Annotated in this window: 58 protein-coding genes and 1 riboswitch (2 of these 59 running past the window's edge); of the genes, 24 read left to right on the top strand and 34 right to left on the bottom strand. The window is 65.2% G+C overall.

Annotated features, from left to right (window positions below; genetic code table 11):
- On the bottom strand, positions 1-75 hold the 5' end (the start) of the coding sequence (locus J2S97_RS01670) for a protoporphyrinogen/coproporphyrinogen oxidase (RefSeq protein ID WP_307045946.1). The gene continues 1,464 nt to the left of window position 1, outside the view; the window shows 75 of its 1,539 coding nt (coding positions 1-75); its start codon is at positions 73-75; the stop codon falls past the left edge of the window.
- A gap of 4 nt (positions 76-79) precedes the next feature.
- On the bottom strand, positions 80-1,201 hold the full coding sequence (gene hemE / locus J2S97_RS01665; protein ID WP_307045944.1) for a uroporphyrinogen decarboxylase: 1,122 nt from the start codon (positions 1,199-1,201) through the stop codon (positions 80-82).
- 158 nt (positions 1,202-1,359) lie between these two features.
- Here hemE and J2S97_RS01660 point away from each other — a divergent pair, with 158 nt between their 5' ends.
- Positions 1,360-2,700 (top strand): glutamyl-tRNA reductase, encoded by a 1,341-nt coding sequence (locus tag J2S97_RS01660; RefSeq protein WP_307045942.1) that lies wholly within the window; start codon positions 1,360-1,362, stop codon positions 2,698-2,700.
- Between the two features lie 18 nt (positions 2,701-2,718).
- Here the strand turns inward: J2S97_RS01660 and moeB are convergent, their stop codons facing one another.
- On the bottom strand, positions 2,719-3,918 hold the full coding sequence (moeB, locus tag J2S97_RS01655) for a molybdopterin-synthase adenylyltransferase MoeB (protein ID WP_307045941.1): 1,200 nt from the start codon (positions 3,916-3,918) through the stop codon (positions 2,719-2,721).
- 66 nt (positions 3,919-3,984) lie between these two features.
- Here moeB and J2S97_RS01650 point away from each other — a divergent pair, with 66 nt between their 5' ends.
- From J2S97_RS01650 to J2S97_RS01640, 3 genes are read left to right on the top strand one after another with little or no spacing between them, the layout of a single operon-like run.
- On the top strand, positions 3,985-4,671 hold the full coding sequence (locus J2S97_RS01650; RefSeq protein WP_251042776.1) for a TetR/AcrR family transcriptional regulator: 687 nt from the start codon (positions 3,985-3,987) through the stop codon (positions 4,669-4,671).
- Between the two features lie 51 nt (positions 4,672-4,722).
- Positions 4,723-4,947 carry a DUF3107 domain-containing protein gene (locus tag J2S97_RS01645; RefSeq protein WP_307045940.1) on the top strand — a complete coding sequence of 75 codons (225 nt, stop codon included), beginning with the start codon at positions 4,723-4,725 and terminating at the stop codon, positions 4,945-4,947.
- A gap of 49 nt (positions 4,948-4,996) precedes the next feature.
- Positions 4,997-5,299 carry a hypothetical protein gene (locus J2S97_RS01640; protein WP_307045938.1) on the top strand — a complete coding sequence of 101 codons (303 nt, stop codon included), beginning with the start codon at positions 4,997-4,999 and terminating at the stop codon, positions 5,297-5,299.
- 44 nt (positions 5,300-5,343) lie between these two features.
- On the opposite strand, the gene J2S97_RS01635 is transcribed toward J2S97_RS01640, so the two are convergent.
- The 4 genes from J2S97_RS01635 to J2S97_RS01620 all read right to left on the bottom strand — a co-directional run bounded on the left by J2S97_RS01635 (position 5,344) and on the right by J2S97_RS01620 (position 8,454).
- On the bottom strand, positions 5,344-6,009 hold the full coding sequence (locus J2S97_RS01635) for a 4a-hydroxytetrahydrobiopterin dehydratase (RefSeq protein ID WP_307045937.1): 666 nt from the start codon (positions 6,007-6,009) through the stop codon (positions 5,344-5,346).
- 29 nt (positions 6,010-6,038) lie between these two features.
- On the bottom strand, positions 6,039-6,863 hold the full coding sequence (locus J2S97_RS01630; protein ID WP_307045935.1) for a thiazole synthase: 825 nt from the start codon (positions 6,861-6,863) through the stop codon (positions 6,039-6,041).
- 5 nt (positions 6,864-6,868) lie between these two features.
- On the bottom strand, positions 6,869-7,105 hold the full coding sequence (gene thiS / locus J2S97_RS01625; RefSeq protein WP_104172186.1) for a sulfur carrier protein ThiS: 237 nt from the start codon (positions 7,103-7,105) through the stop codon (positions 6,869-6,871).
- On the bottom strand, positions 7,102-8,454 hold the full coding sequence (locus J2S97_RS01620; protein WP_373460476.1) for an FAD-dependent oxidoreductase: 1,353 nt from the start codon (positions 8,452-8,454) through the stop codon (positions 7,102-7,104). Before J2S97_RS01620 ends, thiS begins: the two co-directional genes overlap by 4 nt.
- Positions 8,441-8,560: riboswitch (TPP riboswitch) on the bottom strand. Its footprint overlaps the gene before it by 14 nt.
- Positions 8,561-8,586: 26 nt before the next feature.
- Here J2S97_RS01620 and thiE point away from each other — a divergent pair.
- Positions 8,587-9,294 carry a thiamine phosphate synthase gene (thiE, locus tag J2S97_RS01615; protein ID WP_307045930.1) on the top strand — a complete coding sequence of 236 codons (708 nt, stop codon included), beginning with the start codon at positions 8,587-8,589 and terminating at the stop codon, positions 9,292-9,294.
- An 8-nt stretch (positions 9,295-9,302) separates the two neighbouring features.
- Here thiE and J2S97_RS01610 read toward each other — a convergent pair whose 3' ends face one another.
- Positions 9,303-9,977, bottom strand: a complete 675-nt coding sequence (locus J2S97_RS01610) for a ferritin-like domain-containing protein (protein WP_307045928.1) — start codon at positions 9,975-9,977, stop codon at positions 9,303-9,305.
- 41 nt (positions 9,978-10,018) lie between these two features.
- Here J2S97_RS01610 and J2S97_RS01605 point away from each other — a divergent pair, with 41 nt between their 5' ends.
- From J2S97_RS01605 to J2S97_RS01595, 3 genes are all read left to right on the top strand, one after another.
- Entirely contained in the window at positions 10,019-11,488 is a 1,470-nt protein-coding gene (locus J2S97_RS01605) for an RNB domain-containing ribonuclease (protein WP_307045926.1), read from the top strand.
- A 288-nt stretch (positions 11,489-11,776) separates the two neighbouring features.
- On the top strand, positions 11,777-13,525 hold the full coding sequence (locus J2S97_RS01600) for a DEAD/DEAH box helicase (RefSeq protein WP_307045924.1): 1,749 nt from the start codon (positions 11,777-11,779) through the stop codon (positions 13,523-13,525).
- Positions 13,526-13,533: 8 nt separating this feature from the next.
- Positions 13,534-14,406: a DNA-methyltransferase gene (locus tag J2S97_RS01595; RefSeq protein ID WP_307045922.1), complete on the top strand. Its 873-nt coding sequence runs from the start codon at positions 13,534-13,536 to the stop codon at positions 14,404-14,406.
- A gap of 80 nt (positions 14,407-14,486) precedes the next feature.
- Here the strand turns inward: J2S97_RS01595 and J2S97_RS01590 are convergent, their stop codons facing one another.
- Entirely contained in the window at positions 14,487-15,335 is an 849-nt protein-coding gene (locus J2S97_RS01590) for a PHP domain-containing protein (protein WP_307045920.1), read from the bottom strand.
- An 85-nt stretch (positions 15,336-15,420) separates the two neighbouring features.
- On the opposite strand from J2S97_RS01590, the gene J2S97_RS01585 reads away from it, so the two are divergent.
- Entirely contained in the window at positions 15,421-17,013 is a 1,593-nt protein-coding gene (locus J2S97_RS01585) for an aminopeptidase P family protein (RefSeq protein ID WP_307045918.1), read from the top strand.
- Positions 17,014-17,074: 61 nt separating this feature from the next.
- On the opposite strand, the gene J2S97_RS01580 is transcribed toward J2S97_RS01585, so the two are convergent.
- Positions 17,075-17,959, bottom strand: coding sequence for a general stress protein (locus J2S97_RS01580; RefSeq protein WP_307045916.1), 885 nt, complete (start codon positions 17,957-17,959; stop codon positions 17,075-17,077).
- Positions 17,960-18,035: 76 nt separating this feature from the next.
- Between J2S97_RS01580 and J2S97_RS01575 the strand changes: the two genes are divergently transcribed.
- The 3 genes from J2S97_RS01575 to J2S97_RS01565 are packed head-to-tail and all read left to right on the top strand — an operon-like array spanning position 18,036 to position 21,161.
- Entirely contained in the window at positions 18,036-19,319 is a 1,284-nt protein-coding gene (locus J2S97_RS01575; protein ID WP_307045914.1) for a magnesium transporter MgtE N-terminal domain-containing protein, read from the top strand.
- A complete protein-coding gene (locus tag J2S97_RS01570) occupies positions 19,300-20,022 on the top strand; it encodes a DUF1003 domain-containing protein (protein WP_307045911.1) in 723 nt (240 codons plus the stop codon). Before J2S97_RS01575 ends, J2S97_RS01570 begins: the two co-directional genes overlap by 20 nt.
- An 11-nt stretch (positions 20,023-20,033) precedes the next feature.
- On the top strand, positions 20,034-21,161 hold the full coding sequence (locus J2S97_RS01565; RefSeq protein WP_307045909.1) for an Mrp/NBP35 family ATP-binding protein: 1,128 nt from the start codon (positions 20,034-20,036) through the stop codon (positions 21,159-21,161).
- A 21-nt stretch (positions 21,162-21,182) separates the two neighbouring features.
- Here the strand turns inward: J2S97_RS01565 and J2S97_RS01560 are convergent, their stop codons facing one another.
- The 3 genes from J2S97_RS01560 to sigE all read right to left on the bottom strand — a co-directional run bounded on the left by J2S97_RS01560 (position 21,183) and on the right by sigE (position 23,368).
- Positions 21,183-21,584, bottom strand: a complete 402-nt coding sequence (locus tag J2S97_RS01560) for a Sec-independent protein translocase TatB (RefSeq protein WP_104172173.1) — start codon at positions 21,582-21,584, stop codon at positions 21,183-21,185.
- Between the two features lie 81 nt (positions 21,585-21,665).
- A complete protein-coding gene (locus tag J2S97_RS01555; RefSeq protein WP_307045907.1) occupies positions 21,666-22,577 on the bottom strand; it encodes an anti-sigma factor in 912 nt (303 codons plus the stop codon).
- A gap of 161 nt (positions 22,578-22,738) precedes the next feature.
- Positions 22,739-23,368: an RNA polymerase sigma factor SigE gene (gene sigE / locus J2S97_RS01550; protein ID WP_307045905.1), complete on the bottom strand. Its 630-nt coding sequence runs from the start codon at positions 23,366-23,368 to the stop codon at positions 22,739-22,741.
- Positions 23,369-23,694: 326 nt separating this feature from the next.
- On the opposite strand from sigE, the gene J2S97_RS01545 reads away from it, so the two are divergent.
- The gene (locus J2S97_RS01545; protein WP_307045903.1) at positions 23,695-24,327 is read left to right on the top strand and encodes an O-methyltransferase; all 633 of its coding nucleotides are present in this window, start codon (positions 23,695-23,697) and stop codon (positions 24,325-24,327) included.
- Between the two features lie 45 nt (positions 24,328-24,372).
- On the opposite strand, the gene J2S97_RS01540 is transcribed toward J2S97_RS01545, so the two are convergent.
- The 4 genes from J2S97_RS01540 to J2S97_RS01525 all read right to left on the bottom strand — a co-directional run bounded on the left by J2S97_RS01540 (position 24,373) and on the right by J2S97_RS01525 (position 27,289).
- Positions 24,373-24,540 carry a DUF3117 domain-containing protein gene (locus tag J2S97_RS01540; RefSeq protein WP_009357720.1) on the bottom strand — a complete coding sequence of 56 codons (168 nt, stop codon included), beginning with the start codon at positions 24,538-24,540 and terminating at the stop codon, positions 24,373-24,375.
- A 258-nt stretch (positions 24,541-24,798) separates the two neighbouring features.
- A complete protein-coding gene (locus J2S97_RS01535) occupies positions 24,799-26,031 on the bottom strand; it encodes a hypothetical protein (protein ID WP_307046533.1) in 1,233 nt (410 codons plus the stop codon).
- Between the two features lie 50 nt (positions 26,032-26,081).
- Positions 26,082-26,444: a DivIVA domain-containing protein gene (locus J2S97_RS01530; RefSeq protein WP_307045899.1), complete on the bottom strand. Its 363-nt coding sequence runs from the start codon at positions 26,442-26,444 to the stop codon at positions 26,082-26,084.
- 23 nt (positions 26,445-26,467) lie between these two features.
- Complete coding sequence (locus J2S97_RS01525; RefSeq protein WP_307045897.1) at positions 26,468-27,289, bottom strand: LOG family protein; 822 nt, start codon at positions 27,287-27,289, stop codon at positions 26,468-26,470.
- 164 nt (positions 27,290-27,453) lie between these two features.
- Here J2S97_RS01525 and J2S97_RS01520 point away from each other — a divergent pair, with 164 nt between their 5' ends.
- The 4 genes from J2S97_RS01520 to J2S97_RS01505 all read left to right on the top strand — a co-directional run bounded on the left by J2S97_RS01520 (position 27,454) and on the right by J2S97_RS01505 (position 30,765).
- On the top strand, positions 27,454-28,209 hold the full coding sequence (locus J2S97_RS01520; RefSeq protein WP_307045895.1) for an amino acid ABC transporter ATP-binding protein: 756 nt from the start codon (positions 27,454-27,456) through the stop codon (positions 28,207-28,209).
- A gap of 69 nt (positions 28,210-28,278) precedes the next feature.
- Positions 28,279-29,166: a glutamate ABC transporter substrate-binding protein gene (locus J2S97_RS01515; protein ID WP_307045893.1), complete on the top strand. Its 888-nt coding sequence runs from the start codon at positions 28,279-28,281 to the stop codon at positions 29,164-29,166.
- Positions 29,167-29,260: 94 nt separating this feature from the next.
- Positions 29,261-29,911, top strand: coding sequence for an amino acid ABC transporter permease (locus J2S97_RS01510; protein WP_307045890.1), 651 nt, complete (start codon positions 29,261-29,263; stop codon positions 29,909-29,911).
- Positions 29,908-30,765: an amino acid ABC transporter permease gene (locus tag J2S97_RS01505; RefSeq protein WP_307045888.1), complete on the top strand. Its 858-nt coding sequence runs from the start codon at positions 29,908-29,910 to the stop codon at positions 30,763-30,765. The genes J2S97_RS01510 and J2S97_RS01505 overlap by 4 nt, the downstream gene beginning before the upstream one ends.
- 76 nt (positions 30,766-30,841) lie before the next feature.
- On the opposite strand, the gene dapE is transcribed toward J2S97_RS01505, so the two are convergent.
- Positions 30,842-31,963, bottom strand: coding sequence for a succinyl-diaminopimelate desuccinylase (gene dapE, locus J2S97_RS01500; RefSeq protein ID WP_307045885.1), 1,122 nt, complete (start codon positions 31,961-31,963; stop codon positions 30,842-30,844).
- A 50-nt stretch (positions 31,964-32,013) separates the two neighbouring features.
- Between dapE and dapD the strand changes: the two genes are divergently transcribed.
- Together dapD and J2S97_RS01490 are read left to right on the top strand one after the other, a co-directional pair.
- Positions 32,014-33,045 (top strand): 2,3,4,5-tetrahydropyridine-2,6-dicarboxylate N-succinyltransferase, encoded by a 1,032-nt coding sequence (gene dapD / locus J2S97_RS01495; RefSeq protein WP_307045882.1) that lies wholly within the window; start codon positions 32,014-32,016, stop codon positions 33,043-33,045.
- 56 nt (positions 33,046-33,101) lie between these two features.
- Positions 33,102-33,953: a hypothetical protein gene (locus tag J2S97_RS01490; RefSeq protein ID WP_307045880.1), complete on the top strand. Its 852-nt coding sequence runs from the start codon at positions 33,102-33,104 to the stop codon at positions 33,951-33,953.
- Between the two features lie 52 nt (positions 33,954-34,005).
- Here J2S97_RS01490 and J2S97_RS01485 read toward each other — a convergent pair whose 3' ends face one another.
- Both J2S97_RS01485 and J2S97_RS01480 read right to left on the bottom strand, forming a co-directional pair.
- Complete coding sequence (locus J2S97_RS01485; RefSeq protein ID WP_307045878.1) at positions 34,006-34,617, bottom strand: hypothetical protein; 612 nt, start codon at positions 34,615-34,617, stop codon at positions 34,006-34,008.
- A 58-nt stretch (positions 34,618-34,675) separates the two neighbouring features.
- On the bottom strand, positions 34,676-35,311 hold the full coding sequence (locus tag J2S97_RS01480; RefSeq protein ID WP_307045877.1) for a TetR/AcrR family transcriptional regulator: 636 nt from the start codon (positions 35,309-35,311) through the stop codon (positions 34,676-34,678).
- Between the two features lie 81 nt (positions 35,312-35,392).
- Here J2S97_RS01480 and galE point away from each other — a divergent pair, with 81 nt between their 5' ends.
- Positions 35,393-36,406 carry a UDP-glucose 4-epimerase GalE gene (gene galE / locus J2S97_RS01475; protein WP_307045875.1) on the top strand — a complete coding sequence of 338 codons (1,014 nt, stop codon included), beginning with the start codon at positions 35,393-35,395 and terminating at the stop codon, positions 36,404-36,406.
- Between the two features lie 94 nt (positions 36,407-36,500).
- Here the strand turns inward: galE and J2S97_RS01470 are convergent, their stop codons facing one another.
- The 3 genes from J2S97_RS01470 to fdxA form a co-directional block, all read right to left on the bottom strand.
- On the bottom strand, positions 36,501-37,784 hold the full coding sequence (locus J2S97_RS01470; RefSeq protein ID WP_307045873.1) for a citrate synthase: 1,284 nt from the start codon (positions 37,782-37,784) through the stop codon (positions 36,501-36,503).
- Between the two features lie 260 nt (positions 37,785-38,044).
- Positions 38,045-39,193: a succinyldiaminopimelate transaminase gene (dapC, locus tag J2S97_RS01465; protein WP_307045871.1), complete on the bottom strand. Its 1,149-nt coding sequence runs from the start codon at positions 39,191-39,193 to the stop codon at positions 38,045-38,047.
- 10 nt (positions 39,194-39,203) lie between these two features.
- Positions 39,204-39,530 (bottom strand): ferredoxin, encoded by a 327-nt coding sequence (gene fdxA / locus J2S97_RS01460; RefSeq protein WP_055796733.1) that lies wholly within the window; start codon positions 39,528-39,530, stop codon positions 39,204-39,206.
- A 167-nt stretch (positions 39,531-39,697) separates the two neighbouring features.
- Here fdxA and J2S97_RS01455 point away from each other — a divergent pair, with 167 nt between their 5' ends.
- Positions 39,698-39,943, top strand: a complete 246-nt coding sequence (locus J2S97_RS01455) for a putative acetyltransferase (RefSeq protein WP_307045869.1) — start codon at positions 39,698-39,700, stop codon at positions 39,941-39,943.
- Here J2S97_RS01455 and J2S97_RS01450 read toward each other — a convergent pair.
- Positions 39,940-41,292: an MFS transporter gene (locus J2S97_RS01450; RefSeq protein ID WP_307045867.1), complete on the bottom strand. Its 1,353-nt coding sequence runs from the start codon at positions 41,290-41,292 to the stop codon at positions 39,940-39,942. The two genes, J2S97_RS01455 and J2S97_RS01450, sit on opposite strands and share 4 nt — an antisense overlap.
- Before the next feature lie 31 nt (positions 41,293-41,323).
- Here J2S97_RS01450 and J2S97_RS01445 point away from each other — a divergent pair, with 31 nt between their 5' ends.
- A complete protein-coding gene (locus J2S97_RS01445) occupies positions 41,324-41,833 on the top strand; it encodes a helix-turn-helix domain-containing protein (protein WP_307045865.1) in 510 nt (169 codons plus the stop codon).
- Between the two features lie 7 nt (positions 41,834-41,840).
- On the opposite strand, the gene J2S97_RS01440 is transcribed toward J2S97_RS01445, so the two are convergent.
- Together J2S97_RS01440 and typA are read right to left on the bottom strand one after the other, a co-directional pair.
- Positions 41,841-42,215 carry a hypothetical protein gene (locus J2S97_RS01440; RefSeq protein ID WP_307045862.1) on the bottom strand — a complete coding sequence of 125 codons (375 nt, stop codon included), beginning with the start codon at positions 42,213-42,215 and terminating at the stop codon, positions 41,841-41,843.
- A 48-nt stretch (positions 42,216-42,263) separates the two neighbouring features.
- A complete protein-coding gene (typA, locus tag J2S97_RS01435; protein WP_307045861.1) occupies positions 42,264-44,192 on the bottom strand; it encodes a translational GTPase TypA in 1,929 nt (642 codons plus the stop codon).
- Between the two features lie 274 nt (positions 44,193-44,466).
- Here typA and J2S97_RS01430 point away from each other — a divergent pair, with 274 nt between their 5' ends.
- Positions 44,467-45,417 carry an SGNH/GDSL hydrolase family protein gene (locus tag J2S97_RS01430; RefSeq protein ID WP_307045859.1) on the top strand — a complete coding sequence of 317 codons (951 nt, stop codon included), beginning with the start codon at positions 44,467-44,469 and terminating at the stop codon, positions 45,415-45,417.
- 16 nt (positions 45,418-45,433) lie between these two features.
- Here J2S97_RS01430 and J2S97_RS01425 read toward each other — a convergent pair whose 3' ends face one another.
- From J2S97_RS01425 to J2S97_RS01395, 7 genes are all read right to left on the bottom strand, one after another.
- Positions 45,434-45,619, bottom strand: coding sequence for a hypothetical protein (locus tag J2S97_RS01425; protein WP_307045857.1), 186 nt, complete (start codon positions 45,617-45,619; stop codon positions 45,434-45,436).
- A 52-nt stretch (positions 45,620-45,671) separates the two neighbouring features.
- On the bottom strand, positions 45,672-46,436 hold the full coding sequence (locus J2S97_RS01420) for a DUF1206 domain-containing protein (protein ID WP_307045854.1): 765 nt from the start codon (positions 46,434-46,436) through the stop codon (positions 45,672-45,674).
- A gap of 403 nt (positions 46,437-46,839) precedes the next feature.
- The gene (locus J2S97_RS01415) at positions 46,840-48,567 is read right to left on the bottom strand and encodes an ABC transporter ATP-binding protein (protein WP_373460475.1); all 1,728 of its coding nucleotides are present in this window, start codon (positions 48,565-48,567) and stop codon (positions 46,840-46,842) included.
- Positions 48,564-49,514, bottom strand: coding sequence for an ABC transporter permease (locus tag J2S97_RS01410; protein ID WP_307045849.1), 951 nt, complete (start codon positions 49,512-49,514; stop codon positions 48,564-48,566). Before J2S97_RS01410 ends, J2S97_RS01415 begins: the two co-directional genes overlap by 4 nt.
- Positions 49,504-50,433, bottom strand: coding sequence for an ABC transporter permease (locus J2S97_RS01405; RefSeq protein WP_307045848.1), 930 nt, complete (start codon positions 50,431-50,433; stop codon positions 49,504-49,506). The genes J2S97_RS01410 and J2S97_RS01405 overlap by 11 nt, the downstream gene beginning before the upstream one ends.
- A gap of 135 nt (positions 50,434-50,568) precedes the next feature.
- Entirely contained in the window at positions 50,569-52,254 is a 1,686-nt protein-coding gene (locus tag J2S97_RS01400; RefSeq protein ID WP_307045846.1) for a peptide ABC transporter substrate-binding protein, read from the bottom strand.
- 240 nt (positions 52,255-52,494) lie between these two features.
- Positions 52,495-54,330: an ABC transporter ATP-binding protein gene (locus J2S97_RS01395; RefSeq protein ID WP_307045844.1), complete on the bottom strand. Its 1,836-nt coding sequence runs from the start codon at positions 54,328-54,330 to the stop codon at positions 52,495-52,497.
- Between the two features lie 76 nt (positions 54,331-54,406).
- Here J2S97_RS01395 and J2S97_RS01390 point away from each other — a divergent pair, with 76 nt between their 5' ends.
- Entirely contained in the window at positions 54,407-55,036 is a 630-nt protein-coding gene (locus tag J2S97_RS01390; RefSeq protein ID WP_307045842.1) for a PH domain-containing protein, read from the top strand.
- A 24-nt stretch (positions 55,037-55,060) separates the two neighbouring features.
- Here the strand turns inward: J2S97_RS01390 and J2S97_RS01385 are convergent, their stop codons facing one another.
- Positions 55,061-55,984, bottom strand: the 3' portion of a protein-coding gene (locus J2S97_RS01385; RefSeq protein WP_307045839.1) for an ABC transporter permease. The gene runs 177 nt beyond the window's last position; the window shows 924 of its 1,101 coding nt (coding positions 178-1,101); the start codon falls outside the window, past its right edge; its stop codon occupies positions 55,061-55,063.

The raw sequence follows: 55,984 nt of genomic DNA, 5'->3' as shown, positions 1-55,984 counted from the left end.
CGCCGCGAGCAGCCCGGAGATGCCGCCGCCCACCACCACGGCCGCTTCAGCGGACGCCGGCGTGGCTGCGCTCACCGTATTACTCCGGGGAAATCGAGTGAATGAGCTCGACGACGCGCGTCAGCACGTCGGGGTCGGTTTCCGGCGGCACGCCGTGGCCAAGGTTCAGGACGTGGCCGGGCGCAGCGGACCCTGCCCTGATGACCTCCCGGACGTGGGCTTCAAGAACGGCCCATGGGGCGGACAGCAGCGCGGGGTCGATGTTGCCCTGCAGTGGGACGGTGCCGCCCAGCCGGCGGTTGGCTTCCTCCAGGGGAAGCCGGTAGTCAACACCCACCACATCAACGCCCACGTCGCGCATTGCCACCAGGAGCTCAGAGGTGCCGGTACCGAAGTGGATCAGCGGCGCGCCCAGGTGGCGGACGTGGTCCAGGGCACGGGCTGAGGCGGGGGCCACGAAGCGTTCGTAATCGGCCAGCCCCAGCGAGCCCGCCCAGGAATCGAACAGCTGTCCTGCGGAGGCGCCGGCTTCGAGCTGGGCCTGCAGGAACATGCCGGATGCGTCTGCGGCCCAGTTCGCCAGGGCGGTCCAGGTTTCGGGGTCGGCGTGCATCATGGTGCGGGGGCCGAGGTGGTCCCGGGAGGGCTTGCCTTCAACCATGTACGCGGCCAGGGTGAACGGCGCTCCGGCGAAACCGATCAGGGGTGTCTTGCCAAGCTGGGCCACGGTGAGCCGGACGGCTTCCCGGATGGGCTCCAGCGCTTCCCAGGTCAGCTGCGGCAGCGCCGCGACATCCTCGGCGGTGCGGACGGGCTTGTCCAGGACCGGGCCCACGCCCGGAACGATGTCAACACCCACGCCGGCGAGCTTCAGCGGAATGACGATGTCCGAGAAGAAGATGGCGGCGTCAACGTCATGACGGCGAACGGGCTGCAGCGTGATCTCGGAGGCCAGTTCTGGACGCAGGCACGAGTCCAGCATCGCCACACCTTCGCGCACCTTCAGGTACTCGGGCAGGGAGCGGCCGGCCTGGCGCATGAACCAGACGGGACGGCGGGACGGCTTGCCGCCGCGGTAGGCCGTGATGAGCGGCGAATCAGCCGTGCGGCCGTCCATCAGCGGGTGCCCTGGGTCCAGGGTGGCAGCGGAGAACGGGGCGGTGGATACCGTGCCGTCAGAGGTTGCAGCGCTTGAAGTCATGACTCCGATTGTCCCTAAATTCGCCCGCAAAAGATAACGACAGCCTGTCACCCCGAGCCCGCACCAACCCTCCGTGGCGGGAATCACAGGCTGCCGTGCTCTTCCCCACGGCTCATAGTTGTTCTACACCGCGACGAAAAAGCTATGATTGTGATGCTGTGGTTCTTTTCTCATTGGTGGCTACACACGCCGACATCGACCTCGAGACCGTTGCTCAACTGAGCACCGGCTCTTCTGAGCTGGCTACATCCGCACTCTCCGGGTCGCCGGCAGTGACGGGTGCGGTGGTGCTTGCCACCTGCAACCGCTTCGAAATTTATGGTGAAGCGTCCCACGCGGACGACGTGGAAGCGGCACGGGCCGCGCTCGTCGCCCAGATCAGCGAACACAGCGGGCTCAGTGAACAGCTGGTCTCCCGGTCATTCAATACCCGCACCGGCGGCGAGGTCAGCCAGCACCTGTTCGCCGTGAGCTCGGGCCTTGACTCGGCCGTGGTGGGCGAACGCGAAATCGCCGGCCAGGTGCGCCGCGCCCTCATCACCGCCCAGCACGAAGGCACTGCCAGCTCAGGCCTCATCCGGCTCTTCCAGGCCGCCTCCAAGACTGCCAAGGATGTCGGTGCCCAGACAGCCCTCGGCTCACGCGGACTGTCCATTGTCTCGGTGGCCCTGGACCTCGCCACGGACCTTTCCGAAAACGCCGACTGGTCCACCAAGAAGGCCGTCGTCTTCGGGACCGGTGCCTACGCCGGTGCCACCATGTCACTGCTCCGCGAACGCGGCTGCAAGGACATCTCCGTCTTTTCCTCCTCCGGCCGCGCCGAAGGCTTCGTGGCCACCCGCGGCGGCAAGGCCCTCGACGCCGATTCACTCCCCGCCGCTGTGGCCGCAGCGGATGTCATGATCGGCTGCAGCGGCTCCGACACCCGTGTCGAAGCCGACGAGCTCGCCCGGGTCCGGGCGGACTCACCGCAAACGCTGATCGCCATCGACCTGGCGCTCACCCACGATTTCGATCCGGCTGTTGGCGAGCTCGACGGCGTCGAACTGCTCACCCTCGAATCCGTGCGGCTCGCCGCTCCCCAGGAGCAGGCGGAATCACTGGCCCAGGCCAGCGGCATCGTCACCGGCGCTGCAGCAGCCTTTGAGCAGGAGCGCGAAGCGCGGTCCGTGGACTCGGCGATCGTCGCCCTGCGCCGCCACACCATGAATGTCCTGGACGCCGAGATGGAGAAGGTCCGGGCCCGCCACGGCTGCACGGCCGCCGCCGAGGAGGTCGAGTTCGCGCTGCGCCGGATGGTCAAGCAGCTCCTGCATGTTCCCACCGTCCGGGCCCGTGAACTTGCCTCCAACGGCCAGCAGGAACAGTACATTGCAGCGCTTGAAGCGCTGTACGGCATCACCGTTGAGCAGCCCGCTGCCGCGCCGGTGGCAGAATGCCCGGTGGACCATGGCCAGCCAGGTTCGGCGTCCGCCGCCGCGCAGCGGGAAACCGCCTAACCCTCAACCGCCTAAGCCTCAGTAGACGGGCTTGCCCGGCTCCACTTCCCGCACCCAGGCGAGGATGCCGCCGTCGAGATGGCTGACCCGCTGGTAGCCCGCCTTGCGGGCCGCGGCCAGCACGGCTGCCGAGCGCGTGCCTGCCTTGCAGTGGAACACGATGTCCTTGTCCTGCGGCAGCTCGGCCCACGCCTCCCCCGCCAGGATCCGGCCCTGCGGAATGAGGACGGAGCCTTCTATGCTGACAATGTCGTGCTCCCCCGGCTCCCGCACGTCCACGAGGTCGAAGTCCTTCAGGCCGGCCTTCCGTGATGCCAGCATCGTGGCCAGTTGCGTGGACGTGACGGTGTTTTCCTTGGCTGTGGCAGCCTCCGCAACGATCCCGCAGAACGCCTCGTAGTCGGTGAGTTCAGTGATGCGCTCGGCTTCCGGGTCACGGGCCACCTTGATCTCGCGCCAGCTGCCGCCGAGGGCATCAAAGAGCGCCACACGGCCCAGCAGGGAACGCCCGACGCCGGTGATCAGCTTGACCGCCTCGGTCACCATGAGCGAGCCCACGGCAGCACACAGCATCCCGAACACGCCGCCTTCGCCGCACGAAGGCACCGAGCCGGCCGGCGGGGCCTCCGGGTAGAGGTCGCGGTACGTGGGGCCGTGCTGTTCCCAGAACACGCTGACCTGACCATCGAACCGGAAGATGGAGCCCCACACGTAGGGCTTTCCGAGGATGGCCGCGGCGTCGTTGACGAGGTAGCGGGTGGCGAAATTGTCCGCGCCGTCCAGGATGATGTCGTAGCCGGCGAACAGCTCCAGTGCGTTCGAGGCGTCGAGCCGGACATTGTGGAGCCGCACGTCCACCAGGGGGTTCAGCGCAGCAATGGAGTCCCGGGCCGACTCGATCTTGGACCGGCCCACGTCCGCCACCCCATGGATCACCTGGCGCTGCAGATTGCTGAGGTCAACGGCGTCGTCGTCGATGATTCCCAAGGTTCCCACGCCCGCGGCGGCGAGGTACAGGAGGGCGGGCGAGCCCAGGCCGCCGGCCCCGATGACCAGGACCTTGGCGTTCTTGAGCCGGCGTTGGCCCAGCGTGCCGATTTCGGGAATGATGAGGTGGCGGGAATACCGCTCGACCTCTTCTGCAGTCAGTGCATCGGCCGGTTCCACGAGCGGATCCAGGGTTGCAGGGACAGCAGTTGCGGTGAACATGGAAGCCATACTTCAATGTATGCCCGAAGATGCCGCCAGGTCATATTACCCGCGCGTAAAGTGTAGGTAACTGCAATGGAAAGAAGGCCAACAGTGGTTCATCAGGCACCGGTTGATCGGACACCGGCCGGGAAGGCAGCCGCGGGACAGACGCGGGCCGGCGGTGCGCGTTCGGCGAGGCTCCCGCGTGACGAACGCCGAGCCCAGCTGCTGGCGGCTGCCCAGGAAGTGTTTGTCGCCAACGGCTACCATGGCGCCGCCATGGACGAGATCGCGGAGACCGCCCACGTCAGCAAGCCGGTGCTGTACCAGCATTTCCCTTCCAAGCGCGAGCTCTACCTCGCCCTCCTGGACAGCCACCTGAGCTCACTGACAGACCTGATGCTGGGTGCCCTGAGCTCGACCACGGACAATGACGAGCGCGTCCAGGCCGTCATGCGGGCCTACTACCGCTTTATCGCCAGCGACGACCAGGCCCACCGCCTCGTGTTCGAGTCGGACCTCATCAACGATCCCGACGTCAGTTCACGACTGGAAACGTTCAACAAGACATTTGCCGACGCCGTGGCCCGCGTTATCGCCGAAGACACCAAGCTGCCTCCGCTGGAGGCCCAGCTTCTGGGGCGCGGACTCGCCGGCATGGCGCAGGTCAGTGCACGGTATTGGCTCGAAACGGACGGAAACCTGGACCTCGATGTGGCCAGTGACCTGATCTATCGTTTAGCTTGGCGCGGAATCTCGCGCTTCCCCAAGGAAACCTAGACTACAAATAGAGAACACCTTTAGAACTTTGATTGGCTGGGAGGCCTCGCTGTGGAAGTAAAGATCGGCATTCAGAACATCGGCCGCGAAATTGTGCTGGAATCGGCTCAGGATGCTGACGCTGTGGCAAAGCTCGTCGAAGAATCCATCACCAAGGGCGCCGAACTGCGCCTGGCTGACGAAAAGGGCCGTGTGGTCATCATCCCGGCCAACGTCCTGGGCTACGTTGAAATCGGGGCAGAGGAAGCCCGCCGCGTCGGTTTCGGCCAGCTCTAGGCTCCCGCTTCACATTGCCCCGCCCGCTCTGCAGCAAGGAGTTCACCGAATGCTTTCCCTGGTAATCGTGGCCCTGGTCACCGTGGCCGCAGGCTTTATTGTCTGGGCCAACGACCGGCGGCATGCGAAGTACGGCATCGCCCTGCCGGCGGGAGTGGCTACCGTCGTGGGCATGCTGAGCTGGATCATCTGCATAGCCGCAGGGCTTGGCTACCAGCCCGGCCTGACCTGGATTCCGTGGGTACTGCCCATGGTCCTGGGCACCGGGGCGGCACTCGCCGCCGCGGTGTTCCTGGGCCGGCGGCGCGCCCTGCATGACACCAGGCAGCTGACGGCGGCGCTGAGGCTCTAGAACCGGGCTCCCCACAGGGGCCTTCGGTGGGGAGGCTGCGCCGGCTACAGATCCGGCTCGTGGCCTTCCTCGGTGCAAAGGCAGAGCCGGTTTCCCTGCGCATCCGTGACCACCACCCAGTTGGGTGCGTGGTCATGGTTCATTAACGCCCCGGTCGCCGTGGTCTTCTCCAGCGCCGGGCCGGATTCCGCCTTGCTGCGGTGGATGTCGAGATGGAAGTGGTTCTCGCTGGGGGTGGGCGTTTCCTGGAACCAGAGGCCCGGTCCGCGGCCGTAAGGGTCGGCAAGGTCGCCGTACCTGCCTTTGCGGTAGCCAAGGGCAGTCCGCCAGACTTCGGAAATCTCGCCCGGGTTGGCAGTGTCGATCACGACCTCCACCGTCCGGTACAGCGCCGGTTCGGCTGACGCCCCGGCAGCGGCGGCCGCCTGGCTGACGGCTGCCGCGGCGGCAACGTCGCGCTGCGTCACCTCGGTGCCGGCGTCGTGCGACGTGTAGCGGATGAAGACCCTGTTGTACCGCCAGTCCAGGTCCGGGTGGTGGTTCTGTTCCTCGGCCAGGCGCCCGACGGCGGCAATCAGCTCGAGGGCACCGGCCGCCGTCGGCGTTTTATAGACAGTCACGAGGCCGCCCAGCCGGTACCTCCAGTCCGGAAGGTCCGCCAGCTCGGCGTCAATCCGCGGTCGGGTAAGAACGTCTTCCTTGCCGGTCACAGTGGGCTCCCTTGGATGGTCTCGGACTGTTAGAGGAACTCCGCCCGGCCCTCCATGGCCGACGACGCGAGAGCATGCTCGCGGCGCGGAATCCGGCCGGCCGCTTTCGCCAGCCTACCGGCGATTACTGCGTGTTTGAAGGCCTCCCCCATCATGGCCGGGTTCTGCGCCCGGGTCACTGCCGTGGCCAGCAGGACGGCGTCGCAGCCCAGTTCCATGGCGAGCGCAGCATCAGACGCGGTGCCGATGCCGGCGTCCAGCACCACGGGAACGGACGCCCGGGAAACAATGAGTTCGATGTTGTGCGGGTTCAGGATGCCCAGGCCGGTACCGATCGGTGAGCCGAGCGGCATCACAGCGGTGGCTCCGAGGTTCTCAAGCCTCAGTGCCAGCACCGGGTCGTCATTGGTGTAGGCGAACACCTTGAACCCGCGGTTCACCAGCTGTTCGGTGGCATCCACGAGCTCCACGGCGTCCGGCAGGAGTGTGTGTTCGTCGGCAATCACCTCAAGCTTGACCCAGTCCGTTTCCAGCGCCTCCCGCGCCAGTTCCGCCGTCATGACCGCGTCCCTGGCAGTGAAGCACCCGGCGGTGTTGGGCAGGACCCGGATGTTGTGGTCCACCAGGAGCTGGAACAGCGAGCCTGATTCGGCCGGCGAGTAGCGGCGCATGGCGACGGTGGTCAGTTCGGTGCCCGAAGCGATCAGTGCCGCCCCCAGTCCGTCCAGGCTGGGCGCACCGCCGGTGCCCATGATCAGGCGCGATCCCAGCGTGACGCCGTCCACAATGAAGGGGTCCGCCGCCTGCTGTGCCTGTGCCGCCCCGGCCACACCGGCAACCGTAGTTCCTGCCATGATGCTCAACCTCCCTGTACCGCTGTAACGAGTTCGACGTCGTCGCCCTCGGCGAGCGCCGTGACGTACCACTGGCTGCGCGGCACTACTTCGGAGTTTCTCGCTACCGCGACTCCCAGTTTTTGGCCGTCGGCGGCCTGCCCGTTGGGGGCGAGGTTCCTGCCGGTGACTTGGCTGATGAGCGTGGTGACGGACGCGCCGTCGTCGACCGCGTGGACCGTGCCGTTCAGTTTGATGTTCATGCTGTTTCCTTGTTCGGGTCAATTGTGACAATGTGCACCGGCGTGGCCGTTGGTGCCGGAAAGCTGAAGAACCGGTCGGGCCGGAAAGGCGCCCAGCGCGGGTCGGCGACGCCGTCCATCAGCTGCCTGCAGATGGCTGCAGCCGCCGGCGTCAGCAGGACGCCATGACGGAAGAATCCGGTGGCAATGATCAGCCCCTCAACGTCGCCGCCGGTGCGGGCGTCCGCGACCCGCCCCAGCAGCGGCGCGTTATCCGGCGTTCCCGGACGTGCCCTTGCCGTTGCTTCCAGGAGTTCCAGTTCGGCGACGGCCGGCACCAGAACCTGCGCGTCGCGGAGCAGCTGGTAGACGCCACCGGCCGACACAGCGGAACCAGACGAGACGGCGGAACCGGCGGCCCCGGCATGTGCCGCCGGTCCTGTGCCGGTGCCTTCAAAGTCGGCAGCGGAGAGGGCGTCTTCCCGCTGCGTCGCCCCGATCACGACTGTTCCGTCCTGCCTGGGAACGATATAGACGGGGACTCCGTGGACCATGCCGCGGACAGTGGATGTCACCAGGGGCTGCAGGTAGGCGGGCACTCGGAGGCGCAGGATGTCGCCATAGACCGGGCGGAGCGGCAGCTTCAGGCCGGAAGGCAGCCCGGCCAGCGACGCAGCCCCCAGCCCGTTGGCGATGATGGTCTCCCCAGCGTGCACGGTGCCTCCCCCGGCCAGGCTGACGCCGCTGACCCGCTCGTCTTCCCAGAGCAGGCCCGCGGCACGCTCACGGACGGCGGAACCTGCCAGGGACTCCGCGATCAGCGCAAGGAGCCTGCGGGGATCCACCTGGTGGTCCGCCGGAATGTCGAAGGCGCAGGAGATCCCCGGGCTCAGCAGCGGCTCTCGGTCCCGTGCTTCCCTGACTGTCAGCGGTTCCACCGTGAGGCCGCTGGCCTGCTGGGCGCCCCGCAGGTCCGCGAGGGCCCTGCGGTCGGCAGCGTCGGCACCCACGGCGAGGGTCGACGTCGTGAGGTACCCGGTGCCGGCTGCTGCGGCGCCGGGGTCCCGCGACGCAAGCCGCGCACCGAGCCCGGCGGCGAAGGCGGGCCACAGCTCCGATGAATGGAGCATGAGTTCCAGGAGCTGTTCCTCCTGGTAGTGGAGTTCGCTCACTGGAGCCAGCATGCCGGCGGCGGCCCAGCTCGCTCCCGTTCCCGGTGCGTCGTCGATGAGCACCACGGACCTGCCCGACTGCCGGGCCTCCCAGGCGATGCCGTGGCCGACGACCCCTCCGCCGATCACGGCGACGTCGGCGCTGATTTTCCGAATGGGCGCGGTGGGGCCTGCTGCAGGTTGCGGGTTCATTGTCATCCTTCCCTACGCCGGTACTAACCGGATCAGGTCAAGCGGTCGGCTCTGACGCCCTCTCAGCCCTGCAGCTTTGTGACAGCTGCTGCGGGCTCCCGCGGTACCACCCCAGTTTAGAGGAACTAGGCTGGTGCCATGACCGAGCAAGCCGCCCTCACCGACGCCCGCCTGTACCTCTGCACCGACGCCCGCACCGGCCGGGGCGATTTCGAAGACTTCGTTGATGCCGCCTACGCCGGCGGCGTTGACATCATCCAGCTCCGCGACAAGAGCATTGAAGCCGCCGAGGAGCTCGAGCTGCTTGAAGTGCTGGAGGCTGCGGCCCGCCGTCACGGCCGGCTCTGGTCGGTCAACGACCGAGCCGACATCGCCTCGCTCGCCGGTGCCCCCGTGCTCCACATCGGGCAGAAGGACCTGCCCTTGGCTTCGGCCCGGAAGTTCCTTGGCGATGACGCCGTGATCGGCCTGTCAACGCACAGCCAGGAGCAGATCGACGCCGCGATCGCCGCGTCAGCAGGTCCCGGACGACTGGACTACTTCTGCGTGGGACCGGTGTGGGCCACTCCCACCAAGCCGGGCCGGGCCGCCGTCGGCGTCGACCTGGTCCGCTATGCAGCCGGGGCCACCGGCAAAACAACAGGCAAAACAGCTGCCGACGCGGCTGACGGGACAGTGGAGGGTTCGCTGCTGCCTTGGTTCGCCATTGGCGGCATTGACCTGAGCAATGTTGAACAGGTCGTGGCAGCGGGCGCCCGCCGGATCGTAGTGGTCCGAGCCATCACCGACGCTGACGATCCCGCCGGAGCGGCCAAGTCGCTGCTGGAGGCTCTCGACGCCGGGTAGCAGTAGAGCTAGCCGGTCAGGCCGAGCTGCGTCATCCGCCGGGAATGGTTTTCCGCCAGGCCTGCGATTAGCCCGCTGACCGGCTCTTTCGCTGCGGCGTTGTCCTCGCCGCCGATCAGGCTTCCCAGGAACCCATGCTCGTAGCTGACCCGCTGTGCCTGCGTCAGTGCTTCGCCCAGCAGCCGCCTGCTCCAGAGCGCAAGCCTGGACGCGAGTCGGGGGTCATCGGCGAGGGCGCTTCTGAGCCGTTCGCGGAGCACCTCCGTCGTCTCCTCGGAGTCCTGGATCTGTTCGATGAGCTCGCGCGTTCCGGCATCCACATACTGCGAGATGGCCCGGTAGAAGTCGGCAGAGACCGTGTCGATGACATAGGCCTTCATCAGTGATTCGTACCAGTCGGCAGGGCGCGTCCGCGAGTGGAAGTGGTCCACGGCTGCCTGGAACGGCAGCATGGCGTCCTCGGCATCGATACCCATGTCCGTCAGCCGGGAGCTCACCAGCTCGTAGTGCCGGAACTCCACCACGGCAATCCTGCCGAGCACTGCCCGGTCGTGGAGGGTAGGCGAATACCGCGCGTCAGCGGAGAATCTCTCGAAGGCCGAAAGCTCCCCGTAGGCCATCATTCCGAACAGGCCTGCGACGAAGCGGTTGTAACGAGCGGTGTCAGCAGGGGATGAGCTCATCATTCAAGACTAATGGCGCAAATCGAGCTAACCTGACTTTCGTGTCACATCATCGCCTGACCCCAAGTGTCCACGAGCAGACCAACCGGCTGGCCGAGGCGCTGCACGCGCTCCGGACGGAGTTGGAGCTGCCCGGGCCCTTCCCTGATGATGCCCTCCAGGATGCGCTGGCGGCCATTGCGGAGCACAAGATGCCGGACCTCGACCTCACGGATGTGGAATTCGTGACCATAGATCCCCCGTCCTCCACAGACCTGGACCAGGCCCTTTTCATTGAACGGTCCGGCGAGGGCTACAAGGTGCTCTATGCCATCGCCGATGTGCCGTCCTTCGTACAGCCCGGCGGGGCACTCGACGCCGAAACCCGCCGCCGCGGGCAGACATTCTACGCCCCCGACGGGCGGATTCCACTCCATCCGGAAATCATCAGCGAGAGTGCCGGCAGCCTGCTTGCCGGCCAATTGTGCGCCGCCTTCGTTTGGGAGTTCGAACTGGACCAGGCAGCACACGTGCAGTCCGTGCTGGTGCGGCGGGCCAGGATCCAAAGCCGGGCGAAACTCAGCTATCGGAACGTCCAGGCGGACCTCGATTCGGGCACAGCCGGCCCGGTGCTGCAGCTCCTCAAGGAGGTGGGGCTCAAACGCGTGGAACTGGAGAGGCTGCGCGGGGGCGCCAGCCTGAACATGCCGGACCAGGAAATCCAGCAGCTGCCCGACGGCGGTTACCGCATCGTCGCGGCGCCTTCCCTGCCGGTGGAGGACTGGAACGCGCAGATCTCCCTGATGACCGGCATGGCGGCCGCGGACCTGATGCTTGAAGGCAAGGTCGGCATCCTGCGCACCATGCCGGCACCGGACGAACGCTCCCTCCTGCATTTCAAGCGGCAGACGCACGCACTGGGAAAACCCTGGGACGGCCAGGCCAGCTACGGCGAGTACCTCCGGTCCCTTGATCCCACCGACCCGCGGCAGCTGGCCATCATGCACTCCGCCGGCATGCTGTTCCGGGGCGCCGGCTACACACCCTTTGACGGGACGGTTCCGGATGACGGCATCCAGTCGGCCATCGGGGCGGCATACGCACATACCACCGCCCCGCTGCGCCGGCTGATCGATCGTTTTGTCCTGGTGATCTGTGAAGCGCTGAGCAACCGCACAGCCGTTCCCGGCTGGGCCCGCGAGGCACTCCCCTCCCTGCCGGAAATCATGGCGGCCTCGGACCAGCTGGCGGCCCGGATGGAACGGCTGGCGCTCGATACCGTGGAGGCGGCCCTGCTCATCAACCATGTGGGGCAGGAGTTCGACGCGGTGGTCATTTCGGGGTCGAAGCCGGGCAAGAACGGGAACGGCGGCAACGGGAACGGCAACGGACCGTCCGGCGTCATCCAGATCGCGGACCCTGCCGTGACGGCCAGGTGCCCCGGCGAGCTCGAATCCGGCACCACGGTCCGGGTCAGGCTGCTCTCGTCCGACATTGCCACGCGCGAGATCAAGCTGGAGCTGGTGGACTGACTGACGCGGCGTGCGCGGGGCGTCAGTCAGGGAAGTTGCGCTCAACGGCTAGACTGAATAAGTAGTAATGGATGCCCGGTCGTTGATTTCCTTGATTTACGAATTCAACAAGCCCGCCCCTACGCGATCTTGAGACACACCCGCTGGTCCCCAGTGCCAGCATTTAGATAGCCCGCGATCGGCTTCCACTGGATTTGCTTGCGCGCCCGAGCGTGCTCCGGAACGGCCTTGCGGCCGGCCCCGTTGAGCAGGCAGCGCCAATGCCCAAATGAATAAGGAAACTCCCCTGTGAGTGAATTGCACACGCACCAACTTTTGACCGACGACACCGGCACGGAATCGATCGAGCCGGAAGAGACCATCATCTCGGACGAAAAACCTCATGAGATCGAGGAGAAGTCCTTCGCGGACTTCAACGTCCGCGCCGACATCGTGGAATCGCTGGCCGACGCCGGGATCACCCACCCCTTCCCCATCCAGGCGATGACCCTGCCGGTGGCTCTTGCCGGCCACGACATCATCGGCCAGGCCAAGACCGGCACCGGCAAGACCCTGGGCTTCGGTATTCCCGCGCTGCAGCGCATCGTGGGCCGCGACGACCCCGGCTTCGACAAGCTGGCAGTCCCGGGCGCACCGCAGGCACTCGTGATTGTGCCGACCCGTGAACTGGCCGTCCAGGTTGCCAAGGACCTGGAAAACGCCGCCAAGAAGCGTAACGCACGCATTGCCACGATCTACGGCGGCCGCGCCTATGAGCCCCAGGTGGATGCCCTGCAGAAGGGCGTCGAAGTTGTTGTCGGCACGCCCGGCCGCCTGATCGACCTGTACAAGCAGAAGCACCTGAGCCTGAAGAACGTCAAGATCGTCATCCTTGACGAGGCCGACGAGATGCTGGACCTCGGCTTCCTGCCCGACGTCGAGACGCTTATCGCCGGAACCCCGGCCGTCCGCCAGACCCTGCTGTTCTCGGCAACGATGCCCGGCCCGGTCATCGCCATGGCCCGCCGCTACATGACCCAGCCCACCCACATCCGCGCAGCCGATCCGGACGATGAGGGCCTGACCAAGCGGGACATCCGCCAGCTCATCTACCGTGCGCACAGCATGGACAAGATCGAGGTCGTCTCGCGCATCCTGCAGGCCCGCGGCCGTGGACGCACCATCATCTTCACCAAGACCAAGCGCACGGCCGCCAAGGTGTCGGAGGAACTCGTGGACCGCGGGTTCGCTGCAGCCGCCATCCACGGCGACCTCGGCCAGGGCGCCCGCGAGCAGGCCCTGCGGGCCTTCCGCAACAACAAGGTTGATGTCCTGGTGGCCACGGACGTCGCGGCCCGCGGCATCGACGTCGACGACGTCACGCACGTGATCAACTACCAGTGCGTTGAAGACGAGAAGATCTACCTGCACCGTGTTGGCCGCACCGGCCGCGCCGGCAACAAGGGCACGGCCGTCACATTCGTTGACTGGGATGACATGCCGCGCTGGGGACTGATCAACAAGGCCTTGGGCCTGAGCGTGCCCGAGCCGGTGGAAACCTACTCCTCCTCGCCGCACCTGTTCGAAGAGCTGGACATCCCTGAAGGCACCAAGGGCCGCCTGCCCCGCGACAAGCGGGTGCTCGCCGGCGTCGACGCCGAGGTCCTGGAGGACCTGGGCGAGACCGGCAAGAAGCCTGGGCGGGGCAGCGGACGCGATGGCGGACGCGATAACTCCAAGGACAGCGCCCGCGGAACCGGACGGGACAGCGGACGCGGAGCCGGACGGGACAGCGGACGCGACACCCGCCGCAGCGGCAGCGAGGCCGGCGGACGGTCAGGTGACCGCCGTCGTCGTACTTCCGACAGTGGTGCCGCAGCCGCTCCGGCGGCAGAGGCAGCACCCGCAGCCGCAACCGCAACTGCATCCGCGCCGGCCGAGGTGGACCGCGCTACCCGCGCACGACGCCGCACGCGCACCCGCCGCCGCAACGGCGAAGTAGTGGGTGGCGGAAACGCAGCGCAGGACGGCGCACAACACGGCAACACCGAGGCCTAAAACCCTCAATGACTGACACCGTCTGGGCGCCGGACGGCAGCAACCTGGTGGTACACGCGGACAACGCGGTGTACCTCCCCACGCTGCCGGACGGCGCCTTCACACTCATTTACGTCGACCCGCCCTTCAACACGGGCCGCTCCCAACGCCGCCAGCAGACCACCATGGTGCGCAACGCGGACGGCGACGGCGACCGCGTGGGCTTCAAGGGCCGCTCCTACGACACGATCAAGGGCGCCCTGCACAGCTACGACGACGCGTTCAGCGACTACTGGTCCTTCCTGGAACCAAGGCTCGTGGAAGCATGGCGGCTGCTGGCCGACGACGGCACCCTGTACCTTCACCTTGACTACCGTGAAGTGCACTATGCCAAGGTGATGCTGGATGCCATCTTCGGCCGCGAGTGCTTCCTGAATGAAATCATCTGGGCGTACGACTACGGCGCCCGCGCCAAGTTCCGCTGGCCCACCAAGCACGACAACATCCTCGTGTACGTCAAGAACCCGGCCAGGTACCACTTCGACAGCGCCGAGGTGGACCGTGAGCCGTACATGGCCCCCGGCCTGGTCACTCCCGAAAAGCGGGAACTGGGCAAGCTGCCGACGGACGTCTGGTGGCACACCATCGTCTCCCCCACCGGCAAAGAGAAGACCGGCTATCCGACGCAGAAGCCCGAAGGCCTGATCCGCCGCGTGGTGGCCGCCTCAAGCCGTCCGGGCGACTGGTGCCTGGATTTCTTCGCCGGCTCAGGAACGCTCGGTGCAGTGGCCGCCAAGCTCGGCCGGAAATTCGTCTGTGTCGACGAGAACCAGCCTGCCATCGACGTCATGGCGGGCCGCCTCGCAGCCCACGCGACGTTCACCTCGTTCCCGCCCAACTGACTCGCATTTAACGTCGTCATTAGCGGTTTTCAGAGCGTTAACTGCCAGTCAGTTGGGTCACGGTTCAGGAACGGAAGAGTTCACGGACGGACGACGGCGGTGCCGGTTGCCAGCTCTTCGATCCTGGCCAGGACATCAGGCGAGGTCAGGTTCTCCCCCAGCAGGTTCGGCTTGCCCGTGCCGTGGTAGTCGGAGGAGCCCGTCACCAGCAGCCCGTGCTCCTCCGCGAGCGCACGGAGGTACGCCCTGCCATCCTCAGGGTTGTCGCGGTGTTCGATCTCCAGACCGGCTAGGCCGGCGTCGATCATTTGCAGATAGGTCCGCCTGCCCACGATGCGGCCCCGCGCTGACGCCACCGGGTGGGCAAACACCGGAACGCCGCCCGCCGACCGGACAAGCGCCACGGCCACCGCCGGATCCGGCGCGTAATGCTGGACGTAATACCGGGAACGGGACGTCAGGATCGACGCGAAGGCCTCGGTCCGGTCCGCGACCACGCCGGCGGCCACCAGGGCGTCGGCAATGTGCGGCCGGCCCAGCGTTGCACCGGGGGCCACGTGGTGGATAACGTCGTCCCAGCTCAGCGGGTAGTCCTCGGCAAGGAGGGTGACCATGCGTTCGGCCCGGGTGAGGCGCGCATCCTTGGCCTTGGTGATTTCCTCCAGCAGCCCGGGATGTGAGGGGTCATGGAGGTAGCTGAGGAGGTGGACGCTGATGCCCTCAGCGGTCCGGCAGGAAATCTCCATGCCGGGCACGAAGGCAACGCCTTCCGCGCGGGCCGCCAGCGAGGCCTCGGCCCAGCCGTCCGTGGAGTCGTGGTCGGTCAGTGCCACCACGTCCAGGCCCGCCGCTGCCGCGGCCCCCATCACCGTTGCGGGCGCCTCCGTGCCGTCGGAAACATTCGAGTGGGCATGCAGATCAATCCTCACTCGCCCAGCCTAGTAGATGGCCGGCGTGGATGGCCGGTGCAGTGTCCGGTGGCCCGGGCCGCGCCGCTGGTGAGACTATGGGACGGTGAACGATGCAGATAACGCCTACAACGGTGAAAATACAGCAAACCAGCCCCTCGAAGAGCGCGTTAACAACCGCTCCCAGCGGCCCAGTTCCGACGCTTTCAAGGCCTTTATGGCCAGCAACTGGGCGCCGTCGGCACAAGAGCTCCCCGATCGGGACGCCGTCGCCGACCACGCCGCCACACGACGTCGCACCATTTCCGGCCTGTTCAAAGGCGAACGCCTGGTGATCCCCGCGGGTCCGCTCAAGGTCCGCTCCAACGACTGCGACTACCGCTTCCGCCCCCACTCCGGCTTCGCGCACCTGACCGGCCTGGGCCTGGACCATGAACCCGATGCCGTGCTGATCCTGGAACCGGTCGAAGAAGGAAAGGGCGACGACGGCGGGAACCACCGCGCCACGCTCTACTTCCGCCCCCTGGCCGGCCGCGACACTGAGCAGTTCTACGCCGATTCCCGTTCCGGCGAATTCTGGATCGGTGCGCGCCCCACGCTCGCTGAATTCGAGCGGAGGCTGGGCCTTGCCACCGCGCACATCGACGAGCTTGAACTCGCAATCACCAAGAATGTGGGCGCCCCTGAAATCGGCGGCATCTCCATCCGGCTGGTGCGCAAGGTGGATGAGAACATCGACGCCCTCGTGGACACAGCCCGCTACAACACGGCCAAGGACCCGGACAACCTCGACCTGGGCGTGCTCGATGCCCTCGACGAGAAGCTCACGGAAGCCCTCTCCGAGCTCCGCCTGCTGAAGGACCAGTGGGAGGTCGAGCAGATGCAGATCGCCGTGGCTGCCACGGTGGAGGGGTTCACCGAAGTGGTCAAGGCCCTTCCCCGGGCCCTGACGCACCAGCGCGGCGAACGCGTGGTCGAAGGCGCCTTCTTCGCCCGTGCCCGGGAAGAAGGCAACGAGCTGGGCTATGACACCATCGCGGCATCCGGCAACAACGCCACTGTGCTGCACTGGACGCGGAACACGGGCACGGTCAACGCCGGTGACCTGCTGCTCCTGGACGCGGGCGTAGAAGCTGATTCGCTCTACACCGCCGACATCACGCGCACCCTGCCGGCCAACGGAACCTTCACGGACATCCAGCGGAAGGTCTACGAGGCGGTCCTGGATGCAGCTGACGCAGGCTTCGCCGCAGCCCGGCCGGGCACCAAGTTCCGGGACATCCACACAGCCGCGACCACCGTCCTGGCTGAGCGCCTGGCTGAGTGGGGACTGCTGCCGGTGTCCGTCGAGGAGGCCATCAGCCCCGAGGGCCAGCAGCACCGCCGCTGGATGCCCCACGGCACCAGCCATCACCTGGGCCTCGATGTGCACGACTGCGCCCAGGCCAAGCGCGAACTTTACCTGGACGGTGTCCTCACCCCGGGCATGGTGTTCACGATCGAACCCGGCCTGTACTTCAAGAACGAAGACCTCGCGATTCCTGCGGAGTACCGCGGCATCGGTGTCCGGATCGAGGACGACATCCTGATGACCGCCGACGGACCGGTAAACCTCAGCGCGGCGCTCCCCCGCAAGGCCGACGACGTCGAGTCGTGGATGGCCGGCATCTACCAGGAAATCGACCAGCAGCAGCCCTAAGACCCACGCAAGAGGCCTCCGCCCGGATCTTGTCCGGACGGAGGCCTTATGTGTCCCCGGGTTACTGCTGAGTGTTGCCCTCGGCAGGCTCCTGCTTGGGGCCTTCCTCCTGTTTGGGGGCATCGGATACGCGGACGCCATACTGCGGCCGGCCGTCGGGCAGGTCCGGGTAGCGAACGGCGGGCGTCGGAGCCGCCCGGTGCTGAGGGTGTTCTTCGCCAGCGGCGGGCGTTCCGTGGCCCGGGGAGCCGGCCACATGGGCGCCGGCGGACGGCTGGTTCCCGGCCTCAGGCGTCCTCTGGCCGTAAGGATCGTTCCAGCCGGCGGGCCGTTGCGGTCCGGTTCCCTGCTGTGGACCCTGCTGGTGCCCGGGCTGCTGGAACGGCTGGTTCTGGTAGCCGCCCTGACCGTACGGCGCTGCCCCTGCGGATGCATCTGAAGGGGTCATGGGCAGCTGCTGGAGCATGCGCCGCGCCTCGTGGGAGGCTTCAGCCGCCACCACGACGTCGTAGTTGGTGGCCACCACCTGGCTCGTTGAGGTGAAGTCGCGCTTCCCGCGCTGCATTGCGTAGGTGACGATGCCGAAGAGCATAAAGAACGCCGCACCCATGAGCACCGAGGTCACAATCGAGAAATAACCGCCGGTCGGCGAGAAGAAGGACAGCATAACCCCGACAAACAGGCCAAACCACATACCGCTCAGTGCACCGGACAGAGCGACCCTGGGGTAGCTCAGGCGGCCGGTGACGCGCTCCACCATCTTCAGGTCGTTGCCCACGATGGACACCAACTGGACGGGGAACTGCTGGTCCGCGAGGTAGTCCACCGCCTTCTGGGCGTCCAGGTAGGAGGTATACGAACCGACGGTGTCCCCGGTCGGAACCGTGCGGAATTCGTCCGGCCCGTTAGGGACACCGGCCTTGGGAGCACCAAAAATGTTTGACATACATCCATTCTTGCCCATCCGGCTGTACGGAGGCTGAAATTCAGCTAAAAGAGAGCAGACTCGGTAGCCTGTACAGGTGAGCACAAATCTTTCGCGGGTGTTTGTTGCGCGCCTTCTCGGACTGGATGTCTTCGACCCCCTGGGCGACCGGCTCGGCAGGCTGCGCGATGTCGTCGTGCTCTCCCGCGGCACCCGGGGCGCACCCCACGTGGTGGGCATCGTGGTGGAGGTACCCGGCAAGAAGCGGGTATTCGTCCCGATGACCCGGATCACGTCGATCGACCAGACCCAGGTGATCTGCACCGGACTGGTAAACCTTCGCCGCTTCGAACAGCGCGGCGCGGAAACGCTGGTGGTGGCCGAAATGTTCGACCGCCGCGTGACCCTGGCGGACGGCAGCGGCGACGCCACCATCGAGGACATCGCGATGGACCGGCACCGTTCCGGTGACTGGTTCGTCAGCAAGCTGTTCGTGCGCCGCGGCCACTCCCTCTCGCCGCTGAGCCGGCTCCGCCGCAACGAAACCATGATCATCGACTGGGCCGACGCGCAGCAGGGTGCCAAGACGGAGCCCCAGGCCGCCACCCAGTTCGTCGCGACGCACGAAGGCCTGAAGCCGGCCGACTTCGCCGAAGCCCTCCAGGAGATGAGCGACAAGCGCCGCTTCGAGGTGGCGAGCGAACTGCAGGATGAGCGCCTCGCGGACGTCCTGCAGGAGATGCCGGAAGGCGACCAGGTGGAGATTCTCTCCGCCCTCGACGTCAACCGCGCTGCCGACGTCCTTGAAGAAATGGATCCCGACGACGCCGCCGACCTCCTCGCCGAACTCCCCTCGGCCCAGGCCGAGGAACTGCTGCAACTGATGGAGCCCGAAGGTGCCGAGGATGTCCGGCGCCTCCTCGAGTACGACGAGGACACCGCCGGCGGCCTGATGACGCCTGTTCCGGTCATCCTCCCGCCCGAAGCCACGGTGGCCGAAGCCCTGGCCCACGTCCGCCGCGAGGAACTCTCACCGGCCTTGGCGTCGTCAATTTTCATTGCCCGGCCCCCGCTGGAGACGCCCACCGGAAGGTTCCTGGGGGTGGTCCACATCCAGCAGCTGCTCCGCTTTCCTCCGCCCGAACCGCTTGGCAACCTGGTGGACAAGACCCTCGAACCCGTCTCGGACCATGCGCATATCAGCGAGGTGGCCCGGACCCTGGCCACCTACAACCTGAACTCACTTCCCGTGGTCAACGCCGACGGACGCCTCGTGGGGGCGGTGACTGTTGATGACGTGCTGGATCACCTGTTGCCCGATGACTGGCGTGCCCACGAGGACGACGTCCCGATAAGGAAGCTTGGAGGCCGCATTGGCTGATATCACCTCCTCACGAAACTCCCACACCAGGCCGGGCAGCAAGGCCGCAGGCAAAGGCAGCCTCGATACGCCACTGAGCGGACGCCAGCGCATTCTTCCCAAGTTTTCGCCCAATCCAGATGCGTTCGGCCACGCCACGGAAGGCTTTGCCCGTTTCATGGGCACGCCGACCTTCCTGGTCTACATGACGATCTTCTGCGTCTTCTGGCTGGTCTGGAACACTTTCGCGCCGGAGGCCTGGCAGTTCGACTCGCAGGCCCTGGGCTACACGCTGCTTACTCTGATGCTGTCCCTCCAGGCCTCCTATGCGGCCCCGCTGCTGCTGCTCGCCCAGAACCGCCAGGACGACCGCGACCGGGTGTCCCTCCAGCAGGACCGGCAGCGCGCCGAACGCAACCTCTCCGACACCGAGTACCTCACCAGGGAGCTGGCGTCCCTGCGCATCGCGCTCCGCGAGGTCGCCACGCGCGACTACGTCCGCGCCGAGCTCCGCAGCCTCCTTGAGGACATGCTGGAGGCGCAGGAGGAACTCCGCACCCATGATCCGTCCGGCGCCGGCAGCCACGAGTCGCCCAAGGACAAGGTCAAAGAGAAGCTGAAGGAACGCCGCGACAAGCAGCGCAACCCGCGCACCCAGCAGATCCCCAAGGTCAAACCGGACAAGCCCGGCTACCCCGCGCACCTCAATACCCCCGAAAGCTGAGCCCTGACCGCATGAGCACCCCCCTGGCCCAGGCAGTGGACGCTGCACTGGCCACTGTCATCGACCCCGAACTGCGGCGCCCCATCACCGAACTCGGCATGGTGGAGTCGGTGGACATCGCCGACGACGGCCTGGTCCGGCTCGTGGTGTTGCTCACCATCGCCGGCTGTCCGCTGCGCGGCACCATCACCGCGGACTCCGAGGCAGCGCTGTCGGCAGTCCCGGGCGTCACGGGCGTCGACGTCGAGCTGAAAGTCATGACGCAGGAGCAACGGGATGCGCTGAAGGAGCAGCTTCGCGGACCCGGGGGACAGCGGGGCATCCCGTTCAACCAGCCCGGCTCCCTCACGAAGGTCTTCGCGGTGGCCAGCGGCAAAGGCGGGGTGGGCAAGTCCTCGGTCACAGTGAACCTCGCCTGCGCCATGGCTGCCCAGGGCCTGCGAGTAGGCATCATCGACGCCGACGTGTACGGGTTCTCGGTGCCGGCACTGATGGGCATCGACCAGTCCCCCACCCGCGTGGACGACATGATCCTCCCCCCGGTCGCGTACGGGGTGAAGGTCATTTCCATCGGAATGTTCGTCAAGGGCAACCAGCCGGTGGCGTGGCGCGGGCCCATGCTGCACCGGGCGCTTGAGCAATTCCTCACCGACGTCTACTTCGGCGACCTGGACGCACTGTTCCTGGACCTGCCTCCGGGGACCGGGGACATCGCCATCTCGGTGGCGCAGCTGCTTCCGAAGGCCGAGATCCTGGTGGTGACTACACCCCAGACGGCGGCCGCGGACGTCGCCGAACGTGCCGGCGCCATCGCGACGCAGACGGGTCAGTCAGTGGCCGGCATTGTGGAGAACATGTCCTACCTTGAAATGCCCGACGGCGGCCGGATGGAACTTTTCGGCAGCGGCGGCGGGACTGTCCTCGCCGAGCGGCTGAGCGCGACCGTCGGGGCGGAAGTGCCGCTTCTGGGCCAGATTCCCCTGGACATCCTGCTGCGCGAGGGCGGCGACACGGGCGAACCGATCGTGCTGGGCAGGCCGGAGACGCCGGCGGCGAAGGCACTGACGGGGATTGCGGGCAAGCTCGCCGCGCGGCCGCGCGGGTTGACGGGGATGAAGCTGGGCCTCCAGCCCAGGTAACTGGGCCAGTCCAAATCCGGCCTAGGTGGCCTCGGAGTCGAAGGGTGCCCGCTCGCCGTCGGCCAGGCGCTCGATGACGCGTGCGGGACGTTCTTCGGCATAGGACGCGGCGGAGGCTGCGGCAACTGCCGCAACCGCGGCAGGGGCGCCGGCGCTGACGGGCTTGGTGTCGTCGTCGAGCAGCGCTTCCTTGATGATCCGGCGGGGATCGTACTGGCGCGGGTCGTATTTCTTCCAGTCAACGTCGTCGATGTCGATGCCGACTTCGTCTTTGATCTGTTCCCGGGCGCCGGACGCCATCCGGCGGACTTCCTTCACCAGGTTTGCCAGTTTCTGGGTGTATTCGGGCAGGCGGCTGGGGCCGATCACCAGGACGCCAATGATCAGCAGAAGGAGAAACTCCGGGCCGTTGATTCCAAACACTTTAGGAAGATTACCCTCTCCGGCATGCTGGTGACGATTCTGACGCGGGCCGCACCGCGCACGCCGCAAAGCACAGGTTGATCATGGTGTGAAAAGCTCCATGATGCGCCCCATTCCGCGCTGGAGCCTCGCAGGCAGGTCCTCCGCGGCGGCCGCGGCAACACTGTCGGTTCCGGTCCCCTTCGGGCCGCCCACGACACTGTGCGCAGCAGTCGCGGAGCCAGCACGGATCAGCTCTGCCACGCCGTCGTCGGCCTTGTCCGCGGGTAGATCCGAAATGTAGGTGAACGTGACGTCGGAGGTCTGGTAGATGGCCTTCCACGGCGCGGATGCGTTGATCCACAGCACCCCGCCGGCAGGAGCACCGCCGTCCGGTACAGGGACAAACCCGTCTTCGGCGGCGGGACGTCCCGTCAGGATGTTCGTGGGCGAGGACACCGCTGCCGCTGGCGAACCGCCCGCCTGGCGTACCTGCGGGTGCTGTTCCAGGACAGTGGCAAAGTGCTTCCCGTCGGTCAGCCTCAGCTCCAGGACGCCCTGCCCCGAGACCGCTTCACGCCGCGCCCAGAGCATCTGGAAGCCCAGGTTCCGGAGTTCCGGGCAAGACCAGCCCTGCGCGCGGAGGCCATCGAGTTCCGCGGACGTCAGCATGCCGGCCGCGGACACAGCACCGGGCGAACTGGCACCGCCGGGCGGGAGGACGCCGTCAAGCGACTGCGCCCCGAAGGTGGCTGCCTGCTGCTGGAACGACGGTGCGGAGACACCGGCCGCCGTGGGCCTGGGATCACCAGCCAGGAAGTAGGCAGCGCAAGCAACAACGCCGGCCGCGGCCATGGCACCGCCTGCGGCGAGGCCGACCGCCTTGACTGCCGGAGTGGCAGGAACGGACGTGCGGGAAGCCGGGGCGGCTGGCGCCATGGCGAGTTGCTGCGTCCGGGCAAGCAACCTTGCCGTCAGGTCGTCGCTGGCCGCGGGAATGGCCGCCCGCCGCATCCGTTCAAGGTACTGGCGCTCACGCCATAGAAGGGACGCGCACTCGGGACAGGATTCAATGTGTTTCGTGCTGCGTCCGCGTTTGCCCCGTGGCAGGAATCCGCGCGAACAGTTGCCTCCAAGGCCACCCAGCAGGTTTCTCAGCTGACCCATGGAGCCGATCAGAGGATGCCGGCGATGCGTGGCATCTTGAGCCGCGGCTTGAGGGACTGCCGGGTTCGGGGGTCCCGGTGCGCCAGTTTCTCGCGGAGCATGGTGCGGCCGCGGTGGATGCGGGACCTTACGGTTCCGAGTTTGACGCCGAGCGCTTCGGCCACCTCGTCGTAGGACAGGCCCTCAAGATCACAGAGGACGACGGCGGCGCGGAAGTCCGGCGGCAGCTCCTCCAGGGCGGCCTGCACGTCGAGGTCCAGATTATTGAATTCGAAGCTCTGTTCCGGGCCGGGTTCGCGGCCGGGCAGCCGGGATTCGGCGTCTTCGGCGAGGGCGTCAAAGCGGATGCGGCTCTTGCGCCGGGCCTGGTCCAGGAAGAGGTTGGTGGTGATCCTGTGGAGCCAGCCATCGAGCGTGCCGGGCTTGAAGTTCTCCAGCGACCGGAAGACGCGGACGAACACCTCCTGGGTGAGGTCCTCGGCGTCGTACTTGTTGCCGGTCAGGCGGTAGGCAAGCCGGTAGACCTTGGCGGAGTGGTTCGTGACCACTTCTTCCCATGTCGGCCTGACCCACTCGGCTTCCGACTGTGCGGCTGGATCTTCAATTGCCGGGACAGGTGCCACAACTGATGCTGACATCGTCCACTCCCCTCGTGGATGGAACTAACGCCTGGGCGGTTCTGGCACCAGTCGGACTGACACCAGTGCTTCGGCGCCGATCACCTCCTGGATGAGCGGATAACCATCATTTCAAAGTTGGCTGGGAATTTCCTGACTTTCGCCGGCCTTCAGCCTTGGGCGGAAACCAGCGCGCATTGCACACTGGATTTGACGCCCGAATATGGTGGTCCCCGTCACATCTGGGCGTAGCCACAGCCTGCCGCGCCGTCACCTCCGGGCCGGGCACCGCCGGACACAGTACGCTGTTAGAAACAATCCCCCTGCCGCCCAGAAAGCGAATCCTCATGAGCGCCGATAAGTCCACGAGCTGGTCCTATGCAGAAGATCTGCCTGCCGAGGATGAAGTCCTGCTGCATGCTCGTGAGCGCTCCTTTGAGCTGGGCGTGACTCCGGTGGGACCGGGCGTTGGCGCGGTGCTGACCGTACTCGCGAAGGCCTCCAAGGCGCAGACGGCTGTGGAAATCGGAACCGGGGCGGGCGTATCGGGCGTCTGCCTGCTTCGCGGGCTCGGCCCCCAGGCGGTGCTGACCACCATCGACGTCGACGTGGAACACCTCCGGGCCGCGCGGGAGGCCTTCCAGGAAGCGGGAAGCCCCGCGAACCGTACCCGTACCATTTCCGGCCGGGCCGGAGACGTCCTGCCGCGCCTCACAGACAGCGCCTACGACCTCGTGTTCATCGATGCGGACAAGCCGAACATTCCGGGATACGTGGAGCAGGCTATCCGGCTGCTGAAGTCCGGCGGCCTCCTGATCATCAACGATGCCCTGGACAAGGACCGCGTGGCCAACCCGGCAGCCCGCGACTCCACCACCGCGGTTCTTCGCCAGGTGGGCAAGTCAATCCGTGACGACGACCGCCTGGCTTCGGCGATGCTCCCCACCGGCGACGGACTCCTGGTGGCAGTCAAAAAATAAGGAAGGGCCCGCAGCCTTCCGGCCGCGGGCCCCGCCCCACCAAAACTATTCGGTAACGCCGACGAGGCATTCCTTAAGGTTTGCCGCCTCTGCTGCGTTAAGTTCGACCACAAGCCGCCCCCCGCCTTCGAGCGGCACACGCATGATCAAGCTGCGGCCCTCTTTGGTTACTTCCATAGGGCCGTCGCCGGTGCGTGGTTTCATAGCCGCCATGAGGAAAATCCCCTCCAATAGTCCCAGGACCTACCAGCCCGGGCGGGCTGTGGCCGCGTCGTCAAACAAGCCGCTATGGCGGCCTAGCAGCTGCCGCCATGGCTGAACAGTTATGAATGCAATTTTTGAGTCCAACGGGCTCTGCAATTTGTTCATGCTTAACCCCTATTATCCTGTAATTACCCGCCTGTAGCTAATTGATGGATTTTCTTCATCGCTTGGAAAATTGTGCTCCGTGCCATAGCGGCCCGGTCCGGCTCACGGCGGATAGTCTCCCCCGCCAGGCAGTTGCGCCCAGGCCCACAGCCACACGATCCACACGATCTGGAGCAGCAGGAACATGGTGACCACCGCCCCGCGATAGGCCCGCGACCGCGAGATCAGGGCCGCACTCAGCGCGAGCGGAAACAGCGGCAGCAGCATCCGGAAGGTGCTGGTCTGGGGGTGCAGGAACACCAGCAGATACCCCATGTAGCAGACGCACCAGAGCCGCAGCTCGGCCCCTAGCGCCACCACCGGCGAGGACGTCATGAATAGCCCGAAGAGGGCCACAAACACGAACGGTGCAAGGACTCCCAGCACGGGGCCAAAAAGCTGGATCCCGGTATCGAACCACGGCCTGAAGGGCACCAGGTCGTGGCCTCGCCAGACGGTTTCCGTCTTGGTATAGGCCGCGGGGTCCCCGGTCACGGCCCACGCGATGGCAGGCCACATCAGGGCGCTGAGTCCGCTGACTGCCGCCAAAGCTGCCAGGGAAAGAATCTCACGCCGGCTGTGCGGGAGCGGGCCGTCGCTGTCCGGGGCGGCGGGACGGGTCCACTGCCACACGCGGTAGGCGAGCAGCCCTCCGACCATGGCGGCAAAGGGGACGCCTGTTGGCCGGGAGAGGCACATCAGGACAACCACCGGCATGGCCCACAGGTATCGCCGCTGCATCACCAGGAGCAGTGCCGACGCCAACAGCAGCAGGCTAAGGGATTCGGCATACGGCACTTGGAGCACCGCGGCGACGGGAAAGGTGGAAAAGAAGACCACCGCCCACAGCGCCGTGCGGTGGCCGGTTTTATGCCGGAAGAGGCAGTACACCACCAGGGCGGCGCCCAGCCCGGCTGCCATCGCAATGAAGGTGAGGGAAAGCGCGGGGTCCAGCCCGGTCATTGCCGACAGTGCCCTCCCCAACATCGGGAACAGCGCGTAGAAAGCCCAGGCGTTCTCCTGGACGTTGCCGCTTTCGTCGACGGGAAGTTGGCTCGGGTACCCGTTCCGGAGTACTTCGCCGTACCAGCGGGCATCCCAGATATTGATGAAGTTCCAGTAGTCCGGCTTGGCGGGAAACCACGGATTGACGCCCTGGTGCAGGGCAGCCGCCATGAAGATGCAGGCGCTGACAATCCGCGCGACGGCGTACACGGCAGCAACCTGCGCCCACCATGGCCATACGCCCGAACGCGCGGAGGCGGACGCGACAGTTCTCCGGACCAGGCCGTTCAGCCCCCGGTTATCTCCCGGTGTCTCCTTCCCGGCGGAAGTGTCCGGTCTGCTCAAGGCCCGCTCTCCCCGGGTTGCGCCGGGGCATGGAGTTCCGCGCGCAGCCGTTCAATTTCACGGTCCCTGGAAGCAAGCTGGTCACGGAGTTCGTCCAGCACCTGGTCAACCTGGTCCATACGGTAACCCCGCAAGCCAAGGGCGAACCGTACCCGGTCGACGTCGGCAGGCGAGGCCTCAGCGGGGAGGAGCACCGGGGGCAGGGAGGCTACGGGCTCGTCGAATCCGTCCAGAAGCGGGGAGCCGTCCGGCCGCCGCCGCCGCCGAAATATACCCGACGCGCCATCAGCTCCGAAGAAGAGTGCGGCGCCGATCAGCACGATGGCGAGGAAGATCAGGAAGAAACTCACAGGATCCATCGTGCCAGACCTCGGCGCGCCCGCTATTCAGGGCGCTGGTTGCCGTTCGGCCCGCCGTTGCTGCTGCCGGTGCCCGGCGCGGGACGGATTGCGCCGTGGATGACGAGGTCCACCGCATGGGCCGGCTCGTCCACGACCTGGATGAGGCCCAGGTCCTTCTCGGAAATCATCCCGTCTTCCACCAGCGTGCCCCGGATCCACTCGAGCATCGGTCCCCAGAACGCAGTGCCCAGCAGCACGATGGGGAACGAAGTGACCTTTCGGGTCTGCACAAGCACCATGGCCTCGAAGAGTTCGTCCAGGGTGCCCAGGCCGCCCGGTAACACAATGAATCCCTGCGCATACTTCACGAACATGGTCTTGCGTGCGAAGAAGTAGCGGAAGTTGATGCCAAGGTCCACCCATTGGTTGAGGCCCTGCTCGAAGGGAAGCTCGATGCCGAGACCCACGGATACGCCGTTGCCTTGGACAGCGCCCTTATTCGCGGCCTCCATGGAGCCCGGTCCGCCTCCGGTGATGACGGCTACCCCGGCCTCCGCCAGTTTGCGGCCCACTTCGACGCCCAGTTCGTAGTAGGCGGAGCCAGGCTTGGTGCGGGCGGACCCGAACACGCTGACCGCCGGACCGAGGTCGGCGAGGGCGCCGAAACCTTCCACGAATTCGCTCTGGATCCTGAGCACCCGCCACGGATCAGTGTGGACGAACTGACCGGGTCCCTTGGTGTCCAGCAAGTGCTGGTCCGACATCTCCACCGCTGCCTGTTTGCGGCGCAGCTCCAGCGGACCCTTGTGACGGGTGGCGATGGGAGGTACTGGAGTTGAAGAAGACTGCGGATCGGTACTCATCCACCAAGGCTAGCGCGCTTCTCCAACCCCGTCTGTCCGGCACGTCCGAACCCGCACCTGACGGCGTTCAAGCCGCTGACCAGCAGGTATCTCTTGAATTACGATCTGTAGGAACTTGGAGTGATTGCCGTCATATCTCGCTAATGTTCGCTAGATTCTCTCTTATGACTACTCAAGTGCCCGGCGATGCTCTCGTCTCCCTGAAAGCCGTGAATAAGCACTACGGCCAGCTGCACGTACTCAAGGACATCAACCTGAACGTCCGCAAGGGCGAGGTTGTCGTGGTCATCGGACCGTCAGGTTCCGGTAAGTCCACGCTTTGCCGGGCCATCAACCGCCTGGAAACCATCGATGACGGCAAGATCGCCATCGACGGAAAGGAACTCCCGGAGGAAGGCAAGGAACTCGCCAGGTTGCGCGCCGACGTCGGAATGGTCTTCCAGTCCTTCAATCTCTTCGCGCACAAGACCATCCTGGAGAACGTCACCCTTGGCCCGATCAAGGTCAAGGGGGTGCCCAAGGAACAGGCCGATAAGGACGCCATGGCCCTCCTCGAACGCGTCGGCGTTGGACACCAGGCGCCCAAGCTTCCGGCGCAGCTCTCGGGCGGCCAGCAGCAGCGTGTGGCGATTGCCCGGGCGCTGGCCATGAAGCCGAAGGTCATGCTCTTTGATGAGCCCACCTCGGCCCTTGACCCGGAAATGATCAACGAGGTCCTTGACGTCATGATCCAGCTGGCCAAGGAAGGGATGACCATGATCGTGGTCACCCACGAGATGGGCTTCGCCCGAAAAGCCGCCGACCGTGTGGTGTTCATGGCCGACGGCCAGATCGTCGAGGATGCGACGCCTGAGGAGTTCTTCACGAACCCGCAAAGCAACCGTGCCAAGGACTTCCTCTCCAAGCTCCTCACTCACTGATTCCCCGAGATCGCACCTACTCAGTTCGCACCCAGGCCACTACAGTGGCCGCCAATGAAAGGAAATGTCATGAAGGCATTTTTGACACGACGGAAGTCCTTTGTGGTTGCAGCCTCAGCAGCCCTCGCTCTGACACTGAGCGCTTGCGGCGGCGGCGGCACCGGTACCACCAGCGACCCCACCGTCGCCGAGAAGCCCACCTTTGCTGCCGGCAGCACCATGGAGAAGCTCGCCTCCGCCGGATCCATCAAAATCGGAACGAAGTTCGACCAGCCGCTGTTCGGCCAGGTGGGCCTGGACGGGAAGCCCATTGGCTTTGACGTCGAAATAGGCAAGCTGATCGCCGCCAAGCTGGGCATCGCAGCGGACAAGATCGAATGGTCGGAAACCGTCTCGGCCAACCGCGAACCGTTCATTGAACAGGGCAGGGTGGACCTGGTGATCGCCACGTACACCATCAACGACAACCGCAAGCAGGTCGTCAGCTTCGCCGGCCCGTACTACGAAGCCGGCCAGGCACTGATGGTGAACAAGGACAACGACTCCATCAAAACGCCCGAGGACGTCAAGGGCAAGAAGGTTTGCTCCGTGACGGGCTCCACCCCCGCAGCCACCATCGTGGAAAAGTACGGAGCCGAACTCGTTCCGGCTGCCACCTACAGCGCCTGCCTCGAGCCGCTGCGCAACAAGCAGGTCGAAGCTATCACCACCGACAACGTGATCCTCGCCGGTTTCGTAGACAAGGAACCTGACGCCTTCAAGCTGGCCTCGGACGAAACCTTCACCAAGGAGCCCTACGGCATCGGCCTGAAGAAGGACGACACCGTTTTCCGCAACTGGATCAACGACCAGCTGGAAGAGTTCGCCAAGGACGGGTCCTACGAGAAGGCCTGGGAAGCAACCGCCGGTGCCGTCATTAAGACTGCCCCGGAACTCCCGGCCATCAACCGTTACTAGGTAACGACGGCGGTTGCCGGGGACGGGCTCCTGAGCGCATCCCGGCAACCGCCACTCCGTTCTCGCCCGCCTACGCCCAGAGCCGAAGGATCCTATGGACGTCATCATCGAAAACCTCCCTCTCTATTGGGAAGGCCTACTCCGCACCCTTTTCCTGTCTGTCGTCTCCGGGATCATCGCGCTTATCGTCGGAACACTCCTGGCCGCAGCCCGTGTCTCCCCCGTTGCAGCCCTCCGCGGTTTCAGCACCGTGTATGTGGAAGTCCTCCGGAACACTCCGCTGACCATTGCCTTCTTTTTCGCAGCGATCGTCCTTCCCCGCCTCGGCGTTACGTTCCAGCAGTTCGAGGTCGCTGCGATCATCGCCCTCAGCGCCTACACGGCGGCCTTTATCGCCGAAGCTGTCCGCTCCGGCGTCAACAGTGTCCCGCTCGGCCAGGCGGAGGCCGCACGCAGCATCGGCATGGCGTTCGGCCAGGTACTTTCCCTCATCATTCTGCCGCAGGCTCTCCGGACGGTGATCCCGCCACTGATCAATATCCTGATCGCCCTCGTAAAGAACTCCTCGGTGGCCGGCGCGTTCTTTGTGCTTGAACTGTTCGGCTATGGCCGCCAGTTGGCCAACGCCCACGGAGACCAGGTCATGACCGTGCTGCTGGGCGTAGCGTTCTTCTATCTGCTCCTCACCGTTCCGTTAGGCATCCTGGCCAGCACGGTGGAACGAAAGGTGGCGATTGCCCGATGACTTCAGTCCTCTACGACGTCCCCGGCCCCAAGGCCCGCCGGGTATCCCTGATCGGTTCTGTGGCCGGAACTGTCCTGATCGTTGGACTCCTCGCATGGATCGTCATGACCCTCGCACAGCAGGGCATTTTTGAAGGACGCCGCTGGGCGATCTTCACGCGGGGTGACGTGTGGATGCTGCTCGGCAACGGCCTCGGTGCCACGCTCAGCGCCGCCGCCATCGCCGCCGTCATTGCGTTCCCCCTGGGCCTGATGCTGTGCCTGCTGCGGATCTCCCTGATCGCCTGGATCAGGGTCCCCACCCGCGTGGTCCTGGAGTTCCTGCGTGGCATGCCCGTTGTCCTGATGATGCTGTTCGTGCTGCTGGTGTTCGGGACCAGTCCCTTCATTGCTGTAATTGCCGGGCTGGTCCTGTACAACTCCGCCATTTTCGCGGAGATCATCCGGGCCGGTATCCAGTCGCTGCCCAAGGGACAGCGGGAGGCCGGCCTGACCATCGGCCTGACCAGTTTCCAGTCCCGGATGCTCGTCGAACTGCCCCAGGCCGTCCGGCGCATGATGCCCTCGCTCGTGGCCCAGCTCGTTGTGCTGCTGAAGGACACGTCCCTCGGTTACATCGTGGCGTACGGCGAGCTGCTTCGGGCGGTCCAGGTCATGGCGGACTTCCTGGGTAACGCCTACCTGTTCCCGATCTTCTTCGTGGCCGCGGCTATCTACATCGCGATCAACATTTGCGTCTCCCGCATCGCTGTCTGGATCGAACGCCGCGGCTCCAATAAGGCCGCCGGCGGCGTGGCCAAGGCGCCAACCGCCGTCGTTGCACCGGAACTGCCGGAAGTCCGGGAACCCAAGTAGCAGTATCGAGTACACAGCAGAAGGGTCCGCAGCTTGCAAGCCGCGGACCCTTTCGTGTGTGGGAGGAAAGCGGAGGTCAGCCCAGCCAGGTCCGCAGCGCCCGGAGGCATTCGCGGACGGCTTCCGCGTCCACATGTTCATTGTCTTTGTGGGCCAGCAGAGGATCGCCGGGCCCGAAGTTCACGGCAGGAATTCCCAGTTCGCTGAACCGCGCGACGTCCGTCCAACCGTACTTGGGCTTGGGTTCCGCTCCGACCGCGGCCACGAAGGACGCGGCAGCGGGATGGTTGAGCCCGGGCCGCGCGCCGGCGGCGCTGTCCGTTTTAACCACGTCGAAACCCTCCAGGAGTGCGCGGACGTGGGCCTCCGCCTGTTCCGGGGTCTTGTCCGGAGCGAACCGATAGTTGATCTCCACGACGCAGCGGTCGGGGATGACATTGCCTGCCGTGCCGCCGTTGATCTTCACCGCATTGAGGCTTTCCCGGTAGTCCAGTCCGTCCACGTTGACGGTGGCCGGTTCGTACGCGGCAAGCCTCGCCAGTATGGGTGCCGCTGCGTGGATGGCGTTGCTTCCCATCCAGGCACGGGCCGAATGCGCCGCTTCCCCGACGGTGGTCGCCGCCAAGCGCATGGTGCCGTTGCAGCCGCCTTCCACCGTTCCGTGCGTTGGCTCCAGCAGAATGGCGAAGTCGCCGTCGAGGAGCCCGCCGTGGTTTCGGACCAGCCGTCCGAGTCCGCTCTTGACCGCTTCCACTTCCTCGTGGTCGTAGAACACAAAGGTGACGTCCTTGCTGGGTTCCGCGCCGCCGTCGAACATTGACGCCGCCAGTGCCAGCTGCACCGCGACTCCGCCTTTCATGTCCGTGGTGCCGCGGCCATAAAGCAGGCCCTCCCCGGGCGCACCGGACGGCCAGAAGGAGGGCACAGTTCCGAGGGACCCTTCGGTGGTCGGCAGTGGCACCGTGTCCAAGTGCCCGGCAAGGATGACCCTCTCCTGCCTGCCCAGGGCGGTACGGGCAATGATTGAATCGCCGTCCCGGACGATATCAAGCTGCGGAATCCTCCGCAGCGCATGTTCGACGGCGTCGGCCAGCTCCTTCTCGTTGCCCGAGACACTGTTGATGTCGATGAGCGCAGCGGTGAGGAGGGCAACGTCCTGGCGGAGATCCAGGTGGACAGAGGCGGTTTGAGCAGTCACGATCACAGTCTAGTTCGAGTCCTGCTCCCGGCTCTCGATAGACTGGACCCATGACTGAAACCGCTGCTGCTTCCGCCGTGCCCGCTGACAATTCCGCATCCGCCGACGCCCGCTCCGCCTATGGCTATGGTGTGGCCACCATTTCCACCCGCAATGGCGAGGCCACGGTGCTCGATGTCTGGTTCCCCGCGCCATCACTTGGAACTGCAGCGGACAGCCTCCGGGACGTTGGGAACGCGGATCCGGTGCTGGCCGAGATCGCCGCAGCCGGCACCGATGCGGATCGCGGCACCGAACAGCAGGTCGTTTTCGTCCAGGTCCACCTGGACGAAGCTCCCGCCGACACCGCTGATGCCTACCTCCGCCTGCACCTGCTCTCGCACCGCCTTGTCCAGCCCAACACCATCAACCTGGATGGCATCTTCGGTAAGCTCCCCAACGTCGTCTGGACGAACTTCGGTCCGGCCGCTGTTGAGGGCTTCGAGCTGACCCGGGCCAAGCTGCGCCGGCGCGGTGCCGTGACCGTTTACGGTGTGGACAAGTTCCCGCGCATGGTGGACTACGTGGTGCCCGCGGGCGTCCGCATCGCCGACGCAGACCGCGTCCGGCTTGGGGCGCACCTGGCCGAAGGCACCACCGTAATGCACGAGGGGTTCGTTAACTTCAACGCGGGAACGCTGGGAACTTCCATGGTGGAGGGCCGCATCTCGGCTGGCGTTGTGGCCGGCGACGGCACGGACGTTGGCGGCGGGGCGTCGATCATGGGCACCCTGTCCGGCGGCGGCAAGGAGAAGATCTCCTTGGGCGAACGAGTGCTGCTGGGCGCCAACGCCGGAGTCGGAATCAGCATTGGTGATGACTCGGTGGTGGAGGCCGGACTGTACGTCACCGCCGGCACCCGCGTCCGCGTGATCGGACCGAAGGATGCCGACGGCGAGGACACCACCAAGGTGGTCAAGGCCGTGGAGCTCTCTGGTGTGCCCAACCTGCTGTTCCGCCGCAATTCCACGACCGGCGCCGTCGAAGTACTCCCCCGCAAGGGCCAGACTGTTGAACTCAATGAGGCACTCCACGCCAACTGATTACACCTTCCCGCAGATGTTCAACCGGCCCGTCCAGGGCCTGAGGGAGTAGCCTCTTGTCACGGAAACGTGGCCTGCGCCGCCTGGTAGTGCTGGGGCTGGCCCTGGCCCTGATTGCCGGTGGGATCTATACGGCTGTGGCTTTCATCCAGCGCTCGGAAACGCTCGTTGCCGAAATGTGCACTGCCGCGGTAGGTTCCGGGACAGCCGAACTGGCCACCGACCAAGCGGCAAACGCCGCCCTGATAACCGCCGTCGCGGTGCGCCGGGGACTTCCGCCACGTGCAGCGAGCATTGCCCTGGCCACCGCCATGCAGGAATCGAAGCTGCGCAACATCGAACACGGCGACCAGGCCGGGCCGGATTCGCGCGGTCTCTTCCAGCAGCGGCCTTCCCAGGGCTGGGGCACCGAAGAACAGGTGATGGACCCCTATTATTCGAGCGGCGCGTTCTACGACGCCTTGGTGAAAATCCCGGGGTACGAGTCCCTGGAGATCACGGCTGCCGCACAGCGGGTCCAGCGCTCGGCATACCCGCAGGCGTATGCACAGCACGAGGATATGGGCCGGGCGTTTGCCTCCGCCCTTACCGGGCAGTCGACGGAAGCACTTGACTGCACGCTTAGGTCGCCGGAAGGGCCGGGGGATGCCCAGGCTGTCCTTGGCGAACTGACCGTTGCCTTCGGGAATGTCCCAGCGACCGCCGACGGCAGCACCATCGTGCTGGAGGCGAGCGGCAGCCAGGCCTGGGCCGTCGGGCAATGGGCGGTGGCGAATGCGAAGTCACTGTCAGTGACGGAAGTTGGCGTGGAGGGACGGAGCTGGGACCGGAAGTCCAGGAACGGCTGGCAGGCTTCGGAAGGGCAGCCGGGTCAGGTCACGGTTACGGTCGCTGCCGCCACTTCATGACGGGCTTCCTGACCGGGCTTCGTGATTTGGTTGTCGCCGCCGCAGCCGGGGCTCAAACGAGCAGTTCCACCACCGGCTGGACGTAGCTCCGGAACACCTCGGGCTGCGTCAGGAGTTCATTGCTCATGATGATCTTGTCCGGTTCCAGGTACCAGGCCCGTGGCTCCGTCAGCGGGAGCTCGATAATCGTGAGGGCGAAATCCCGCGACCCGCGGCCCACTTCGAGCAGCCTGTCCTCCACCAAGTCGCCGAGAAGCTGCGGGGCACCGCTGGCCTCCCGTTCGGCTTCCAGCTCTGCGTATTCGGCCCGGCGCTCACGTGCCCAGGTCAGGGCGGAACCGAAGTGCGCCTGCAGTACGCGCCGCAGGGCCGGCGAGTTGCCGAAGGCGTCGAACCCGGGGGGCGCCACTTCGGGGGACATTTTGGGATGCGCCTTGAGAAGCTGCTCCCACCAAGCCTCCCATTCGGTCTTCAGCGCACTGATCCCGCCTACTTCGGATGTGAGGTTGGTGTGGTCCACCGGACGGATCTTCGGGGCCATGTGGCACAGCGCCGGACGCCCCGCACTGTCGAGTCCGGCGGCGTCGCGAACATACAGTGCAATGAGCATGGGACCCGAGGTGTCCATGGTGATTCGCCAGCCAGGACCGCCTGTGTGGTGCATCCGAATGGCCTCCCTTGGCTTGTTTACTGTCTCAGTGTATTCCTGATGACTACTGACGTTAATGGCCGGTTGGAGACTCGCCAAGGCTCTGCAGGTGGGATGCCAGGACGTCCCGGCACATTTCCGCGGTCATCCATTCCGGCTGCAGCAGGGCGTGCATCGTCAGGCCGTCCAATGTAGCGAGCAGCCGCTCCGCCTCCGTGACGAGGAACTGGTGACCGTCGTCCTCTATTTCCCCCGGCGCCCGAAGTTCCATGATGAGCCACCCCACAAGGGCGGCTACGGCCCGGTGGCTGCGGTCGGCCTCGGCGGCCAGGAAGGGCCTGATCCTGGCTGCGTTCTTGAACGCCATCCAGACGCACGCGTCCACGGCCCGTTCCTCGTCGAAGGGCAGGAACTGGCCCAGCAGTGTTAACACTCCATCCCGGTGCCCTGCTGTGCCCGGGGCCAGCTGCATGAGGTCCTCCCGGGCTCCGTCCAGCCGCGCAGTGATCCGGTCCACGACAACGCCGAAGGAGTGGGCCAGGAGTTCGTCGCTGCTGGCGAAATAGTGGCGCACGGAACCAACAGCAAGCCCGGCCTCGTCAGCAACCTCACGCAGGGAGGCCCGTTCCAGGCCGTCCGCAGCGATGATCCTGAAGACTGCTTCAACAACTTCCTGTCGCCGGACTGCGGCATCAACGATTTTGGGCACCCCTACTATTTAGCACAGTTGTGCCGCCAAGGTGTGGGCAACACGGGCGGAAGCACGGCGACTTGGGATAGCGTTGGGTCCATGAGAATTCTGGTTACGGGCGGTACCGGGTATATCGGGTCGCACACAGTTCTGTCCCTGCAGGAAGCCGGCCATGAGGTAGTGGTCATCGACAACCTGGTCAATTCAAGCGAGGAGTCGCTGCGCCGCGTGGCCGAACTCACCGGCAAGGAAGCGGCGTTCCACAACGTTGACCTCGTGGATGAGCCGGCCGTCGATGCCGTGTTTGCGAAGGACCGGATCGACGCGGTGATCCACTTCGCCGGCCTTAAGGCAGTGGGCGAATCCGTCCGGGAGCCGCTGAAGTACTACTACAACAACCTCGTCGGGACGCTGAACCTGATCCGCGTCATGGACCGGCACGACGTCCGCTCCCTCGTGTTCAGCTCCTCCGCTACGGTGTACGGCGAGCACAACCCCATCCCGTACGTGGAAAAGATGGAGATCGGCGCCAACAACCCCTACGGCCGGACCAAGGAACAGATCGAGGACATCCTTTCGGATCTCGGTGCAGCGGACAACCGCTGGCACATCGCTCTCCTGCGCTACTTCAACCCGGTCGGCGCACACCCCTCCGGCCGGATCGGCGAAGACCCCCAGGGCATCCCCAACAACCTCGTCCCGTTCATTGCCCAGGTGGCCGTGGGCCGCCGGGACAAGCTCATGGTGTTCGGCGGCGACTATGACACCCCGGACGGCACCTGCCTCCGCGACTACATCCACGTCGTGGACCTTGCTGAAGGCCACGTCGCAGCCCTTAACCACGTAGCTGACCGTACCGGTGTCTTCCGCTGGAATCTGGGTTCCGGCAAGGGATCCTCCGTGCTGGAGGTGCTGCGTTCCTTTGAAAAGGCCGTGGGACACAAACTCCCCTACGAGATCACCGGCCGCCGCGCAGGCGACCTCCCGGCGTTCTGGGCCGATGCCACCTCAGCCCTGGCCGACCTGAGCTGGTCGACTACCAAGACCGTGGACCAGATGTGCGAGGACCACTGGCGCTGGCAGAAGAACAACCCCATGGGCTACAACTCCTGACGTCCCTGCACCGACGGAAACGTCCCTCACGCACCGAAGTTAAATAACGACGCCGGCCGCGCACTTGGAGTGCGCGGCCGGCGTCTTACTGAGCCTAGCTGGCCGGGTAGTTGCGCTCCGGCTCTCCTGTATAGAGCTGGCGCGGGCGGCCGATCTTGGTGCTGGGATCGCTGATCATTTCGCGCCACTGGGCAATCCAGCCCGGCAGGCGGCCAATGGCGAACAGCACGGTGAACATCTTCTCCGGGAAGCCCATGGCCTTGTAGATCAGGCCGGTGTAGAAGTCCACGTTCGGGTAGAGCTTGCGCTGGATGAAGTAGTCATCGCCCAGGGCCTTCTCTTCGAGGCGCATGGCGATGTCCAGCAGTTCGTCGTTGCCGCCGAGCTTGCCAAGCACTTCATGTGCGGTGTCCTTGACGATCCTGGCGCGGGGATCGTAGTTCTTGTAGACGCGGTGTCCGAAGCCCATGAGGCGGACGCCGTCTTCCTTGTTCTTGACCTTCTCCATGTAGTCCTCGGGCTTGATGCCCTCGGTCTGGATCTGCCGCAGCATCTTGAGTACCGCTTCGTTGGCGCCACCATGTGCCGGGCCGAACAGGGCGTTGATGCCTGCGGATACGGAGGCGAAGAGGTTGGCGTTGGACGAACCGACCAGGCGCACCGTGGACGTGGAACAGTTCTGTTCGTGGTCCGCGTGCAGGATCAGCAGCAGGTCCAGGGCCTTGACCATTACCGGGTCCAGCTCATACTGCTCGGCGGGGAGTCCGAAGCTGAGGCGCAGGAAGTTCTCCACGAGGTTCATGGAGTTGTCCGGGTACAGCATCGGCTGGCCGATGCTCTTCTTCAGGGCATAGGCGGCGATGACCGGCATTTTCGCCAGGAGTCGGTACGTGGAAACTTCCACATGCTCGGGGTTGAAGGGGTCCAGGGAGTCCTGGTAGAAGGTGGAAAGGGCGGACACTGCCGATGACAGCACGGGCATCGGGTGTGCGTCGCGCGGGAAACCGCCGAAGAAGCCCTTGAGCTCTTCGTGCAGCAGCGTGTGCCGGCGGATGCGCTGGTCGAAGGCATCCAGTTCTGTGGGGGTCGGCAGGTTGCCGTAGATCAGCAGGTAGGAAACTTCCAGGAAGCTGGAGTGCTGTGCGAGCTGTTCGATCGGGTATCCGCGGTACCGCAGGATCCCGGCGTCGCCGTCGATGTAGGTGATCGCCGAGGTGGTTGCCGCGGTGTTCATGAATCCGGGGTCAAAGGCGACGGCGCCTGTCTGCTTTAGCAGTTTGGAAACGTCATAGCCTTCGTTTCCTTCTACAACCTTGATGCGCGGGAGTTCGAGTTCGCCGCCCGCATGGCGCAGGGTTGCGCTGGTGGTCTCAGTCATGGAGTCTCCTCATGAGGCGTCAGGGCCTCTCTGTAGAAAGCTTGATCCAACATCTGGTGAAGCCGTCCGAGGAGCCTGCATGGACAGGGATTCCAACGGCCGGGCTACCTTCTTGTAGAAAGCCACCATTGATAGTCAGTTAAAAAGTACCGCTCCTTGGCAAGGTCGCACTAATCCGGTAGTGCCAAAACGCCCCAAAAAGGCCCCACTTGTGTCGCGTGTCACACCATTGTTACGGGCCTGCGGCTGCTTCGTGGCTGCTACGCGCCAGTGGTCAGCCGCGTCACTGCCGCGTCGATCCGTTCATCCGCGGCCGTGAGCGCAACCCGGATGAACCCGTTGCCTGCATCGCCATAGAAAACGCCGGGGCCCACCACGATGCCGAGTTCGGCCAGCCTGCCAACGGTGTCCCAGGTGGCTTCACCAGCAGTGCACCACAGGTACAGCCCGGCCTGCGATTCGTGAATAGTCAGCCCGAACGCCTCGAGTGCCGGCACGATCCGCTCCCGCCGGCCACGGTACAGGTCCTTCTGCGCCTGGACGTGGGCGTCGTCGCCAAGCGCCACCCGCATGGCCTCCTGGACCGGGTAGGGAACAATCATGCCGGCATGCTTACGGCTGTTCACCAGGTTCGCCATGAGCACCGGGTCACCGGCCACAAAGGCCGCACGGTACCCTGCAAGGTTCGACTGCTTGCTGAGTGAGTACACAGCCAGCAGCCCCTCATGGGAACCGTCGGAAACGCGTGGGTCCAGGATGCTGGGCACAGGCTGGCCGCCGCGCTGGACGTCCCAATCCCCCCAGCCAAGCTCCGCGTAGCATTCGTCGGATGCCACTACGGCGCCAAGACCGCGGGCCTGGTCCACTACCCGCTTCAGGGAAGCGGCGTCGCGGACGCTGCCGGTGGGATTCGCCGGCGAGTTGACCCAAACCAGCCGGACACGCTGCCGAGTTTCGTCGTCCAGTTCGTCGAGGTCGTCAGCGGCAACCTGTTCGGCTCCCGCGAATGTCGCCCCGATGTCGTAGGTGGGGTACGCAACGGTAGGACGGACGACGACGTCGCCCGGTTTGAGTCCCAAAAGGAACGGCAGCCACGCCACAAGTTCCTTGGAACCCACCGTGGGCATGACATGCTGCGGGTCCATCCCGGGAACGCCGCGGCGGCGGCCGAACCAATCGGCGATGGCCGCGCGGAGTGCGGGCGTACCGTGCACTGTGGGGTAGCCGGGAGCGTCAGCTGCCCGCTGGAGCGCCTCCTGGACCAGGACGGGTGTGTGGTCCACCGGTGTGCCGATGGAGAGGTTGACCGCCCCGTCGGGGTGCTCTGCCGCCCTGGCCAGATAGGGCGCCATGGCCTCCCACGGGTAGTCGGGGAGGCTGAGGCCGAAGCTGCGTACCGCCGATGTCACGCCAGGCGCCTCAGTGGTCCTGGTTCTGGGGCGGCAGGGCTGCAATCATCGGGTGGTCGGTGTGGGTGTTGCCCACCTTCGCGGCGCCGCCCGGCGATCCCAGGTCGTCAAAGAATTCAACGTTGGCCTTGTAGTAATCGGCCCACTCATCCGGGGTGTCATCCTCGTAATAGATGGCCTCAACAGGGCAGACGGGTTCGCAGGCACCGCAGTCGACACACTCGTCAGGGTGGATGTAGAGGGACCGCTCACCCTCGTAGATGCAATCGACGGGGCATTCTTCAATACATGCCTTGTCCTTGACATCTACACACGGCTGCGCGATTACGTACGTCACGTCCCTTGCCTCTCCACGTTGGTTCCGGCACCTGCCGGTGATCACTCCCGGCCTAAGCGCCGGACTGCTGACTTCTGAGCCTATTATCTAACAGCCTGTTCCCGCGAACCTAGCGGCGCGTCATACAAGCCCGACGTCATACAAGCCCAGCGTCCTAGGATGAAGGGGTGAATTCGCAGAACCCCTCCCCGCGGCAGTTCCTTGAAGGCGCCTCATTGGGCACGAGGGTGGTAGTCCGCTACAGGATATCGGACGGCCTGACGGATGCGCTGGGCGACCTGGTGGGCATCACCCAAGCCGACTGCACCATCCGTACCCGGCGGACCGACGTCGTTATTCCGTTGGCACAGGTGGTGGCGGCGAAGCAGGTGCCGCCGGCGCCGCCGCGCCGCGCACCCCGGACGGTTCCCTAGGAACTGCGCGTCACCACGCTGTCCGGGAGTTTGCGCATTCCGGGAAGGGGCGAAAACGCCACCGGCACCACGGCGAGCAGGCTTACGGCCACTCCCAGCCACATGGCCGGGACAAGGCCCAGCTGTCCCCCGAGGTAGCCCCCGGCCAGGGCTGCCAGCGGCATCACTCCCCACACCACGAACCTGATGGACGCATTCATCCTTCCGAGCAGCCGCGGCGGGCACACCCTCTGTCGCATCGTGAGCTGCATGATGTTGTACACCAGCACACCGAAGGCATAGCCGAATTCGGAAACAGTCAGCAGCACCAGCGACACGATCCGGTCCGCCTGCAGTGCGGCAACGGGCACCAGTGCCAGGAAAAGCGAACTGAGCAGGGCGCCAGCCGGAATGACCGTCCCCTCGCCGATTCGGCGCGCGATCCACGGCGCCGCCACGGCACCCAGGAGCCCGCCGGCCGCGCCGACCGACATGATGACCCCCATGCCCTGCGGACCCAGGTCCAGCTCCCGGAGGACCAGCAGGGGCAGCAAAGTGAAGACCAGGGTGCCGGCGAAATTCCCGCCGCCGGTGCACAGCACGATCCGCCTGATGAGGGGATGCCCTGCCACGAACCCCAGCCCCTCCCTGATGTCCGCGCCCAGGGAGTTCCTCCCCTCCGCGGGAACCCGCTGCTCACCGTCGCGGGTGCGTCCCAGGAGGGCGGCGGACAACAGGTAACCCAGGGATTCGCCAATGAACAGCAGGGGCGCCGTCAGCACCGTCAGGAGGGCACCGCCAGCGGCAGGTCCGCCGATCCGGGCAAGCTGGGCCGTTGCCTCCAGCTTGGAGTTGGCCTCCCCCACTTTGCCGGGAGCCACCAACAATGGAACGAAGCTCTGGTAGGAGACATCGAAGAAGACGGTGGCCACCCCCACCACCGCTGAAATCACGTAAAGGTGCCAGACCTGCAGGGATCCGGCCCACCACAGGAGCGGGACCGCAGCCATGGCGGCCATCCGGACCAAGTCCGCAGCGATCATGGTCCGGCGTTTGAGCCACCGGTCCACCCAGGCTCCGGCGGGCAGCCCCACCACCAGGAACGCGGCGAGTCCGGCCGCATTGAGGAGGCCCACCTCGAATTCAGTGGCCCCCAGGAGCGTCACCGCCAGCACGGGAAAGGCCAGCTGGCCCAGTTGGGCGCCTAACTGGCTCAGCGCCTGCGCGGTCCAGAAACCGGCAAAGTTCCGGTCCCGCCACAGTGATGCCGGCGGCGCCTTGCCCGCAGGCCTTCCGGCGGCGGGGTCACCAGCGTGTTCGGCAGACGGTGGGGCGGTCACGGCGCCCAGTCTGGCAGGAGTGATTGGCATGTGTCAATCACTCCTTCGCTACACTTTCCTTATGAATCGGCCAGCGCAGGACACTGATGCGGACGTTGTGGCCAAGGGCCGTGCCCTGAGTTCCCCGTTGCGGCTGAGGATCCTGCGGCTGTGCCTGCACCAGTCACGGACCAACAAGGAAATCGCGGAACTCCTAGACCTCAATCCGGCATCGAGCCTGCATCATGTCAGGACGCTCGTGCGGACCGGATTCCTTGTGGCCGAGGAGCGCCGAAAAGGTAACCGGGGCGCCGTCGAGGTGCCGTACATAGCGAGCCGCAAGTCCTGGCAGACGCCCGTGGACAACGTGGCGCCAGTCCTGATTGAGACGTTCCTGCAGGAAACCAGGAACCTTCCGCCCGAGGACATCGAAGTCTGGCGGCTCGGGGTGAAATTCAATGCTGCCCGGCGCGAGGAGATGCTGGGCAAGCTGCGGGCGGTCATTGAGGAATACGTCCAGCTCCCGGCGGACGACGACGGCGAGGCCACCTCGCTGATGATCGCGCACCACCGGGACCCGACAGCAGGCTGACGCGCCGTCAGGACGGCGGCTGCGGCCGCAGGTGCGGCTGGCGGTAGCGCCGGCACCAGGCGAGCATGAGGACCGATGTACCGGCGATGCCGTAGATCCAGATATTCCCGGCAATGTCCCCGGCGATGAGCCGCTTGCCAGGCTCCAGCATCGACCACCAGCCCGCCAGCGTGTAGCACAGCACGCCGCAGGCCGCCGTCGGGATCACGGACCTGAAGGCCGCCCCGAGCAGCAGCTGGACGGAGCCGAGCAGGACCAGCGCCGCCACTGCACCCCAGGGAAGAATGACGCCGGACAGCATCCACTGCTGGCGGTGCAGGGCCGTCCCTGCGGCGACGACAAAAAGAGCTGCCGGCACGGCGGCGGCAATGCCGCCTGCCATGCCGGCAGCTCTATTGTTCACGAGGGTGGTGACCGGAATGTGCCCGGATCAGACCTTGGCGCGGGCGCGGTTTGCCTTGGCGCGCTCGTTGGTGTCGAGGATGACCTTGCGGATGCGGATGGACTCCGGGGTAACCTCAACGCACTCGTCCTCGCGGGCGAATTCGAGGGACTCTTCGAGGGTCAGGTCGCGCGGCGGCGTCAGGTTCTCGAAGGTGTCGGAGGAAGCGGCACGCATGTTGGTGAGCTTCTTTTCCTTGGTGATGTTGACGTCCATGTCGTCGGCGCGGGAGTTCTCGCCCACGATCATGCCCTCGTAGACCTCGGAGGTCGGCTTCACGAAGAAGGAGCCGCGTTCCTGCAGGTTGATCATGGCGAACGGCGTCACAACACCGGCGCGGTCGGCGATCATCGAACCGTTGGTGCGGTACTCGATCGGGCCGGCCCACGGCTCGTAGCCCTCGGAGATGGAGGCCGCGATGCCGGCGCCGCGGGTGTCCGTGAGGAACTTGGTGCGGAAACCGATCAGGCCACGGGCCGGAACGATGAACTCCATGCGGCACCAGCCGGTGCCGTGGTTGGCCATGTTGGTCATGCGGCCCTTGCGGGCTGCCATGAGCTGCGTGACGGCGCCGAGGTACTCTTCCGGCACGTCGATGGTCATGTGCTCCATCGGCTCGTGGATCTTGCCGTCGACGGTCCTGGTGACAACCTGCGGCTTGCCGACAGTCAGCTCGAAGCCTTCGCGGCGCATCTGCTCAACGAGGATGGCCAGCGCGAGCTCGCCACGGCCCTGGACTTCCCAGGCGTCGGGACGCTCGGTGGGGAGAACCTTGATGGAGACGTTACCGATCAGTTCCTTGTCCAGGCGGTCCTTCACCTGGCGGGCAGTGACCTTGGCGCCCTTGACCTTGCCGGCCAGCGGCGAGGTGTTGATACCGATGGTCATGGAGATCGCGGGATCGTCGACGGTGATCAGCGGCAGCGGCTGCGGGTTCTCGGCGTCGGTCAGGGTCTCACCGATGGTGATCTCCTCGATGCCGGCGACGGCGACAATCTCGCCCGGGCCTGCGGACTCGGTCGGAACGCGATCCAGTGCCTTCGTGGCCAGCAGTTCGGTGATCTTGACGTTCTTCAGCTCGCCGTTGGCACGTGCCCAGGCGACGGTCTGGCCCTTGCGCAGGGTGCCGTTGTAGATGCGGAGCAGAGCCAGGCGTCCCAGGAACGGTGAGGCATCCAGGTTGGTGACGTGCGCCTGCAGGACACCGTTCGGGTTGTACGTCGGTGCCGGGATGTGCTCGATGATGGTCTTGAACAGCGGCTCGAGGTCCTCGTTCTCCGGAGCGGTGCCGTCGGCCGGCTGCTCGAGGGAGGCGCGGCCAACCTTGGCGGCTGCGTAGACGACCGGAACTTCGAGGATCTTGTCCAGGTCGAGGTCCGGAACTTCGTCGGCGAGGTCGGAGGCCAGGCCAAGGAGCAGGTCCATGGACTCGTGGACAACTTCTTCGATCCGCGCGTCGGGGCGGTCGGTCTTGTTGACCAGCAGGATCACCGGCAGGTGTGCGGCGAGGGCCTTGCGGAGCACGAAGCGGGTCTGGGGCAGCGGGCCCTCAGAAGCGTCGACGAGGAGCACAACGCCGTCAACCATGGACAGGCCGCGCTCCACCTCGCCACCGAAGTCGGCGTGGCCCGGGGTGTCGATCACGTTGATCGTGATGGTTTCGCCCTTGGAGGACGGTCCGTTGTAGGCCACCGTGGTGTTCTTGGCCAGGATGGTGATACCTTTTTCGCGTTCCAGGTCACCGGAGTCCATGACGCGGTCTTCGAGGTGGTTATGCTCGGCAAAGGAGTTGGTCTGCTTGAGCATGGCATCGACCAGCGTGGTCTTGCCGTGGTCAACGTGGGCCACGATCGCGACGTTGCGCAGGTCACTGCGCGATGCAGTGGCTACCGCGGTGTTGGTGGTGGTTTCAGACATGCGTTATTGCTCGATTCAGTGGTGAAGTCAGCTGTGGTATCGCGACATTTCCAACCGGAACGCACGACGATGAGACCCTTTGGCACAGGGCGCCTTCTACAAGTCTAAGCGCTAGGTCATTTATTGGCCTAAAAAACAGAAATCCGCGTCCTTCCGGGCCCGTTACAGGATCGTCACCCGAATGGGACGAATAGTGCCTAAAGTTACTGGATATTCCTAGTGTGATGCCCCATCATTACGGTGATAACAGCAAAGCAAAGCCCGGAGACCATAGATGCGAAACGCCTCGGCTCTGACCCGCTTCGTCGCCCCTATGATCGCCGCCGGCGTTCTGATGGCCGGCTGCGGGCAGGCACCACAAACACCAGACGCTGCCCCGGGATCTGTGGATCCCAGCGCAAGCGCCCAGGCGTCGCAGCCGTCCGCGGAGGCCGTTGCCCCGAAAACAGCCGCACCCCGGAAATCAGCAGCCGCACCCGTAGCCGCGGCGCCCGGCGAACCTGTTGCTGCCGGCTCTGCCGGTAAAGCGCAGCTTACCGCGGAGCCGGATCCGTCCACCATGGCGCCCGGGTCTGTCTACAAGAACCCGGCGAACGGCCGGAACGAGGTCATTGTGGCCAACATCAGGCGGACTGCCGTCCTGATTGGCGATTCCCAGTCGGAGCCGGAAGCCGGCTGGCCCCGCCAGGGCCTGTCCGCCGTCGGCTACAACGTGTTCTTCTGCGGCCGCGGGGGCACCGGGTTTGTTGCCTCGAACGGCAAGACCGGAAATTACATCGACGCGCTCCAACGCGGTGATTGGCAGCTCCCCTACGGTTCACCGGCGCTTGTGGTCATCCAGGGCGGCGGAAACGATGCCGCACGCGGGGCCACCGACTCCCAGATCGTGGCCAACGCCGAACGGCTGATCTCGTCGCTCAAGCAGCGCTATCCGGGGGCTAAGTTCGCCATGATCGGCACCCTGGCCCGCGGCGTCAACTACGGCGGCGGCCGCCGATCGCAGGTGGATGCCCTGCTCGGCACCGTCGCGGCCAAGCATTCAATTCCGTTTGTCAGTGTTGGTGACTGGCTGACGAAACACAATCTGGCGAAGGAACTGGCTGACGGCGTACACATGAACAACGTCGGCCACAAGGCACTGGGTGGCCTCCTGGCCACGAGGCTGCAGGAACTGGGCCTACAGGCTCCGGCTGAGCTGGCCACGTCGGCGTTGCCGCTCGGTTGAGCCGGGCCTCCCGACTTTAGCTACGGTCTGCGTACTTACGTCCAGAGCCCGGACTTTTCGTGAGGGTTCGCAGGAACGGGTCCCGAAACCTGATCACCTGGATCCGGATCTTGATGCCGGCGGACTCCGGAACGCGCAGGCGGGTGAGGGTCCGCCGGGCCCGGACGGCCACGCGCTCGTGGCCGGCTGCCGTCGCGGTCAAGCCGGCCGCCCCTTTAAACCAGTGAACAGGGGCTGGCCGCGTCGGGGGGAGCTTACATCCGCGCGACTTTGGCCTTCACCATCAGGTAGAGCCCGTAACAGATCAGACCGGCGCCGACGGCGGTCAGCATATAGACCCCGTACGACTGCTCGCGCAGCGCCTTCAGCCCGCCATCCAGGCCGGTGGACTCCCGAGGGTTGGCGTTAACGGTGGAAATGATGAACAGCAATCCCACCAGAAACAGTGCGACGCCCTCGGCTACATATCCGACAATTCCCAGCCCCGTCACGACGGTCCGTGCGGTGCCCGATGGTGGCAACCGCAGATCCTTCTTGAACGATCCTTTGACTCCGAGGACCACGAAGACAAGGCCGGCGATGGCGGTCGCGGCCCCGATAGCGATCAGCAGGAACGCACCCCCGGGCGCTTTGATAATGGAGACCGTGAAATCGCTGGTGGACTGTCCACTGGTCTGGCTGTTTCCGCTGGCGGAGGCAGCAAACGTCAAAGCGATGACAGCGAACAACACCGCCTTGCCGGCTGCGGAAAGCTTCTTTGCCACTTTCTTCTTGGTCTCCAACTGACCGTAATCGAACACGGCGTTGCTAATTTGCCAGAGAGCCAGTGCAACGCAGGCGGCGAATCCGGCCCACAGCAGCAGCAGACCCTGCGGCTGGGCGGCGAGTTGGGCGACTGCACCGGCCTGATCTGCCGGTCCCGCCTGTCCGGCCTTGCCTAGTGCCAACTGGATGGCGACGAACCCAACCAGAAGGTGCAACAGGCCGCTGACGGCAAAACCTGCCCTGGCGGCAATCACGAGAGCCCTCGAGTTCGATGCATCCTCGACGGCGTTCGCAGCGTCCTTCAGCTCTCTCTTCATTTCCGATCCCTAGCGCAAGCGCAGACGCAGATATGGTGGTGCGTAACGCCTATTTTCTCACGGGAGTACATCCACAGACAGGCCCGGCCGGAGCCAGCGAAGACAGCAACCGCGGGAGCCTGCTCGGCCGGGAAGGCCTCAACCGCCACGGTTCTCGTTTAGCCCAAGAGCCTAGATCTTGCGAGTTCTATGGCCCGACGGCGTGTCTCCACATCCACGGTGTAAGGCGGCATTGAACCGCACCTCCGGAACCTAGACTCTAAATTTCAAGTCCAACTTTCGGGGTGCGGTTCACCGCCCCTCGAGGGGCGGGCACCGGCTCCTTCGTTAGGAAGATACCTTAGGCAACTTCGGGCGGCAGCATGAGCCGCGCGCCCGGAATGGCGTGGAGCAGCGCCTTCGTATAGTCCCTTTGCGGAGCGTCGAAGACGTCATCCGTTGAACCGGTCTCAACCAGCTTGCCCTTTTCCATGACGCACACGTGGTCCGCGATCTGGCGGACCACGGCAAGGTCGTGGGTGATGAACAGGTAGGTCAGGCCCAGCCTTGACTGCAGGTCTGCGAGCAGGTTCAGCACCTGCGCCTGGACCAGCACGTCGAGGGCGGAGACCGCCTCGTCGCAGATGATCACTTCCGGATCGAGGGCCAGTGCACGGGCGATGGCCACACGCTGCCGCTGGCCGCCGGACAGTTCATTCGGGTACCGCTGCATGGTGGACTGCGGTAGCGCCACCTGGTCCAGAAGCTCGCGGACTTTCTTCTCGCGGCTGGCCTTGTCCCCGACCTTGTGGGTCCGCAGCGGTTCCTCGATGGTCCGGAAGATGTTGTACATCGGATCAAGGGAGCCGTACGGATCCTGGAAGATCGGCTGCACGCGGCGGCGGAAGGCGAAGATCTCCTTGTTGTTCAGCGTGGAGGTGTCCACGCCGTCGAACACGATTTTCCCGGACGTGGGCTTCTGCAGGTTCAACACCATCTGCGCCACGGTGGACTTGCCGGAACCCGACTCCCCCACGATCGCCGTCGTGGTGCCGCGCTTGACGTTAAAGGAAACGTCGTCCACGGCGGTGAAGTCGGTCGACTTCCCGAATCCGGAGCGCAGCTTGAACACCTTGCGGAGGTTCTGGATCTGCAGCACGTCTTCGGTCATGGTCGGCTCGACGACGACCGGCCCGCCGGGTGCAAGCAGCTCGTCCGACTCGACACCCAGCTCCTTGGCCACCTGGATGCGGCGGGAAGCCAGGGACGGTGCCGAGGCGACAAGGCGCTGCGTGTACGGGTGCTGCGGGTTCTGCAGCAGCTCCAGCGACGGCCCGGCTTCCACCACGTTGCCGCGGTACATCACCACAACCTTGTCCGCGCGTTCGGCGGCGAGGCCCAGATCGTGGGTGATGAGTAGCACCGACGTGCCCAGTTCCGAGGTCATCGTTTCGAGGTGGTCGAGGATCTGACGCTGAACGGTGACGTCCAGGGCGGACGTCGGCTCATCCGCTATGAGCAGCCGCGGCTGGCAGGACAGTCCAATGGCGATCAGCGCGCGCTGGCGCATGCCGCCGGAGAACTCGTGCGGGTACTGCTTTGCCCGCCGTTCGGCGTCGGGAAGCCCCGCCTGGGAGAGAACCTCCGCGACGTCGGCCGGTCCGCTGGGACGGCCGTTGGCGCGCAGCGTTTCCTTGACCTGGTAACCGATCTTCCAGACCGGGTTGAGGTTGGACATCGGATCCTGCGGGACCATGCCGATGGTGTTTCCGCGCAGCTCGATCATGCGCTTTTCCGAGGCATGGGAAATGTCCTCGCCGTCGAGCAGGATCTGCCCGCCGGAGACCCGGCCGTTGCCGGGCAGCAGGCCGATGGCGGCCAGCGCCGTCGTCGACTTGCCGGAGCCTGACTCCCCCACAATCGCCACGGTTTCACCGGGCATGATGGTCAGGTGGGCGTTCCGGACGGCCTGGACCTCGCCGGAACCGGTCTTGAAGGAAATGGCGAGGTCGCGGATTTCCAGGAGCGGCTTGTCGGCCAGGCCGGCCTCGCTGATTCTGACATCGGTTGTCATGATTGCCTCGTTCATCGTTGACGGCTCTTCGGGTCGAGGGCGTCGCGCAGGGCGTCGCCGAGCATGATAAAGCTCAGGACGGTGACGGACAGCGCTATGGCCGGGTACAGCAGGATGGCCGGGTTGGTGCGAACGGACGACCTGGCGGCGGCGATGTCGTTGCCCCAGGACATGATGCTGCCGGGCAGCCCGATGCCGATGAAGGACAGCGTGGCTTCCGCCACGATGAACACACCGAGTTCCATGGTGGCCAGGACGATGATCGGCGCGAGCGCATTCGGCAGCACGTGCCGGACCAGCGAGCCGATGCGCGAGACGCCCAGCGAGCGGGCAGCAGTGACGAAATCGGCGTTGCGCACTTCCATCACGGCGCCGCGGGTGATGCGGGCCATCTGCGGCCAGCCCAGGGCCACGAGGATCATGACTACCGTCCAGACACCGCGGTTGTCACGCATGAACGGAAGCTGCGAGACCACCAGCGCGCCCAGGACAAGCGGGAGGGCGAAGAAGATGTCGCCGAGACGGGCAATCACAGCGTCGATCCAGCCGCCGTAGAAGCCCGCGATCGCACCCAGGGTGACCCCGATGATGGCGACGAAAAGCACGGAGAAGACGCCCACCATCAGCGACGCCTGCGTGCCGTGGATAATGCGCGCGTACACGTCGCAGCCCTGGAAGGTGAAGCCGAGGGGGTGCCCTCCTGCCGGAGCACCGTCGGAATTCGCCAGCTGGCAGTTGTTGTTGGGCTCCACCTGGGTGAACAGGCCCGGAAAGAGCGCCACAAGGATGATCAGTGCGATCATCACCGCGGAGATGATGAACAGCGGACGACGGCGGAGCTTGCGCCAGGCATCTGCCCAGAGGCTCAGCGGTGCCTGGTCTGTTTTGAGCGAGTCCGTTGCGAGCAGAGGGGTCTCCTCCACGGGGGCAACAAAGTGCTCGATTTCGCGATTAGTTTTCATATCGGATCCTCGGATCAAGCCAGGCGTACAGCAAATCGACCAACAGGTTGGCAATGACGAAGACGAGCACCAGGACGCTGACAATCGCGACGACGGTGGGGCCCTCGCTGCGGATGACGGCCTGGAACAGCTTCTGGCCAACGCCTGGGACGTTGAAAATACTCTCCGTGACGATGGCGCCGCCCATCAGGCCACCGAGGCTGGCGCCCAGGTAGGTGATGACCGGAATCATTGAGTTGCGCAGGATGTGGGTGACCACGACCCGCGGCCGAGACAGGCCTTTGGCAGTGGCGGTGCGCACATAGTCGGCGTTCATGTTTTCGATGACCGACGCGCGGGTGAGCCGCAGGACGTAGGCGAAGGAAACCAGGCCCAGCACCGTGGCCGGCAGGATCAGGTTCCCCCAGTCCGCGGTGGCGCCAACCGTGGGTTTGGCCCAGCCGAGCTGCACGCCGATCAGCAGCTGCAGGACGAAGCCAAGCACAAACGTGGGGATGGCGATGACCACCAGGGACGCGATGAGCACCGTGGCATCGAACACCCTGCCCTTGCGGAGTCCGGCGATGAGGCCGAAGGTCACGCCGAAGACAGTCTGGATGATGAGGGCTTCTACGGCCAGCATGACGGTGACCGGGAAGATCCGGCCCAGGGACGCCGCGATGGGCTGGCCGGTGAAATCGACGCCGAGGTTGAAGGTGAACAGGTTCTTGAGGAAGAGCCCGTACTGCACCCAGAACGGTTGGTCGAGGTTGTACTGCTGGCGGAGCTGCGCGATGACGGCTTCGCTGGGGGGACGGTCGCCGAACAGTGCGCGGATGGGGTCACCCGGAAGGGCGAAGACCATGAAGTAGACGAGCAGCGTGGTTCCGATGAACACCGGAATGATCTGCAGCAGGCGCCGGAGAATGTACTGGATCACAGCAACGTCTCCTGAGCTTTTATTGGGCTAAGGGGGATCATGTAGGACAGCTTTCGTGCCGGTTCCAAGGCTATGGGGGCCCGGCTTCGTGGCCGGACCCCCATGAGCTTTTGACGTGGATTTTTGTTCCGAGGACTACTTGGCGGTGATGGCCCAGTACTGCAGGACACCGTTCCAGCCGGAGTCAACATTGCTGACGTTCTGGCTCCAGACGGCCTGGCGTGCGGAGTACCACAGCGGCAGGTTCGGGAGTTCCTCGAAGAGGATTTCCTGGGCCTGGGTGAACTTCTTGTTGGCGTCTTCGGTGGACTTGGCGCCGAGGCCTTCGGTGAGGAGCTTGTCGAACTCAGTGTTCGTGTAGCCCTCGTAGTTGGCACTGGCGTCGGTCTTCAGGAGCGGCCCGAGGAAGTTGAACAGCGACGGGTAATCGGCCTGCCAGCCTGCACGGGTCAGGCCGGGCAGGTCCTTGGCGGTGCGGAGCTTCAGGATTTCAGCAAACTTGGCGAACGGCTGCCCTTCCGCCTTGATTCCCAGGTTGTTCTTGAAGTTGTTGGCAACAGCGTCGATCCATTCCTTGTTGCCGCCGTCGGTGTTGTAGGCAAGCTGGAGGGTCTTGTCAGCCGGCCACGGGCTGATGGCGTCTGCCTTCGTCCACAGTTCCTTCGCCTTGGTGGCGTCGAACTTGAGGACATCGGAGCCGGCAACATTGTCGTTGTAGCCGTCAACGGCCGGTGAGGTGAAGTCCTTGGCCGGGATGCGGGTGCCGGAGAAGATGACCTTGGTGATCTCTTCACGGTTGATGGCCATGGACAGTGCCTGGCGGCGGAGCTTGCCGGCTTCGCCCTGGAACTCGGGCATGTAGCCCGGGATGTTCAGGGTGGAGTTGCCTGCATACGGCTTGTTGAGGTGGTTCTCAGGGAAGTCCGTGGTGTAGGTCTTGAGGGCGTCCGTCGGCAGGACGTCCGTGACGTCGAGGTTGTTGCCCTGGATGTCCGTGTACGCCGGGGCCGGGTCGGTGTAGAACTTGAAGGTCACGCCGCCGTTTTTGGCAGCGCGCGCACCCTGGTAGTCAGCGTTCTTGACCAGTTCGATCTGGCTGTCGTGCTGCCAGGCGCCTTCCTTGGCCATCTTGTACGGGCCGTTGCCAACCGGGTTCTCGCCGAATTTCTTCGGATCCTCGATGGCGTCGGCAGGCAGCGGCATGAAGGCGGAGTAGCCAAGGCGCAGCGGCCAGTCGGCTTCCGGCTGCGCCAGCTTGACGGTGATGGTGGACTCGTCCTTCAGCACCAGGCCTGTGAGGGTCTCTGCGGTGGGGGCCGGGACGTCAATGTCCTTGCCGTCCGCACCCTTCTCCGTCCTGGTGGCGCTGACCGCGTCATAGCCTTCGATGGACTCGAAGAAGCTGCTGTTGCTCTGGGCGTTGGTGCTCAGTGCGGCGAAGTTCCAGGCGTCAACGAAGCTCTTGGCGGTCACGGCCTCGCCGTTGGTGAACGTGGCGCCGGACTTGACCTTGATGGTGTAGTTCTGGCCGTCCGGGGACTCGATGGACTCTGCCAGTGCGTTGACGGACTTGCCGCTGGGGTCGTAGCTCCGCAGGCCCTCGAACAGAAGTTCGACGACGCGGCCACCGTAGACTTCGCCGGTATCGGCGGGCATCAGCGGCTTCTGGGGTTCGTTGCTGTACGCGGTGATGACCTTGTTGGGGTCGCCGGCAGCCTGGCTGGCACCGTCCGTGGCGCCGCCTTCGGCGCCGCATCCGGTCAGGGCAAGGGCTGCGATAGCAACCATGCCCAGTGCTTTGGAAGTGCGCGAAAAACGCATTCCGCCTCCTATGAGTTGTGGGAGTTGAGTAGGGAAAGTCTTGTGCTTCCCCGCAGGCCGGGCACAGGTGTGTACTGTGACGTGGCATACATAAGTGAGTAGCCTAACCGCAGCCTGTCCAAATAATGGAACTCTGTTGCCAAACCGTGATCGGGTCACAATTTGACCACCACGGTCAACAACGGCGCATTTCAGGTCACATGTTACTCACTGGTATGCTTCCCACTGATGTGACGGACGCTACTCCACTCCGCTCGCCAGCAACTGCGCCCGGAGCTCCCTTCGCTCGCGCTGTTTTTCGGGGTCCGGCAGGGGCACCGCGGCAAGGAGGCGCTGCGTGTACGGCTCCTGGGGATTGCGCAGAATCTGGTCGCGGGTGCCTTGCTCCACGATCCTGCCCCTCTGCATCACGCAAATTCGGTCGGCCAGCACGTCGACCACAGCCAGGTCGTGGGTCACGAACAGGCAGGCGAAGCCGAGGTCCTTCTGGAGGTTCTGGAACAGTTCAAGCACTTTTGCCTGCACGGACACGTCCAGTGCCGACGTCGGTTCATCCGCCACCATCAGCTTTGGTTTGAGCGACAGGGCCCGCGCGATGCCCACGCGCTGCTTCTGGCCGCCGGACAGCTCATGCGGGTACCGGTTGCGGTAGCTCCTGGGCAGCTCAACCTGGTCCAGGAGGGCTTCGATCCGTTTCTGCAGCCCGCTTCCTTTGGCCTCCCCGGCAAGGAACATTGGTTCGCCAATGCTCTCGCCGATCGGAAGGCGCGGATTCAACGACGATGACGGGTCCTGGAACACCATGCCGATGTGGCGCCGGACGTGGTGCAGCTGCTTCCCGTTCTTCTTGGCGGCGGAAATGTCCTGGCCCACCACCCGCATGGTGCCGGCTGCGACAGGGAGCAGCCCCACCGCGGCCCTCCCGATGGTGGTCTTGCCCGAGCCTGACTCGCCCACAAGCCCCACCACCTGGCCGGGGTAGATCACCAGGTTTGCACCCTCCACGGCCCTGAAGGCCGGTACGCGGCCCTGCTTGGGGTATTCGATGGCTACATCCGTAAGTTCCAGGACCGGCTCACCCTGGGGCCGTTCGGCGGCTGCGGTGGCAAGCGCCGCAGCATTCTCACGCTCGCGGCGGACCAGGTCAGCGTGGTCAACCGACTCCAGTTCAGCGTGGGTGGCGGCAGCAAGCGCGGCCGTGACATCGACCTCGGCGGCGTCATCCGCCCCACCCTGGCCAAGGTGCGGCACTGCCGCCAGCAGAGCCTGGGTGTATTCATGCCGGGGGTTCCGGAAGACCTGTTCGGCCGTTCCCGTTTCCACAATCAGCCCCCGCCGCATGACGGCGATACGGTCTGCCAGGTCCGCTACCACCCCCATGTCATGGGTGATAAGCACAATGGCACTGTCCAGCTTGTTCCGAAGGTTGCGCATGAGATCCAGGATCTCGGCCTGGACAGTGACGTCCAGGGCTGTGGTGGGCTCATCGGCGATCAGCAGTTTGGGATCACAGGACAGCGACTGCGCGATCATGGCCCGCTGCCGCTGGCCGCCCGAGAGTTGGTGGGGGTAGGACTTGAACGCCTTCTCCGGGTCCGGAAGTTCCACCAGTTCCAGCATCCGCAGGGCACGTTCCTTGGCCTGGTCCGGTGAAACTTCATTGTGGAGCCGCACCGTCTCAACGATCTGCGCCCCGACGGTGTACACAGGGTTGAGGGCGGTCATGGGCTCCTGGAAGATCACGGCCACATCCTTGCCACGGACTTCCCGGATGTTGGCCGCATTGGAGCCGAGGAGCTCCTTGCCGGAGAGGCGGACGCTGCCGGATACCCGGCTGTTGCTGGGCAGGAGACCCAGCAAGGCCATGGAACTGGCGCTCTTGCCGGAGCCGGACTCCCCCACAATGGCAAGGACTTCGCCCGCCCGGACCTCATAATTCAGGCCAATGGCGGCCGGGACCCATTTCTTGTCCACGCCGAAGTCGACGCTGAGATCGCGGACCTCAAGGACTATGGCTCCCTTGGCAGGCTCCTGCGCCGGGGCGGTGTCCCGGTTCGGGGTGATGTTGTCAGTCATGACGGGTTCCCTTCCGCCAAGCCACGACAGCACCGGAGATTAGTGCTGTGGCCTGGAATCCTGAATTATTGGGGGCATGAGCAGTGTGCCGCATGCCGGAAATGTTGAAGTCTTCAAAGCCCGCACGAACAAATGGTTCGCCTGGCTTTCCTGGCTGGTCGCCGCCGTCGGCCTTGTTGTCACCGCGGCGGCCGGCGGGCCGGCAGCGCTGCTGGGTACGGGCCCGCTGCTGCTGATCGGTTTTCTCGGCTGGTTGCTGTTCTGGATGCCCTCCGTGGTGGTGCACGACGGCGGCATCACCCTGGAGAATCCGTTCCGCTCCATTGACGTCCCGTGGGCAGCCCTGGTGAACGTCGACACCCGGTACGCCCTGACGCTGGTCACACCGGCCAGGAGCTATGCCTCCTGGGCCGCCCCGGCGCCGGGTATCTGGGGAGGCCGGAACGCCGGCCCTGAGGATCTCAAGGGGCTTCCTTCCGCGACCTACGGACCGGGACAGTCCGTGCGCCCCGGTGACCTGAAAACCACCGACTCCGGCCAGGCAGCCCGGCTGGTTCGCAGCCGCTGGGAAGAGCTGGTCGAAGCGGGCACCCTGGACGCAGGAAACGCCGACACCACGGCCGTCAGCGTGACGTTTCGCTGGACGGCGATCGCCACCACCGTGGTGCTCCTCGCCGCCAGCTATTGGGGCGTCGCAGTTCCGTAAGGCGGATGCCCGAACAGCCTGCATTCAGTCTCCCGCAGACCCGTCGGCTGCAGCAGCCGGAGCCTTCTCCGGCTCTCCGCCAGTCTTGGTGTCCTTGGCCTTCTTGGCGTTGAACTTCTTCTGCCTCGGATCGAACGCGTCCCGAAGGCCGTCGCCGATGAAGTTGATGCTGAGGCAGATCAGCACAATGAAGAGGCCCGGAAACCAGAACAGCCACGGCCGGGTGGAGAACGCTTCCTGGTTCTGCGAGATGAGCAGGCCCAACGAGGTGTCCGGGGATTTCACGCCGACGCCGAGGTAGCTCAGGGCAGTTTCCAGGAGGATCGCGGCGGACATTGTCAGGGTCACGTTGACGATCAGGACGCCGATGGCGTTGGGCAGGATGTGCTTGAAGATGATACGGGCATTGCTGGCACCCGAAATACGGGCTGCATCAACAAACTCGCGTTCACGCAGGGTGAGGAACTCCCCGCGCATCAGGCGCGCGAGGCCGACCCAGCTGACGAGCCCCAGGAAGATTCCGAGGATCAGGATGCCGTTGCTGGCCGCGAAGCCCGAAAACCAGCCGCCCTGGTCCCTGCGGTTGACGGTCTGTGCCACGACAGCGGCAAGCAGCAGCACGGGAATGATGATGATGACGTCCGTGATCCGCATCAGGACGGCTTCGACCCAGCCCCGGAAGTACCCGGACAGGCCGCCTATCACAGTGCCCAGCAGGCCGGCGATGGTTCCGATCAGGACCATGATGGTGATGGACTGCTGGGCGCCACGCATGGTCATGGCGAAGAGGTCCCGGCCGATCCGGTCCTGCCCGAACGGGTGTTCGCCCCAGGCCGGCAGCCAGAGGGACGCCGTCGGAACGCCGTCGTTGACCAGCGGCGACACATCAAGGTGGTCGTATTTCCACCAGCCCGGAATTCCCGCCCAGCCTACAGAAGTGAAGGCCAA

This window comes from Arthrobacter oryzae (assembly GCF_030812315.1).
Lineage (GTDB): Bacteria > Actinomycetota > Actinomycetes > Actinomycetales > Micrococcaceae > Arthrobacter > Arthrobacter oryzae_B.
This window is presented reverse-complemented; position numbering and strand designations above follow the sequence as displayed.

Bases quoted from the DNA above. Each gene is read 5' to 3' on its own strand.
- hemE (WP_307045944.1), bottom strand. From the start codon at position 1,201: ATGACTTCAAGCGCTGCAACCTCTGACGGCACGGTATCCACCGCCCCG.
- moeB (WP_307045941.1), bottom strand. From the start codon at position 3,918: ATGGCTTCCATGTTCACCGCAACTGCTGTCCCTGCAACCCTGGATCCG.
- J2S97_RS01650 (WP_251042776.1), top strand. From the start codon at position 3,985: ATGGAAAGAAGGCCAACAGTGGTTCATCAGGCACCGGTTGATCGGACA.
- J2S97_RS01640 (WP_307045938.1), top strand. From the start codon at position 4,997: ATGCTTTCCCTGGTAATCGTGGCCCTGGTCACCGTGGCCGCAGGCTTT.
- J2S97_RS01630 (WP_307045935.1), bottom strand. From the start codon at position 6,863: ATGGCAGGAACTACGGTTGCCGGTGTGGCCGGGGCGGCACAGGCACAG.
- thiS (WP_104172186.1), bottom strand. From the start codon at position 7,105: ATGAACATCAAACTGAACGGCACGGTCCACGCGGTCGACGACGGCGCG.
- J2S97_RS01620 (WP_373460476.1), bottom strand. From the start codon at position 8,454: ATGACAATGAACCCGCAACCTGCAGCAGGCCCCACCGCGCCCATTCGG.
- thiE (WP_307045930.1), top strand. From the start codon at position 8,587: ATGACCGAGCAAGCCGCCCTCACCGACGCCCGCCTGTACCTCTGCACC.
- J2S97_RS01610 (WP_307045928.1), bottom strand. From the start codon at position 9,977: ATGAGCTCATCCCCTGCTGACACCGCTCGTTACAACCGCTTCGTCGCA.
- J2S97_RS01595 (WP_307045922.1), top strand. From the start codon at position 13,534: ATGACTGACACCGTCTGGGCGCCGGACGGCAGCAACCTGGTGGTACAC.
- J2S97_RS01580 (WP_307045916.1), bottom strand. From the start codon at position 17,959: ATGTCAAACATTTTTGGTGCTCCCAAGGCCGGTGTCCCTAACGGGCCG.
- J2S97_RS01565 (WP_307045909.1), top strand. From the start codon at position 20,034: ATGAGCACCCCCCTGGCCCAGGCAGTGGACGCTGCACTGGCCACTGTC.
- J2S97_RS01555 (WP_307045907.1), bottom strand. From the start codon at position 22,577: ATGCGGCGGGCGGCCATTCCCGCGGCCAGCGACGACCTGACGGCAAGG.
- sigE (WP_307045905.1), bottom strand. From the start codon at position 23,368: ATGTCAGCATCAGTTGTGGCACCTGTCCCGGCAATTGAAGATCCAGCC.
- J2S97_RS01545 (WP_307045903.1), top strand. From the start codon at position 23,695: ATGAGCGCCGATAAGTCCACGAGCTGGTCCTATGCAGAAGATCTGCCT.
- J2S97_RS01540 (WP_009357720.1), bottom strand. From the start codon at position 24,540: ATGGCGGCTATGAAACCACGCACCGGCGACGGCCCTATGGAAGTAACC.
- J2S97_RS01530 (WP_307045899.1), bottom strand. From the start codon at position 26,444: ATGGATCCTGTGAGTTTCTTCCTGATCTTCCTCGCCATCGTGCTGATC.
- J2S97_RS01525 (WP_307045897.1), bottom strand. From the start codon at position 27,289: ATGAGTACCGATCCGCAGTCTTCTTCAACTCCAGTACCTCCCATCGCC.
- J2S97_RS01520 (WP_307045895.1), top strand. From the start codon at position 27,454: ATGACTACTCAAGTGCCCGGCGATGCTCTCGTCTCCCTGAAAGCCGTG.
- J2S97_RS01515 (WP_307045893.1), top strand. From the start codon at position 28,279: ATGAAGGCATTTTTGACACGACGGAAGTCCTTTGTGGTTGCAGCCTCA.
- J2S97_RS01510 (WP_307045890.1), top strand. From the start codon at position 29,261: ATGGACGTCATCATCGAAAACCTCCCTCTCTATTGGGAAGGCCTACTC.
- J2S97_RS01505 (WP_307045888.1), top strand. From the start codon at position 29,908: ATGACTTCAGTCCTCTACGACGTCCCCGGCCCCAAGGCCCGCCGGGTA.
- dapD (WP_307045882.1), top strand. From the start codon at position 32,014: ATGACTGAAACCGCTGCTGCTTCCGCCGTGCCCGCTGACAATTCCGCA.
- J2S97_RS01485 (WP_307045878.1), bottom strand. From the start codon at position 34,617: ATGCACCACACAGGCGGTCCTGGCTGGCGAATCACCATGGACACCTCG.
- galE (WP_307045875.1), top strand. From the start codon at position 35,393: ATGAGAATTCTGGTTACGGGCGGTACCGGGTATATCGGGTCGCACACA.
- J2S97_RS01470 (WP_307045873.1), bottom strand. From the start codon at position 37,784: ATGACTGAGACCACCAGCGCAACCCTGCGCCATGCGGGCGGCGAACTC.
- J2S97_RS01450 (WP_307045867.1), bottom strand. From the start codon at position 41,292: ATGCCAATCACTCCTGCCAGACTGGGCGCCGTGACCGCCCCACCGTCT.
- J2S97_RS01445 (WP_307045865.1), top strand. From the start codon at position 41,324: ATGAATCGGCCAGCGCAGGACACTGATGCGGACGTTGTGGCCAAGGGC.
- J2S97_RS01440 (WP_307045862.1), bottom strand. From the start codon at position 42,215: ATGGCAGGCGGCATTGCCGCCGCCGTGCCGGCAGCTCTTTTTGTCGTC.
- typA (WP_307045861.1), bottom strand. From the start codon at position 44,192: ATGTCTGAAACCACCACCAACACCGCGGTAGCCACTGCATCGCGCAGT.
- J2S97_RS01430 (WP_307045859.1), top strand. From the start codon at position 44,467: ATGCGAAACGCCTCGGCTCTGACCCGCTTCGTCGCCCCTATGATCGCC.
- J2S97_RS01415 (WP_373460475.1), bottom strand. From the start codon at position 48,567: ATGAACGAGGCAATCATGACAACCGATGTCAGAATCAGCGAGGCCGGC.
- J2S97_RS01410 (WP_307045849.1), bottom strand. From the start codon at position 49,514: ATGAAAACTAATCGCGAAATCGAGCACTTTGTTGCCCCCGTGGAGGAG.
- J2S97_RS01400 (WP_307045846.1), bottom strand. From the start codon at position 52,254: ATGCGTTTTTCGCGCACTTCCAAAGCACTGGGCATGGTTGCTATCGCA.
- J2S97_RS01395 (WP_307045844.1), bottom strand. From the start codon at position 54,330: ATGACTGACAACATCACCCCGAACCGGGACACCGCCCCGGCGCAGGAG.
- J2S97_RS01390 (WP_307045842.1), top strand. From the start codon at position 54,407: ATGAGCAGTGTGCCGCATGCCGGAAATGTTGAAGTCTTCAAAGCCCGC.